The organism is Kitasatospora sp. NPDC059827, assembly GCF_042731675.1.
Lineage (GTDB): Bacteria > Actinomycetota > Actinomycetes > Streptomycetales > Streptomycetaceae > Kitasatospora.
In genome coordinates this window covers 1-56,988 of the sequence record NZ_JBHWIV010000042.1, presented here as the reverse complement: position 1 = coordinate 56,988, position 56,988 = coordinate 1, and the positions used below count along the sequence as shown (strand labels likewise).

Annotated in this window: 48 protein-coding genes (1 of these 48 only partly in view); 21 read left to right on the top strand and 27 right to left on the bottom strand. The window is 72.8% G+C overall.

Annotated features, from left to right (window positions below; translation table 11 throughout):
• The 4 genes from pulA to ACFV8H_RS24835 all read left to right on the top strand — a co-directional run.
• Nucleotides 1-5,302, top strand: partial view of a pullulanase-type alpha-1,6-glucosidase gene (gene pulA / locus ACFV8H_RS24850; protein WP_380403733.1) — the 3' portion only. It extends 254 nt beyond the left edge of the window; the window shows 5,302 of its 5,556 coding nt (coding positions 255-5,556); its start codon lies beyond the left edge, outside the window; it ends in the stop codon at nt 5,300-5,302.
• Between the two features lie 687 nt (nt 5,303-5,989).
• Nucleotides 5,990-8,320 (top strand): M4 family metallopeptidase, encoded by a 2,331-nt coding sequence (locus ACFV8H_RS24845; RefSeq protein ID WP_380403731.1) that lies wholly within the window; start codon nt 5,990-5,992, stop codon nt 8,318-8,320.
• Nucleotides 8,321-8,599: 279 nt separating this feature from the next.
• Nucleotides 8,600-10,351 (top strand): carbohydrate-binding module family 20 domain-containing protein, encoded by a 1,752-nt coding sequence (locus ACFV8H_RS24840; protein WP_380403728.1) that lies wholly within the window; start codon nt 8,600-8,602, stop codon nt 10,349-10,351.
• A gap of 114 nt (nt 10,352-10,465) precedes the next feature.
• Nucleotides 10,466-10,687, top strand: a complete 222-nt coding sequence (locus tag ACFV8H_RS24835; protein ID WP_375892623.1) for a hypothetical protein — start codon at nt 10,466-10,468, stop codon at nt 10,685-10,687.
• A gap of 81 nt (nt 10,688-10,768) precedes the next feature.
• Here ACFV8H_RS24835 and ACFV8H_RS24830 read toward each other — a convergent pair whose 3' ends face one another.
• Nucleotides 10,769-11,521, bottom strand: coding sequence for an SDR family oxidoreductase (locus ACFV8H_RS24830; RefSeq protein ID WP_380403726.1), 753 nt, complete (start codon nt 11,519-11,521; stop codon nt 10,769-10,771).
• Between the two features lie 445 nt (nt 11,522-11,966).
• Here ACFV8H_RS24830 and ACFV8H_RS24825 point away from each other — a divergent pair, with 445 nt between their 5' ends.
• From ACFV8H_RS24825 to ACFV8H_RS24815, 3 genes are all read left to right on the top strand, one after another.
• Nucleotides 11,967-13,028 (top strand): alpha/beta hydrolase, encoded by a 1,062-nt coding sequence (locus ACFV8H_RS24825; protein ID WP_375892620.1) that lies wholly within the window; start codon nt 11,967-11,969, stop codon nt 13,026-13,028.
• A gap of 169 nt (nt 13,029-13,197) precedes the next feature.
• Entirely contained in the window at nt 13,198-13,989 is a 792-nt protein-coding gene (locus tag ACFV8H_RS24820) for a hemerythrin domain-containing protein (protein ID WP_380403723.1), read from the top strand.
• 284 nt (nt 13,990-14,273) lie between these two features.
• Entirely contained in the window at nt 14,274-14,699 is a 426-nt protein-coding gene (locus ACFV8H_RS24815) for a hypothetical protein (RefSeq protein WP_380403720.1), read from the top strand.
• Between the two features lie 46 nt (nt 14,700-14,745).
• On the opposite strand, the gene ACFV8H_RS24810 is transcribed toward ACFV8H_RS24815, so the two are convergent.
• Nucleotides 14,746-15,387: a DUF6891 domain-containing protein gene (locus ACFV8H_RS24810; protein WP_380403718.1), complete on the bottom strand. Its 642-nt coding sequence runs from the start codon at nt 15,385-15,387 to the stop codon at nt 14,746-14,748.
• 69 nt (nt 15,388-15,456) lie between these two features.
• On the opposite strand from ACFV8H_RS24810, the gene ACFV8H_RS24805 reads away from it, so the two are divergent.
• Complete coding sequence (locus ACFV8H_RS24805) at nt 15,457-16,419, top strand: DUF1152 domain-containing protein (protein ID WP_380403715.1); 963 nt, start codon at nt 15,457-15,459, stop codon at nt 16,417-16,419.
• 87 nt (nt 16,420-16,506) lie between these two features.
• Here the strand turns inward: ACFV8H_RS24805 and ACFV8H_RS24800 are convergent, their stop codons facing one another.
• Together ACFV8H_RS24800 and ACFV8H_RS24795 are read right to left on the bottom strand one after the other, a co-directional pair.
• The gene (locus ACFV8H_RS24800) at nt 16,507-17,052 is read right to left on the bottom strand and encodes an FHA domain-containing protein (protein ID WP_380403712.1); all 546 of its coding nucleotides are present in this window, start codon (nt 17,050-17,052) and stop codon (nt 16,507-16,509) included.
• A gap of 158 nt (nt 17,053-17,210) precedes the next feature.
• A complete protein-coding gene (locus tag ACFV8H_RS24795) occupies nt 17,211-17,768 on the bottom strand; it encodes a DUF1697 domain-containing protein (protein ID WP_380403709.1) in 558 nt (185 codons plus the stop codon).
• A gap of 137 nt (nt 17,769-17,905) precedes the next feature.
• Here ACFV8H_RS24795 and ACFV8H_RS24790 point away from each other — a divergent pair, with 137 nt between their 5' ends.
• Nucleotides 17,906-18,376, top strand: a complete 471-nt coding sequence (locus tag ACFV8H_RS24790; RefSeq protein ID WP_375892610.1) for a pyridoxamine 5'-phosphate oxidase family protein — start codon at nt 17,906-17,908, stop codon at nt 18,374-18,376.
• A gap of 37 nt (nt 18,377-18,413) precedes the next feature.
• Here ACFV8H_RS24790 and ACFV8H_RS24785 read toward each other — a convergent pair whose 3' ends face one another.
• Complete coding sequence (locus ACFV8H_RS24785) at nt 18,414-18,770, bottom strand: arsenate reductase family protein (RefSeq protein WP_380403706.1); 357 nt, start codon at nt 18,768-18,770, stop codon at nt 18,414-18,416.
• Between the two features lie 191 nt (nt 18,771-18,961).
• Between ACFV8H_RS24785 and ACFV8H_RS24780 the strand changes: the two genes are divergently transcribed.
• The gene (locus ACFV8H_RS24780; RefSeq protein ID WP_380403703.1) at nt 18,962-20,179 is read left to right on the top strand and encodes a cytochrome P450; all 1,218 of its coding nucleotides are present in this window, start codon (nt 18,962-18,964) and stop codon (nt 20,177-20,179) included.
• A 181-nt stretch (nt 20,180-20,360) separates the two neighbouring features.
• Nucleotides 20,361-21,449 carry a PP2C family protein-serine/threonine phosphatase gene (locus ACFV8H_RS24775; protein WP_380403700.1) on the top strand — a complete coding sequence of 363 codons (1,089 nt, stop codon included), beginning with the start codon at nt 20,361-20,363 and terminating at the stop codon, nt 21,447-21,449.
• A gap of 102 nt (nt 21,450-21,551) precedes the next feature.
• On the opposite strand, the gene glnA is transcribed toward ACFV8H_RS24775, so the two are convergent.
• Nucleotides 21,552-22,964, bottom strand: a complete 1,413-nt coding sequence (gene glnA / locus ACFV8H_RS24770) for a type I glutamate--ammonia ligase (protein ID WP_375892603.1) — start codon at nt 22,962-22,964, stop codon at nt 21,552-21,554.
• A gap of 352 nt (nt 22,965-23,316) precedes the next feature.
• Between glnA and ACFV8H_RS24765 the strand changes: the two genes are divergently transcribed.
• Complete coding sequence (locus tag ACFV8H_RS24765; protein WP_375892601.1) at nt 23,317-23,784, top strand: RDD family protein; 468 nt, start codon at nt 23,317-23,319, stop codon at nt 23,782-23,784.
• Nucleotides 23,785-23,910: 126 nt separating this feature from the next.
• Here ACFV8H_RS24765 and ACFV8H_RS24760 read toward each other — a convergent pair whose 3' ends face one another.
• The 7 genes from ACFV8H_RS24760 to ACFV8H_RS24730 form a co-directional block, all read right to left on the bottom strand.
• Nucleotides 23,911-24,600: a DUF4191 domain-containing protein gene (locus ACFV8H_RS24760; RefSeq protein WP_380403697.1), complete on the bottom strand. Its 690-nt coding sequence runs from the start codon at nt 24,598-24,600 to the stop codon at nt 23,911-23,913.
• Nucleotides 24,601-24,708: 108 nt separating this feature from the next.
• A complete protein-coding gene (locus ACFV8H_RS24755) occupies nt 24,709-25,002 on the bottom strand; it encodes a hypothetical protein (RefSeq protein WP_380403695.1) in 294 nt (97 codons plus the stop codon).
• Nucleotides 25,003-25,192: 190 nt separating this feature from the next.
• Nucleotides 25,193-26,146 carry a lipoyl synthase gene (lipA, locus tag ACFV8H_RS24750; RefSeq protein WP_380403693.1) on the bottom strand — a complete coding sequence of 318 codons (954 nt, stop codon included), beginning with the start codon at nt 26,144-26,146 and terminating at the stop codon, nt 25,193-25,195.
• A gap of 154 nt (nt 26,147-26,300) precedes the next feature.
• Nucleotides 26,301-27,083 carry a lipoyl(octanoyl) transferase LipB gene (gene lipB, locus ACFV8H_RS24745; protein ID WP_380403755.1) on the bottom strand — a complete coding sequence of 261 codons (783 nt, stop codon included), beginning with the start codon at nt 27,081-27,083 and terminating at the stop codon, nt 26,301-26,303.
• A gap of 149 nt (nt 27,084-27,232) precedes the next feature.
• Nucleotides 27,233-29,164 (bottom strand): helix-turn-helix domain-containing protein, encoded by a 1,932-nt coding sequence (locus tag ACFV8H_RS24740; protein WP_380403690.1) that lies wholly within the window; start codon nt 29,162-29,164, stop codon nt 27,233-27,235.
• Nucleotides 29,165-29,397: 233 nt separating this feature from the next.
• Nucleotides 29,398-30,753, bottom strand: coding sequence for an MFS transporter (locus ACFV8H_RS24735; RefSeq protein WP_380403687.1), 1,356 nt, complete (start codon nt 30,751-30,753; stop codon nt 29,398-29,400).
• Between the two features lie 147 nt (nt 30,754-30,900).
• Entirely contained in the window at nt 30,901-31,662 is a 762-nt protein-coding gene (locus ACFV8H_RS24730; RefSeq protein ID WP_380403684.1) for a 3-hydroxybutyrate dehydrogenase, read from the bottom strand.
• A gap of 310 nt (nt 31,663-31,972) precedes the next feature.
• On the opposite strand from ACFV8H_RS24730, the gene ACFV8H_RS24725 reads away from it, so the two are divergent.
• Nucleotides 31,973-33,856, top strand: coding sequence for a regulator (locus tag ACFV8H_RS24725; RefSeq protein WP_380403681.1), 1,884 nt, complete (start codon nt 31,973-31,975; stop codon nt 33,854-33,856).
• Nucleotides 33,857-33,884: 28 nt separating this feature from the next.
• Here the strand turns inward: ACFV8H_RS24725 and ACFV8H_RS24720 are convergent, their stop codons facing one another.
• From ACFV8H_RS24720 to ACFV8H_RS24710, 3 genes are all read right to left on the bottom strand, one after another.
• Nucleotides 33,885-35,105: a cation:proton antiporter gene (locus ACFV8H_RS24720; RefSeq protein WP_380403679.1), complete on the bottom strand. Its 1,221-nt coding sequence runs from the start codon at nt 35,103-35,105 to the stop codon at nt 33,885-33,887.
• A 138-nt stretch (nt 35,106-35,243) separates the two neighbouring features.
• Nucleotides 35,244-36,575, bottom strand: coding sequence for an NAD(P)/FAD-dependent oxidoreductase (locus tag ACFV8H_RS24715; protein WP_380403676.1), 1,332 nt, complete (start codon nt 36,573-36,575; stop codon nt 35,244-35,246).
• Between the two features lie 345 nt (nt 36,576-36,920).
• Nucleotides 36,921-37,826: a TIGR01777 family oxidoreductase gene (locus tag ACFV8H_RS24710; RefSeq protein WP_380403673.1), complete on the bottom strand. Its 906-nt coding sequence runs from the start codon at nt 37,824-37,826 to the stop codon at nt 36,921-36,923.
• Between the two features lie 65 nt (nt 37,827-37,891).
• On the opposite strand from ACFV8H_RS24710, the gene ACFV8H_RS24705 reads away from it, so the two are divergent.
• The gene (locus ACFV8H_RS24705; protein ID WP_380403671.1) at nt 37,892-38,392 is read left to right on the top strand and encodes a GNAT family N-acetyltransferase; all 501 of its coding nucleotides are present in this window, start codon (nt 37,892-37,894) and stop codon (nt 38,390-38,392) included.
• A 108-nt stretch (nt 38,393-38,500) separates the two neighbouring features.
• On the top strand, nt 38,501-39,589 hold the full coding sequence (locus tag ACFV8H_RS24700) for a DUF2510 domain-containing protein (protein WP_380403668.1): 1,089 nt from the start codon (nt 38,501-38,503) through the stop codon (nt 39,587-39,589).
• A 37-nt stretch (nt 39,590-39,626) separates the two neighbouring features.
• Here ACFV8H_RS24700 and ACFV8H_RS24695 read toward each other — a convergent pair whose 3' ends face one another.
• From ACFV8H_RS24695 to cobU, 7 genes are all read right to left on the bottom strand, one after another.
• Nucleotides 39,627-40,142: a DUF4240 domain-containing protein gene (locus tag ACFV8H_RS24695; RefSeq protein ID WP_380403754.1), complete on the bottom strand. Its 516-nt coding sequence runs from the start codon at nt 40,140-40,142 to the stop codon at nt 39,627-39,629.
• Nucleotides 40,143-40,279: 137 nt separating this feature from the next.
• Nucleotides 40,280-42,073 (bottom strand): 2-oxoglutarate dehydrogenase, E2 component, dihydrolipoamide succinyltransferase, encoded by a 1,794-nt coding sequence (gene sucB / locus ACFV8H_RS24690; RefSeq protein ID WP_380403665.1) that lies wholly within the window; start codon nt 42,071-42,073, stop codon nt 40,280-40,282.
• A gap of 75 nt (nt 42,074-42,148) precedes the next feature.
• Entirely contained in the window at nt 42,149-43,537 is a 1,389-nt protein-coding gene (lpdA, locus tag ACFV8H_RS24685; RefSeq protein WP_363436169.1) for a dihydrolipoyl dehydrogenase, read from the bottom strand.
• A gap of 406 nt (nt 43,538-43,943) precedes the next feature.
• Nucleotides 43,944-45,449 (bottom strand): leucyl aminopeptidase, encoded by a 1,506-nt coding sequence (locus ACFV8H_RS24680; RefSeq protein ID WP_380403662.1) that lies wholly within the window; start codon nt 45,447-45,449, stop codon nt 43,944-43,946.
• Between the two features lie 257 nt (nt 45,450-45,706).
• Nucleotides 45,707-46,498: an adenosylcobinamide-GDP ribazoletransferase gene (locus tag ACFV8H_RS24675; protein WP_380403752.1), complete on the bottom strand. Its 792-nt coding sequence runs from the start codon at nt 46,496-46,498 to the stop codon at nt 45,707-45,709.
• 200 nt (nt 46,499-46,698) lie between these two features.
• On the bottom strand, nt 46,699-47,814 hold the full coding sequence (locus ACFV8H_RS24670; RefSeq protein ID WP_380403659.1) for a nicotinate-nucleotide--dimethylbenzimidazole phosphoribosyltransferase: 1,116 nt from the start codon (nt 47,812-47,814) through the stop codon (nt 46,699-46,701).
• 11 nt (nt 47,815-47,825) lie between these two features.
• A complete protein-coding gene (gene cobU / locus ACFV8H_RS24665) occupies nt 47,826-48,410 on the bottom strand; it encodes a bifunctional adenosylcobinamide kinase/adenosylcobinamide-phosphate guanylyltransferase (protein WP_380403656.1) in 585 nt (194 codons plus the stop codon).
• 93 nt (nt 48,411-48,503) lie between these two features.
• Here cobU and ACFV8H_RS24660 point away from each other — a divergent pair, with 93 nt between their 5' ends.
• On the top strand, nt 48,504-48,704 hold the full coding sequence (locus ACFV8H_RS24660; protein ID WP_360227960.1) for a hypothetical protein: 201 nt from the start codon (nt 48,504-48,506) through the stop codon (nt 48,702-48,704).
• Between the two features lie 10 nt (nt 48,705-48,714).
• Here the strand turns inward: ACFV8H_RS24660 and ACFV8H_RS24655 are convergent, their stop codons facing one another.
• On the bottom strand, nt 48,715-49,455 hold the full coding sequence (locus ACFV8H_RS24655) for a class I SAM-dependent methyltransferase (protein ID WP_375892686.1): 741 nt from the start codon (nt 49,453-49,455) through the stop codon (nt 48,715-48,717).
• 158 nt (nt 49,456-49,613) lie between these two features.
• The gene (locus ACFV8H_RS24650) at nt 49,614-50,207 is read right to left on the bottom strand and encodes a DUF3043 domain-containing protein (protein WP_380403653.1); all 594 of its coding nucleotides are present in this window, start codon (nt 50,205-50,207) and stop codon (nt 49,614-49,616) included.
• Between the two features lie 301 nt (nt 50,208-50,508).
• On the opposite strand from ACFV8H_RS24650, the gene ACFV8H_RS24645 reads away from it, so the two are divergent.
• Together ACFV8H_RS24645 and ACFV8H_RS24640 are read left to right on the top strand one after the other, a co-directional pair.
• The gene (locus ACFV8H_RS24645; RefSeq protein WP_375892566.1) at nt 50,509-51,324 is read left to right on the top strand and encodes a PspA/IM30 family protein; all 816 of its coding nucleotides are present in this window, start codon (nt 50,509-50,511) and stop codon (nt 51,322-51,324) included.
• Between the two features lie 34 nt (nt 51,325-51,358).
• Complete coding sequence (locus ACFV8H_RS24640) at nt 51,359-51,658, top strand: hypothetical protein (RefSeq protein ID WP_380403650.1); 300 nt, start codon at nt 51,359-51,361, stop codon at nt 51,656-51,658.
• Between the two features lie 79 nt (nt 51,659-51,737).
• On the opposite strand, the gene nadA is transcribed toward ACFV8H_RS24640, so the two are convergent.
• A complete protein-coding gene (nadA, locus tag ACFV8H_RS24635) occupies nt 51,738-52,922 on the bottom strand; it encodes a quinolinate synthase NadA (protein ID WP_380403647.1) in 1,185 nt (394 codons plus the stop codon).
• A gap of 441 nt (nt 52,923-53,363) precedes the next feature.
• Between nadA and ACFV8H_RS24630 the strand changes: the two genes are divergently transcribed.
• The gene (locus ACFV8H_RS24630; protein WP_270147404.1) at nt 53,364-53,828 is read left to right on the top strand and encodes an Lrp/AsnC family transcriptional regulator; all 465 of its coding nucleotides are present in this window, start codon (nt 53,364-53,366) and stop codon (nt 53,826-53,828) included.
• 194 nt (nt 53,829-54,022) lie between these two features.
• Nucleotides 54,023-55,390, top strand: a complete 1,368-nt coding sequence (locus ACFV8H_RS24625; RefSeq protein WP_380403644.1) for a pyridoxal phosphate-dependent decarboxylase family protein — start codon at nt 54,023-54,025, stop codon at nt 55,388-55,390.
• Between the two features lie 83 nt (nt 55,391-55,473).
• On the opposite strand, the gene ACFV8H_RS24620 is transcribed toward ACFV8H_RS24625, so the two are convergent.
• Nucleotides 55,474-56,337: a GNAT family N-acetyltransferase gene (locus ACFV8H_RS24620; RefSeq protein ID WP_380403641.1), complete on the bottom strand. Its 864-nt coding sequence runs from the start codon at nt 56,335-56,337 to the stop codon at nt 55,474-55,476.
• A 244-nt stretch (nt 56,338-56,581) separates the two neighbouring features.
• Between ACFV8H_RS24620 and ACFV8H_RS24615 the strand changes: the two genes are divergently transcribed.
• Entirely contained in the window at nt 56,582-56,935 is a 354-nt protein-coding gene (locus ACFV8H_RS24615) for an iron-sulfur cluster assembly accessory protein (RefSeq protein WP_375892557.1), read from the top strand.
• Nucleotides 56,936-56,988: the final 53 nt, after the last annotated feature.

The window sequence follows — 56,988 nt, the reverse complement described above, 5'->3', positions numbered from 1 at the left end:
CAACGACACCGGCGGCATCAGCGGCGGACGGCTGGACAACGGCCTCGACCCGACCGACAAGGGCTTCTACCACGGCGGCGACCTGGCCGGCCTGATCCAGAAGCTCGACTACGTCCAGAACCTCGGCACCACCGCGATCTGGCTGGCCCCGATCTTCAAGAACAAGCCGGTGCAGGGCAGCGGGGCCGACGCCTCGGCCGGCTACCACGGCTACTGGATCACCGACTTCACCCAGGTCGACCCGCACTTCGGCACCAACGACCAGCTCAAGGAGCTGATAGCCAAGGCGCACGCGCGCGGCATCAAGGTCTTCTTCGACGTCATCACCAACCACACCGCCGACGTCGTCGACGACGCGGAGCAGCAGCACTCCTACCGCTCCACCGGCGCCTACCCGACCCTCGACGCGGACGGCAACCCGGTCGACGAGACCGCGATCGCCGCCGCGGGCGCCCCCTGGCCGAAGATCACCAAGGACTCCTTCCCCTACACCCCGGTCTTCCGCAAGCCCGCGGACGCCACCGCCAAGACCCCGTCCTGGCTCAACGACCCGGCGCTCTACCACAACCGGGGCGACTCGACCTTCGTCGGGGAGTCCGCCACCGAGGGCGACTTCAACGGCCTGGACGACCTGGACACCCAGAACCCCCGGGTGGTCAAGGGCTTCGAGCAGGTCTACCAGCAGTGGGTCAAGGACGCCGGGGTGGACGGCTTCCGGATCGACACCGTCAAGCACGTCGACATGGCCTTCTGGCAGCAATGGGCGCCCGCGCTCAAGGACTTCGCCGCCAAGCAGGGCAACCGGAAGTTCTTCATGTTCGGCGAGGTCTACTCCGGCGACCCGGCCGTCACCTCGCCCTACGTCACCAAGGGCAAGCTCCAGGCCACCCTGGACTTCCCGTTCCAGGGCGCGGCCCGCTCGTACGTCTCCCAGGGCGGCTCGGCGCGCAACCTCGCCGACGTCTACGGCCAGGACTACCGCTACACCGGCGCCGACACCGACGCCTACGAGCTGCCGACCTTCCTCGGCAACCACGACATGGGCCGCTTCGGCTCCTTCCTGCTCGCCGACAACCCGGGCGCCGACGACGCCACCCTGCTCAAGAAGGACCGGCTCGGCAACGAGCTGCAGTTCCTCACCCGCGGTCAGCCCGTCGTCTACTACGGCGACGAGCAGGGCTTCACCGGCGCGGGCGGCGACAAGGACGCCCGGCAGGACATGTTCGCCTCGAAGACGCCCTCCTACAACGCCGACCGGGTGCTCGGCGGCCCCTCGGGGGCGGCCGACCGGTACGGGCAGGGCGGCGAGCTCTACCAGGGCATCGCCGGCCTGGCGAAGCTGCGCCGCGACAACCCGGCGCTCGCCGACGGGGCGCAGATCCAGCGCTACGCCGCCGACGGCCCGGGCGTGTACGCCTTCTCCCGGATCGACGCCGGGCAGCAGGTCGAGTACCTGGTGGCGGTCAACAACGCCACCGAGGCGAAGACCGCGACGCTGGACACCTTCTCCGCGGGGATGGGCTTCGACCCGGTCTACCCCGCGGCCGGACCGCGGATCACCAGCGGCGCCGACCGCAAGGTGACCGTCACCGTTCCGGCACTGTCCTCCGTCGTCCTCAAGGCCGGCGCCCGGCTCGCGCCGGTCGCCGCCGCGCCGCAGCTGTCGGTGCAACCGCCGGCGGACGGTTCGACCGGGCTCGTGACGATCGGGGCGAAGGCGGACGGCGGAGGCTTCAACCGCGTGACGTTCGCCGCGCAGACCGGCAACGGGCCGTGGCGGACGCTCGGCACCGCCGACACCGGGACGTCCGGCTCCGACGGCCAAAGACTCTTCGCGGTGACCCAGGACCTGAGCGCCGCCGCCCCCGGCACGGTGGTGCGCTACAAGGCCGTCCTCCAGGACTCCAGCGGCCACCTGCGCTCCACCACCGCGAGCTTCACCACCGGCACCCCCGCTCCCCAGCCGGTGCCCACCGCCGGCGCCCGCCCGTACGCCGTCGTCCACTACAACCGGCCGGACGGCGACTACGACGGCTGGAACCTGTACGCCTGGGGCGACCTCGCCGACGGCGAGGGCACCACCTGGCCGGCCGGGCACCCCTTCACCGGGCGGGACGCGTACGGTGCCTTCGCCTACGTGCGGCTCAAGCCCGGCGCCTCGGACCTCGGCTTCGTCGTGGAGAAGAACGGCGTCAAGGACGTCGACGCCGACCGCCACCTCGACCTGGGCAGCGGCGGCGAGGTGTGGTTGAAGCAGGGCGACCCGACCGTCCGCACCACGAACCCCGGCCCGGCGAACACCCAGCCCGCGAACACCGCCGTCATCCACTACAACCGGGCCGACGGCACCTACGACGGCTGGGGTCTGCACGACTGGACCGGCGCCGCCGCCCCCACCGACTGGGGCAAGCCGCTGCTGCCGGTGCGCCGCGACGCCTTTGGCGCCGTCTTCGAGGTGCCGCTCGCCCCCGGGGCGACCAGCCTCAGCTACATCCTGCACAACGGCAACGACAAGGACCTGCCCGCCGACCAGTCGCTGGACTTCGCCGTCAACGGCAAGGAGGTGTGGATCCTCGGCGGCCGCGAGGGCTACCTGCTGCCGCAGAACCCGGCCGCCGCCTCGCAGTTGGACCTCGGCAGCGCCAAGGCCCAGTGGATCGACGCGCGGACCGTCGTCGTCCCGGCGAACTACGGCGCCACCGACCAGGCCCTGGCCGGCGGCACCAGCGCCCAGCTGGTCTACGACCCCGAGGGCGGCATCCGCGCCGACAAGGGCGTGCTGACCAAGCCCGGGAAGTGGATCCGCCTCACCCCCGTCGCGGGCGGGCTGACCGACGCCCAGAAGGCCGCGTACCCGCACCTGGCGGGCTACCGGGCCTTCACCGTGGACGCCCGGGACACCGCCCGCGTCCCGGCGGCGCTGCGCAGCCAGCTGCTGTTCACCGAACACCTGCCCAGCGGCGCCGTGCCGGCCGGCACCGGGGTGCAGACCCCCGGCGTACTGGACGACCTGTACGCCCGCCGCACCGGCAAGGTGGACTTCGGCCCGGCCCACTACGACGGCAAGGTCGCCCTCTCGCTCTGGGCGCCGACCGCCCAGCAGGTGTCCGTCCAGGTCTTCGACAGCGCCACCGGGGGCACCCCGAGGACGCTGCCGATGAAGCTGGACGACGAGACCGGGGTGTGGGAAGTCGTCCGGGACCGCGAGGAGTTGGACGGCAAGTACTACCTGTACCAGGTGAAGGTCTGGGCGCCCTCGGTGCAGCAGGTGGTGGTCAACACCGTCACCGACCCGTACTCGGTGGCACTCTCCACCGACTCCCGGCGCAGCCTGGTCGCCGACCTGGACGCCAAGGAGCTCAAGCCGGCCGGCTGGGACGACCAGGCCCGCCCGAAGGCCGTCCCGCCCGCGCAGCAGCAGATCCAGGAACTCCACGTCCGGGACTTCTCGGTGGAGGACACCACCGTCCCGGCCGCCGAGCGCGGCACCTACCTGGCGTTCACCGAGTCGAACTCGGCCGGGATGCAGCACCTGCGGGACCTCGCCAAGGCCGGGGTGACCACGGTGCACCTGCTGCCGACCTTCGACATCGCCACCATCCGGGAGAACCGGGCGGACCAGAAGCTCCCCGCCTGCGACCTCAAGTCCCTCCCCCCGGACGGCCCGAAGCAGCAGGAGTGCGTGGCGGCCGTGGCCGCCGACGACGCCTACAACTGGGGCTACGACCCGCTGCACTACAACGTGCCGGAGGGGTCCTACGCGACGGACCCGAACGGGACGGCACGGACCGTGCAGTTCCGGCAGATGGTCCAGGCGCTGCACGCGGCCGGACTGCGGGTGGTGCTGGACGTGGTCTACAACCACACCGCCGCCGCCGGCCAGGCCGACCACTCGGTGCTCGACAAGGTGGTGCCCGGCTACTACCAGCGGCTGGACGCCGACGGCAAGGTGACGACGGACAGCTGCTGCGCCGACACCGCGCCCGAACACGCCATGATGAACCGGCTGGTGGTCGACTCGGTGACGCTGTGGGCCCGGGAGTACCAGGTCGACGGCTTCCGCTTCGACCTGATGGGCCTGGACCCGAAGTCCACCATGCTGGACGTCCAGGCGGCGCTGGGCAGGATGACGCCCGAGTCGGACGGCGTGGACGGCAGGAACGTCTTCCTCTACGGCGAGGGCTGGAACTTCGGCACCGTCGCGAACGACGCCCGGTTCCCGCAGGCCACCCAGGCCAACATGGCCGGCACCGGCATCGCCACCTTCGACGACCGGCTCCGCGATGCCGCCCGCGGCGGCAACTTCATGCTCGGCTCCGCGCCGCAGCAGGGCTTCGCCTCGGGCCTGTACACCGACCCCAACGGCTCGCCCGCGAACGGCAGCCCGCAGGAGCAGAAGGCCCGACTGCTGCACCAGATGGACCAGTTGAAGGTCGGCCTCACCGGCAACCTGGCCGGCTACTCCTTCACCGACAGCTCGGGGAAGACCGTCACCGGGGCCCAGGTCGACTACAACGGCGCCCCGACCGGGTACGCGGCGAAGCCGGGCGAGGCGGTGGAGTACGTGGACGCCCACGACAACACCGACCTGTTCGACGCGCTCGCGTACAAACTGCCGACCACCACCGCGCCCGCCGACCGGGCCCGGATGCAGGCGCTCGGACTGTCGCTGACCGCGCTCACCCAGGGCGCGGGCTTCGCCCAGGCGGGCAGCGACCTGCTGCGCTCCAAGTCGCTGGACTCCAACTCCTACGACTCCGGGGACTGGTTCAACGCGATCCACTGGCCCGATCCATTGACGGGGGCCTCGCAGGGCAACGGCTGGGGCCGCGGCCTGCCGCCGGCCAAGGACAACCAGGAGCTCTGGCCGACCGCGAAGTCCCTGCTGGCGAACCCGCGGCTGACCGTGGGGGCGGCCGACATCCGGGCGACCACCGCGCAGTTCCAGGAGTTCCTGCGGATCAAGCAGTCCTCGCCGCTGTTCTCGCTGCCGACCCTGGCCGACGTCCAGCAGCGGCTGTCGTACCCGCTCTCCGGCACGCCCGGTGAGACGCCTGGGGTGATCACCCTGCACCTGGACGGCACCGGGCTGGCGGGGGCGGCGAAGGGCATCACCGTCGTCATCAACGCCACGCCCGCCACGCAGGCGCAGACCGTGGCCGCCGCGAAGGGGACGAGCCAGGCGCTGCACCCCGTCCAGGCGGGCGGGGTGGACCGGGTGGTGCAGCAGTCCGGCTTCGACGCGGCCACCGGCACGTTCACCGTGCCGGGTCGCACCGTGGCGGTGTTCGTGCAGGGCTGATCCCGCCGGCCCCGGCTCCCGGGCCCCGCACCGCCGTCCGGGCGGAGCGGGGCCCGGTTCCGTTCCGGCCGGGTGGTGCGGGCCCCGGTTCCGTTCCGGCCGGGTGGTGCGGGCCCCGGTTCCGTTCCGGCCGGGGAATGGCCGGAAACCGGCGGTGGCACGGCCGGAAGTGTGACGTGCCGCCCCGGTGCGGCGCTGCCGGGCCCCGGCCGGGGCGGGCACCGGCCCTGACCGCTGGTCAGTCACCTCCGGTGGTGATCGAACTTTGCCAAGGGCATGAAAACCGTGTTCAAGACTTCGTCATGCCGTAACACAACTGACTAAGCGTCGTGCATACGGTTTCGGTAATTAATCGGCCAATCGGTGGCATGCATCTGTCATTAACGGCGCGTTTGCTGCCACGATTCCTCCGGCTGCAGACGAGGGGGCCCCACCCCCCGGTGCAGCTGTCCGAGTTCAGGTGCAGCGCCTCCCGACCTTGCAACGAACCTGCACGACTTGCGAGCACCGCACCGCACCGCACCGCACTGCAACGCCGACGCACACGCAACGCCATGCACAGCACGGCAACCGCACCCCCGTTGCACCCGGCGGGGGCCCCCACTGCGCCGCAACCGCGGCCCAGGTTCTCTCCACCGTGCACGCCGGGTTGATCCACCCGGTCCGCCGGTCGGAAAAGGAGTCCGCATGTCACGTCACGCCCACGTCCGGAAGGCAGCGGTTGTCATGGCCGCCACCACCGCACTGCTGGTCACCGGCATACCGGTGATCGCGCAGGCGGCCCCGGACGCGCCGACCGCCGTCGCCAACCAGCAGGCCAGCCGGGCCGCGCTGATCACCTCGGCGAACCAGCAGACCGCCTCCCTGGCCCAGGCGCTCGGCCTGGACGGCAAGGAGCAGCTGGTCACCAAGGACGTCGTCCAGGACGCCAACGGCGCTCGCCACCTGCGCTACGAGCGCACCTATGCCGGACTCCCCGTCCTCGGCGGCGACCTGATCGTCCACCAGGACGCCACCGGCGCCACCAAGAGCGTGACCAAGGCCAGCGAGGCCAACCTCGCCGGCGTCGGCACCACCCCCGCGCTGGCCGCGCCGAAGGCCCAGGAGGCCGCGCTCGCCGCCGAGCAGGGCACCGTCGAGGGCGCGCCCCGGCTGGTCGTCTGGGCCGCGGACGGTACCCCGAAGCTCGCCTACGAGACCGTGGTCAACGGCCGCGAGTCGGACGGCACCCCGAGCAAGCTGCACGTCGTCACCGACGCCAAGACCGGTGCCGTGCTCAGCAAGGCGGACGGCATCAAGCGCGGCTCCGGCACCGGCGTCTTCGTCGGCACCGTCCCGCTGACCACCACCCAGAGCGGCTCCACCTACTCGCTCAAGGACGCCACCCGCGGCGGCCAGTACACCACCGACATGAAGAACGGCACCTCCGGCAACGGCACGCTGTTCTCCAAGTCCTCCGACACCTGGGGCAACGGCCAGGCCAGCAACCGCGAGTCGGCGGCCGTCGACGCCCAGTACGGTGCCGCCGTCACCTGGGACTTCTACAAGAACAACTTCGGCCGCAACGGCATCAAGAACGACGGCGTCGGCGCGATGAGCCGGGTGCACTACGACACCGGCTACGTCAACGCGTTCTGGGACGACGGCTGCTTCTGCATGACCTACGGCGACGGCAGCGGCGACACCCACCCGCTCACCGAACTCGACGTCTCCGGCCACGAGATGAGCCACGGCGTCACCTCGGCCACCGCCAACCTGAACTACTCGGGCGAGTCCGGCGGCCTCAACGAGGCGACCTCCGACATCATGGGCACCGGCGTCGAGTTCTACGCCAACCTGCCCGCCAACCCGCCGAACTACCTGATCGGCGAGCTGATCGACATCAACGGCAACGGCACGCCGCTGCGCTACATGGACAAGCCCTCCAAGGACGGCACCTCGGCCGACTCCTGGTACTCGGGCGTCGGCAACCTGGACGTGCACTACTCGTCCGGCGTGGCCAACCACTTCTTCTACCTGCTGTCCGAGGGCAGCGGCGCGAAGACCATCAACGGCTTCAACTACAACAGCCCGACGGTCAACAACATCACCGTCTCCGGCATCGGCCGCGACAAGGCGCTGCAGGTCTGGTACAAGGCGCTGACCGCCTACATGACCTCCACCACCGACTACGCCGCCGCCCGCACCGCGACCCTGAACGCGGCCACCGACCTGTACGGCGCCAACAGCGCCGAGTACAACGCGGTCGCCACCGCCTGGGCCGCCGTCAACGTCGGCTCGCTGCCCAACCCGGGCGGCGTCACCGTCACCAGCCCGGGCAACCAGTCCACCGCGGTGGGCGGCTCGGTCAACCTGCAGATCAAGGCCTCGGGCGGGACGGCGCCGCTGTCCTACTCGGCCACCGGGCTGCCGGCCGGCCTGGCCATCAACGCCAACACCGGTGCGATCACCGGCTCCCCGACCGCCGCGGGCAGCTCCAACGTGACGGTCACGGTGAAGGACTCGGCCGGCAAGTCCGGTACGGCCAGCTTCACCTGGACGGTCACCGGTGGTGGCGGCGGCTCCTGCACCCCGGCGCAGCTGCTCGGCAACCCGGGCTTCGAGACCGGGACGGCGTCGCCGTGGACGGCTTCGAGCGGTGTGATCGACAACGGTTCGTCCGAGCCGTCGCACGGCGGTAGCTGGAAGGCGTACCTGGACGGCTACGGCAGCACCCACACCGACACGCTGTCCCAGACGGTGAGCATCCCGGCCGGCTGCAAGGCGACGCTGAGCTTCTGGCTGCACATCGACACCGCCGAGACCGGTAGCACCGCGTACGACAAGCTGGCCGTCTCGGTCAACGGCACCACGCTCAAGACCTACTCGAACGTGGACGCCGCGGCCGGCTACCAGCAGCGCACCTTCGACCTCTCGGCCTACGCGGGCCAGACGGTCACCGTGAAGTTCACCGGCACCGAGGACTCCTCGCTGCAGACCAGCTTCGTGATCGACGACACCTCCGTCCAGACCGGCTGAGGTCGCACCGGCTCCTGAGGGACCGGTGAACCAGGGCAGGTGAGGGGCCCGGCGGCTACGGCCGCCGGGCCCTTGTCGTGTTCCGGTGGTGCTCCGGTCGTGCTCCGGTCGTGCTCCGGTGGTGCTCCGCTCCGTGTCGATGCAGAAACGAATCTCCTGGGACCTTGACGGCCTGTTCCGGTCGCCCTAGGTTCAGCGCTGCAAGTTTCCGGCAAGTTACAGAAGCTTCTTGCAGACTTCACCCCGGCTGCCCCACCCCAGCCACCCCCAGGAGACAACGTGGTCACCACCCCCACCCGCAGGCCCGCCCGCACCCGCAGGCCCGCCCGCACGGCCGGTGCGCTCGCCGCCTCGGCGGCGCTCGCCCTCTCGCTCGGCACCGCCCTCGGCGCCCCCGCCGCGCAGGCCGCCCCGCCCGCGAACAACGGCAAGGACGTCACCGCCACCCTCTTCGAGTGGCGCTTCGACTCGGTCGCCCAGGCCTGCACCACCACCCTCGGCCCGAAGGGCTACGGCTTCGTCGAGGTGTCGCCGCCCCAGGAGCACATCCAGGGCCCGCAGTGGTGGACCTCGTACCAGCCGGTCAGCTACAAGATCGCCGGACGGCTCGGCGACCGCACGTCCTTCAAGAACATGGTGGACAGCTGCCACGCGGCCGGGGTGAAGGTGATCGCCGACGCCGTCGTCAACCACATGACGGCCGGCAGCGGCACCGGCACCGGCGGCACCGCGTACACCAAGTACAACTACCCCGGCACGTACCAGGACCAGGACTTCCACACCTGCCGCCAGCCGATCAGCAACTACCAGGACCGCGGCAACGTCCAGAACTGCGAGCTGGTCAACCTCGCCGACCTGGACACCGGCAGCGACTACGTCCGGAGCACCATCGCCCACTACCTGGACGACCTCGGCTCGCTCGGCGTCGACGGCTACCGGATCGACGCCGCCAAGCACATCGCCGCCACCGACCTCGCCGCGATCAAGGCCAAGATGGCCAACCCCAAGGCCTACTGGGTGCAGGAGGTCATCTACGGCGCCGGCGAGCCCGTCCAGCCCACCGAGTACACCGGCAACGGCGACGTCGACGAGTTCCGGGTCGGCACCGACCTCAAGCGCGTCTTCACCGCCGACAAGCTCGCAAGCCTCAGCACCTGGGGTGCCTCCTGGGGCTACCTGCCGAGCGACCAGGCGCGCAGCTTCGTCGACAACTGGGACACCGAGCGCAACGGCTCCACCCTCAACTACACCTACGGCAGCACCTACACCCTGGCCAACGTCTTCCTGCTGGCCTCGACCTACGGCTCGCCCAACGTCTACTCGGGCTACGGCTTCACCGGCAACGACGACGGCCCGCCCAACGGCGGCACCGTCAACGCCTGCTACCAGGACGGCTGGAACTGCACCCATGCCTGGCGGCAGATCGCCAACATGGTCGGCTTCCGCAACGCCGTCGCCGGCACCGGGGTGACCAGCTGGTGGTCCAACGGCAACAACGCGATCGCCTTCGGCCGCGGCAACCGGGGCTACGTCGCGATCAACCACGAGAGCGGCGCGATCACCCAGGCCTTCCAGACCGGGCTGCCGGCCGGGACGTACTGCGACGTCCAGCACGGCGACCCGCAGCCCGGCGGGGGCTGCACCGGCCCGACCTACCAGGTGGGCTCCAACGGGCAGTTCACCGCAACGGTCGGCGCGGGCGACGCGGTGGCGCTGTACGTCCAGCCCGGCACGGCGGTGTCCGGCGCCTCCTTCAACGTCAACGCGACCACCTCGTACGGGCAGAACCTGTACGTGGTCGGTGACGCCGCGGCGCTCGGCGGCTGGGACCCGGCCAAGGCGCTGCCGCTGTCCTCGGCCGGGTACCCGGTCTGGTCGCTGGCGCTCTCGCTGCCGGCCGGCACCTCCTTCCAGTACAAGTACCTGCGCAAGGACGCGAGCGGGGCGGTGACCTGGGAGTCCGGGGCCAACAGGGCGGCGACCGTGCCGGGTTCGGGGAACGTCACCCTGAACGACACCTGGCGGCCGTAGCACCCTGCCCGCACCTGGGACCCCCGTCAGCCCACGGCTGACGGGGGTCCCCCGTGTGAGTGGCCGCGCCGTCCCGAACCTCCCGGGCGGGGGCGGCGCTGGCACCATCACGGGATGAGAGCCACCCCCCTCGTCCTGGACCTCGAACTGTGCGGCGGCCGTTGGGACGGCCACCGCAAGCGGGTCCACGCCACCGCCCCGCCGCCCGCCCTGCGGATGGTGCTGCGCGCCGAACTGCCCGTCGTGGAGGACGGCGAGTACTGGCCGACCACCAGCGTCTACCGGCTGGAGCGGCGGGGCTGCGGGTTGCGGTACCGCCACTCGCACGACGAGTGAGTGCCCCGCCGCCGGGCACCCCGCCGCCGGGCGCTCCGGCGGGCGGGCGAGCTGGAGGACGGGCGCTCCGGCGGGCGGGCCTCAGCCCCGCCCGATGTACGGCATCGCCGTCGCCATCACGGTGGCGAACTGCACGTTGGCCTCCAGCGGCAGCGCCGCCATGTGCCGCACGGTGCGGGCCACGTCCGCCACGTCCATGGTCGGCTCGGGCGCGATCCGGCCGTCCGCCTGCCGCACCCCGGCGCTCATCGCGGCCGTCATGTCGGTCGCCGCGTTGCCGATGTCGATCTGGCCGCAGGCGATCCGGTACGGGCGGCCGTCCAGCGAGAGCGACTTGGTCAGGCCGGTGACCGCGTGCTTGGTCGCGGTGTAGGCGATCGACTGCGGGCGCGGGACGTGCGCGGAGATCGAGCCGTTGTTGATGATCCGGCCGCCCTGCGGGGACTGCGCCCGCATCTGCCGGAAGGCGGCCCGGGCGCAGAGGAAGGCGCCGGTCAGGTTGAGGTCGACCACCGCCCGCCAGTCCTCGACCGCCAGCTCGTCCACCGGGACGGCCGGGCCGAAGGTCCCCGCGTTGTTGAACAGCAGGTCCACCCGGCCGTGGTGTCCGACGGCCGTCGCGAACAGCGCGTCCACCGCGGCCGGGTCGGTGACGTCGGTCGGCACCACGTCGGCGGGCAGCACGCCCCGGGGGAAGGCCGCGGCCGTCGCGTGCAGCTGCTCGGCCCGGCGCCCGGCCAGCACCAGCCGCCAGCCGGCTGCGGCCAGCTCCACCGCCACGGCCCGGCCGACGCCGCTCCCGGCTCCGGTGACGACGGCGATCTGCTCCAGCATGGCGCTCTCCTCGGTGGCTCGACGGCTCGACGGCTCGACGGTTCGGTACCGGTACGGTCACACTCTTCCCGGATCCGGTCGAAGAGCGTGCCGGAGCGATCGTTCCGGATGCGTGGGCCACCGTCACTGGGCAAAGCATCCAAAACCCGGACGGCCGGCCGGGCCGGCGCCCGTGCTCCCCGCCGGGCGACCCCCGCCGTCCGGCGGGCACGGTGAAGACCTTTACCTGATCGCGAACAAACATTGGATTTCCGGTGGCCACCTCGCAACCGGCCCGCCCCGGGCCACGTCATAAGATCGCAGGGAGGTGCCCTTCCGCGACGGACGGCGCACCACCGCTCCGGGGACCGCACAGCGCCCGCGCCCCCGGGCCTGTCCGGCCCCACCGGGGGGCCGCCGCCCGGTCAGACGGACCGGGCGCGACATCGGTCGGAGAGTCCTCACCGTGCTTAGGCAGTCGTCCCGTTCCCGTGCCGTCCTGACCGGCGCCGCCGTGCTCACCCTGGCCGCCTCGCTCGCGGCCTGCGGAGGGTCCGACGGCGGGAAGGGGAACGGTTCCTCGGCCGACGGCACCCCGGCGGCGACCACCGGCACGGGCGGCGCGAGCGCCACGGGCAGCGCCGTCCCCGGGACGCCCACCGCCGACCAGCCCACCCCGGGCAACGGGAAGGTGCTGATGCCGACCGGCCCGGCCGCCAGCCTCAACAAGGTCCGGGACACCGGCGCCGGCCCGATCATGATGACCAAGGTGACCGGCGCGAAGTCCGGCGTCACCGGCCAGGTCTGGGTCTGGCTGCCGCCCGAGTACAACGACCCCAAGTTCGCCAAGACCGGCTTCCCGGTGCTGACCCTCTACGCGGGCGGCCAGAGCAACGGCTACAACACCTGGACCGACAACCAGCTGCCGATCCAGGAGGCGGACGAGCAGCTGGCCAAGCAGGGCAAGGCCCACCCGTTCATCATGATCATGCCGGTGCAGAACTTCAACAGCGACGAGAAGAACGCGCTGGACTGCTCCGACATCCCGGGCCAGCCGAAGATGGGCACCTGGATGGCCGAGGACATCCCGGCCTGGGTCCGCGCCAACTTCCGCACCTTGAAGGGCCGCGACAGCTGGGGCGTGATGGGCGCCTCCACCGGCGGCTTCTGCAGCGCCAAGATGGCCCTCCAGTACCCGGACGTCTACAAGGCCGCCGTGCCGATCGACGGCTACTTCGTCCCGGACTCCGGGCTGTGGAAGGGCCACGACGCCGAGAAGGCGGCCAACAACCCCAACCTGCTCATCACCCAGGGCAAGGCCGACGTGAAGATGTACGTCACCGCCGGCGGGGCCAACGGCTACGAGAAGGACCTGGTCAAGAGCTGGGTGGCCAAGGCCGTCGCCCCGGTGACCATCCAGTACTACGAGCAGCCCGGCGGCAAGCACCTGACCTCGGACTTCAAGAAGATGATCCCGGACACCCTGCAGTGGCTCAGCGCCAACCTGGAGGGCCCGGCCTCGGAGTGATCCGGGCCCCGGGAGGGGGCGGCCGCAGCAGCCGCCCCCGCCCCCGCGCAGGCCCGTGACCTGCGCGTCAATCGGACATTGATTCGCTTCTGATCGACTGCGGGCACCTTGGATGGGGCGGTCCTCACCGGCCGCCTCCTCCGCCCTCACCAGCCGTGAAGAGAGTGCCATGCCGATCCACCTGCTGCCCCCGCCCGCCGTCTCCGTCCCCGCCCAGGCGGAGCCCGGAGTCGACCCCCGGGACGCGTACGGGCCGGCCACGGACGAGGAGCCGGTCACCGTCCGGTTCGCCGGCCTGCGGCTGGTGCACGCGGCCCTGCGCCGCGACCTCGCGCGGCTGCCCAACGCGCTGCGGCTGCTCCAGCCCGAGGAGGAGGACAAGGGCGAGGCCGTGCTGCGGCACTGGACCTTCATGACCGCCATGCTGACCTGCCACCACGAGCAGCAGGACACCCGGATCTGGCCGATCGTGCGGCGCTTCGCGCCCGAGCTGCGCCTGCTGCTGAACTGGCTGGAGGCCGACCACCACAACCTGGACCACTCCTTCACCCGGGTCACCACGCTGGTCCGGATCGCCAGCCGGGACACCGGCAGCGCCTGGCCGGTCGCCTACGCGATGGAGGACCTGGCCGCCCGGCTGGAGACCCACCTGCGGATCGAGGAGCGGCAGCTGCTGCCCCGGATGGAGCGGGTGGTGGCCGACAGCTCCCGGCTCGGCGGCCTCGCCGAACTGCTCGACCTGCTGCGCGGGGCGGACGGCCCGGGCACGGCGGACGCGCTGGCCTGGCTGCTGGACGGGGTCGACCCGGTGCTGGTCGAGCGGCTGCTGGCCGAGTGCGACGACGACGTGGCCCGCAACTGGCCGCACTGGCAGGCGACCTACCAGCGCTGCACCGCGCCGCTGTGGGGGGCGGCGGGCGAGGGCGTGGCCGGCGGCGGCCTGGGGAGCCTGGTCGACTGAGCGCCGGTCCTTTCGCGGGCCGTTGATCTACGCGCGTGGCACGTGCCGGAGACATATGCCCGGCGTGCGGTCGACTCGCGTCGGAGCCGTTACCGAGCTGCTGCCGAGCCGTAGCCGAGCTGCCGCCCGATCCTCGGCTGACGTCCTCAACTCCCTTGTCCCCCTAGGGGATTCGACCCATCCGTCTCGGGGTCGAGGTGGTCCCCGCCCCGGGATTGCGACCGGGGGAGGCGTACCGCCGGCGGTCGATGGCGCCCGACCCGGCACCCCCTACCGTCGGAGCCATGACCTCAGCCCGCAGCACACCCACCGCACCCCGTACCCGCGGCCGTGTCCCTACCCGCACCCGTGGCCGCCTGCTGCCCGCCGTCCGCCGCCCGGCCCTGCTCGCCGCGGCCGCCGTCCTGACCCTGGGCGCCGGACTGACCGCCTGCGAGGGCGGCGTCGCCCTCTGCCTCGACGACAACAGCTGCACCCTCTCCGTCCGGACCGACGGCGCCGACGCCTCCAAGACCGTCAAGGTCTTCGGCGGCGACCACCCGTTGGACATGACCGTCGGCCGCATCACCGACAAGAACGCCGAAGTGACGATCGGCGGCGACAAGAAGACCGTCGACAAGGACAGCGAGTCGACCGTGGGCGGGGTCAAGGTGACCCTGCGCAAGGCGGACAAGGGCGACCACTACGCCGAACTCCACGTCAACCGCTGACCGTTCCGCCGCAGCGCTCCCCGGCGCGCGGCCGCTCCTCCTGCCTCTACTCCGGCAGGCGGTTGAGCCACTCCAGCGGAGCGACCCGGATCGCCGTGTGCGGCGAGCCGTCCCACTCCACCGGAAGGCCGACCGTCTCCACCGCGGCCACCACGGCCCGGCCGATCTCCACCGTCCGCTGCTCCGCCGCCCCGCCTGACTCCTCCCCGCCCGACTCCGCTCCGTCCGACTCCTCCCCGGTGCGGAAGCCGCCGTAGCGCAGCATCAGCCCGCGCCCGGCCGCGGCCGCCTCGGTGTCCTGCTGGTGGAAGAAGACGAAGCCCCGCGAGTCCTCGTCCGCCTCGCCGCCGATCTCCGCGTAGCCGCAGGCGGCGCAGCAGGTGAAGTCCATCGCCGCGACGATGCCCTGGTCCTCCAGGAGGTCGAAGGCCCGCTCCAGCCGGTCCACGTCCGTGAACTCCGGCCAGTGGGCCTGCTCGGCGAGCCGTTCCTCCCACAGCGGAGCGACGATCCGCTCCGCCTCCTCCTGCGTCAGCCCCTGGTCGTCGAGGACCTCGACCAGGGACTCGGCTATCTCGTCCGGCTCCTGGAAGCCGCACCGGATCAACTCGCCTGCCCGTTCCTGGGCTTCGAGCAGCACGTCGGAGGTGAGCGCGGTGTCCCGGGTCATGCCCGCATCCTGGGTCATGTCCGCATCCTGGCACCCGGCACTGACAATTCCGGGCCGAGGCCACCACCCGTGCGCTACCGTCCGGCGGTGACCTCTCTGCTGCAACCCCCGCTGATCACCCGGCTGCTGGCCGCCGAGCGCATTCTGATCGCCGGCGCCGGCGGCGGTTTCGACGTCTACGCCGGACTCCCGATCGCCCTGGCCCTGCGGGCGGCCGGCAAGGACGTGCACCTGGCCAACCTCTCCTTCACCCACCTCTACGGGCTGCCCGGCGAGGTCTGGCACCAGCCCGACGTGGCCAGGATCGGGCCCGACACCCCCGCCCCCGAGGGCTACTTCCCGGAACGCACGCTGGCCCGCTGGCTGCGGCTGCACGGGATGCCCGACACCGTGTGGGCCTTCCCGACCGTCGGCGTCAGCCTGCTCCGCGAGGCCTACCGCACACTGGTCGCCCACCTGGACGTGGACGCGATCCTGCTGGTGGACGGCGGCACCGACATCCTGATGCGCGGCGACGAGACGGGACTCGGCACGCCCGAGGAGGACATGGCGAGCCTGGCCGCGGTGGCGGGTCTGTCGGAGGTGCCGGAACGGCTGGTCGCCTGCCTGGGCTTCGGCATCGACGCCCACCACGGCGTCAACCACGCCCTGGTGCTGGAGAACCTCGCCGCGATCGACCGGGCCGGCGGCTACCTCGGCGCCTTCTCCATCCCGCGCGGCAGCCGGGAGGGCGCGCTCTACCTGGACGCCGTCGAGCACGCCCGGGTCGCCTTCCCGGAGCACCCCAGCATCGTCAACGGCTCGGTGGCGGCCGCGCTGCGCGGCGAGTTCGGCGACGTGCAGTTCACCGAGCGGACCAAGGGCGGGCAGCTCTTCGTCAATCCGCTGATGACGCTCTACTTCGGCGTCACGGTCGAGGCGCTGGCCGCCGAGAACCGCTACCTGGACCGGCTGGAGCACACCGTGGTGACCCGCCAGATCTCCACCCTCATCGAGGAGTTCCGGGACGAGCTGCCCAGCCAGCGGCCGCCCCGGCAGTTCCCGCACTGACCCCGGGGGTCGGGGAGCGGGTACCGGGCAACGGGTGTCGGGGCGTGGGTGTGGGGGAGCGGGTGTGGGGGAGCGGCCTCCGGCGGCTCAGTGCGGTGCGAGCCGGAACTCCAGGTTCCCGAACCGCACCTGGTCGCCCGGCCGTACCGGGATCCCGCCCGCTATCCGCCGCCCGTTCACATGGGTGCCGTTGGTCGACCCGAGGTCGTACAGCACCCAACCGCCGTTCTCGTGCCGCAACTCGGCGTGGTTCCGGGAGACCGAGGCGTCGTGCAGCCGCAGCCCCGAGCCGGGGATCCGGCCGATCGTCAGCAGTCCTGCCCCGGCCTGCGGCAGGCTCAGCCCGGGCAGCCGCTCGGTGCGCCAGGCCCGGTTCAGCCGGGTGCCGAAGGCGGAGGCCCGGCCGACCGTCCGCAGGACGAAGCGCTCGACCGGCCCGCCGGTGGGCAGCCCGGCCACCGCGGCGTCCAACTCGTCGCGGCTGGTGGCCTGGAGGACGATGTCCATCCGGCCGAGGAAGGTGTCGTGCGACAGCCGGCCGCTGCCCGCGCCGTCCCTGAGCAGCCCGAGCGCCTGGTCCCGTTCGGCGTCGGATGGCCGGACGGCGCCGGTGGGGAGCTCAGGCTGCGTCATGGCCCGATTGTCGGTTCGACCGGCTTCGACTGTCCAGATCGCGCGCGGTTCCGGCGCATGGTTCGTACCTCACTGAGCGACAGACGCCCGCTCCACCTGCACGGTTCCCGCGGAGCTCGGGTGCCTCCGGCCCGTCCGCCGCCCGTCCGGTCGGGCCGTCAGCCCTTCCGGGCAGCGGCCAGGATCTTCTCCGTGGTGTGCAGGAACCGGGAGGTCACCGCGCCTCGGTACGACTTACCGAACATCTCCTTGGTGACCCACTTGCCGTCCTGGAGGTGGACCACCACGTACGCCGCGCCCGGATCGGTGCCCAGCACCTCGAAGTCGCCCTTCGGCGAGCGGTGCGGCCCGGCGAGCTCGGCCGGCAGCGGCTCGGAGAGGAAGGCGATCACCAGCCGGACGTCCGGGGTGACCTCGACGCCCCGGAACGGCTCGGCGGCGAGCAGCGCGGCCACCTCGTCGACCGTCCGCAGCAGCACCGGCACCGGGTAGCCGAGCGCCTGCTCCAGGTGCGCCTCGATCCGCGCGGTCAGCGCGGCCCGGTCGGGTTCGTCGGTCTGGAAGAAGACGTTGCCGGTCTGGATGTACGAGCGGACGTCCGCCAGCCCCAGCTCGGTGAAGAGCGCCCGCAGCCGCTCCATCTTCACCGTGCGGCCGCCGACGTTGATGGCGCGCAGGAACGCGATGTACCGGGTGGAGGCGTTCGACGTGGTCACCCTGCCAGTCTGGCACCGCCCACCGACAACGCGTCCACCGACAACGCCCGCCCACCGACAACGCCCGCCCGCCGCACCCCCTCGCGCGGAACCGTTCGTACCCGGCGGTTGTCGGTGCCGGGTGCCAGACTGGCGCCATGGCTACCTGGCAGGATTTCGAGCACGAGGCACCCGAACTCGCGGCCCTGGTACGGGCCCGGTTCGACGCCAACAAGCACCACGTCCTGGCGACGCTGCGCAAGGACGGCTCACCCCGGGTGAGCGGGTCGGAGGTCGACTTCGTCGGGGCCGACGCCTGGCTCGGGTCGATGTACGGCGCGGTCAAGGCCCGCGACCTCCAGCGGGACGCGCGGTTCGCGCTGCACGCCCACCCGGGCGACGAGACCATGGCCGGCGGGGACTCCAAGCTCTCCGGCCGCGCGGTGGAGGTCACCGACGAGAACGAGCTCGCCGCCTTCGCGGCCGACCTGCCGGAGCCGCCGCCCACCCCGTTCCACCTCTTCCGGCTGGATCTCCAGCAGGTGGTGCACACCAGCCTGGACGGCGACGCCCTGTGGGTCCTCAACTGGCACCCGGGCCGGCCGGTGGAGCGGACCCAGCTCCACTGACCGATCGGCCCGGAACGCCTACGGCAGGTCGGAACGCCTACGGCAGAACGGACTTGAGCGCCTCGGGAGTCCGGGCCACGACGGCGTGCCCGTCGTCCGCGGTGATGATCGGGCGCTGGATCAGCACGGGGTGCTCGGCCATCGCCGCGATCCAGCGCGCCCGCTCGCCCGCCTCCCGGGGCCACCCCTTCATCCCCAGCTCCTTGGCGATCGGCTCGTCGGTGCGGGTGATGTCCCACGGCTCCAGGCCCAGGCGCTCCAGCACCTGCTCCAGCTCGGCCGCGGTCGGCGGGTCCTCCAGGTAGCGCCGCACGGTGTACTTCGCCCCGACGGCGTTCAGCTCGTTGAGCGCCGACCGGCACTTGCCACACCGCGGATTGATCCAGATCTCCATGCCGACCAGCCTATCCGCGCTGCCGCCCGGCCCCGGACCCGTCGCCGCCGGGTCCGGGGCCCGGTCCGTCTCCGGTCCGTCCCCGGGTCGTCTCCCGGTCCGTCGCCGCCGGGTTCGTCTGCGGTGGGAACTCCGCCGTGCCCGCCCGCTGTTCACGAACCAGGAACCAGCACGTCGGAGGGGAGCACCAGATGGACGGCGCCGCGATCATCGAGCAGCTGATGACCACGGAGGTCAGGACCGATCCGTACCCGCTCTACGCCAGGGCGCACGAGCTCGGCCCGGTGGCCTCGGCCGGGGACGGCATGTTCGTGGTGAGCGGCTACGCGGCGGTCAACAAGGTGCTCCGCACGCCCGCCTTCGGCGTCGCGACCGCCGACATGACGGCCGGCCTCGCCCCGGAGTTCGCCGAGCACTCCTCGCTCGCCCTGTTCGGCCGCTCGATCCTCCAGCGCAACGCCCCCGACCAGCCCCGGGTCCGCTCGCTGATCGCCTCGGTGTTCACCGCCCGCCGGGTCGCCGCCCTGCGTCCCGCGGTGGAGGCGGCGATCGGCCGGCTGCTGGACGGGATGGCCGAGCAGGGGGCGGACGGCTCCCCGGTGGACTTCATGGACGCCTTCGCCTTCCGGCTGCCGGTCGGGGTGATCTGCGAGCTGCTCGGCGTGCCCGAGCAGGACCGCTACCGCTTCCGCGACCTCGCCTCCGACCTGACCGTCGCCCTGGAGGTCACCCAGGACTTCGACGAGCTGGGCGCCGCCGACCGGGCCGCCGACGAGCTGTCCGACTACTTCACCGCGCTGATCGCCGAACGGCTGGCCCGCCCGCAGGACGACCTGGTCAGCGACCTGGCCCGGATCGCCGTCGAGGACGGCGGGCGGCTGTCCGGCACCGAACTGCTGGCCAACCTGGTGCTGCTGCTGGTGGCCGGCTTCGAGACCACCACCAACCTGCTCGGCAACGGCCTCGCCCTGCTGTTCCGCCATCCCGAGGTGGCCGCCGGACTGCGCAGCGGCGCGGTCACCCCGGCCGGGTTCACCGACGAGGTGCTGCGCTTCGACTCCCCGGTCCAGGCCACCGCACGGGTCGCCCTGGGGGAGGGCCTGTCGGTCGAGGGCCTGCCCGTCCCGGCCGGCAGCGGGCTGACCCTGCTGATCGGCGCGGCCAACCACGACCCGGCCCGGTACGAGCGGCCGGCGGTGTTCGACCCGTCGCGCACGGACAGCCAGCCGCTCAGCTTCGGCGGCGGCACCCACTTCTGCCTGGGCTCCCAGCTGGCCCGGCTGGAGGGCGAGCTCGCGGTGCCCGCCCTGCTGGACCGCTTCCCCGGGCTCGCCCAGGGCGGCGTCCCGACCCGGCGTGACCGCCTGGTGCTGCGCGGTTACGAGACGCTGCCGGTGACCCTCCGCTGACCGCGCCCCTACCCTCCACTCCCGGTCCTCTCCCGGTCCGGCCGGTCCACTCCCGGTCCGGCCGCCGGAACCAGGGACGTTCGGCCATTCGTGACGGGGGCGTCCGTGGGGGAGCATGGAGGGACCAATCCGGTCATTCCTGGCGAATCGCCCAGGTCCGGTCAGTCAGGAGGCCCCCGCCGTGTCCGCCCCCCGCCCGCCGCAGCTCGCGGTCGCGCAGTCCCGGGTGCCGCGCTGGGTGCCCTGGCTGCCGGTGGTCCTGCTGCTCCTGGACCTGGCCACCGAGGCCGTCGTCCCGGACGCGGTGGCGGCCGGCTTCCTGCTCACCGCCCTGCCCGTGGTGGCCGCGTTCAGCTACGGCCCGGTGCTGACCGCCACCACCACGGGCGGTGCGCTGGCCCTCCAGCTGCTGCTGGCCCTGCGCGCGGGCCACGTCAACGAGCAGCACCACGTCTGGGTGTACATCGCCACCGCGCTGTCCGGGGTGATGGGCACCGCCCTGTCCTGGCAGCGCACCCGGCAGAACCGCACCCTGCTGCAGGCCCGCACCGTCGCCGAGACGCTGCAGCGCACGGTGCTGCGGCCGGTGCCGGAGCGGGCCGGCGGCCTGCGGGTCGCCGGACTGTACCGCCCGGCGCAGGCCGAGGTGCTGGTCGGCGGGGACCTCTACGAGGTGTGCGACACCCGCTTCGGCGTCCGGGTGCTGCTCGGGGACGTCCGCGGCAAGGGCCTCGGCGCGGTCCGCACCGTCGCCGACGTGCTCGGCGCCTTCCGGGCGGCCGCCCACGACACCCCGGGCCTGGTCGAGCTCGCCGACCAGCTGGACCGCGCGGTGCTGCGCGACGCGGCCGACCGCGGCGACGACGAGCTGTTCGTCACCGCCGTCCTGCTCCAGTACCGCCCGGGCACCGACTGCGTGGACTTCGTCAACCGCGGCCACACCACCCCACTGCTGCTGGGCCGGGGCGCCATCACCCCGGTGGCCTGTACCGACGAACTCCCGCTCGGCCTGGGCCACCTCCGCCCCGAGGACGAACCCGCCAAGCCGACGACCGTCGCCCTCCCCCCGGGGCACACCGTCCTGCTCTACACCGACGGCGTCAGCGAGGCCCGCGACTCCACCGGCGCCTTCTACCCCCTCGCCCCGCGCCTGGCCACCCTGGGCAGCACGGCACCGGACCGGGTGGTCTCCTTCCTGGCCCAGGACGTCCACCAGTACGCCGGCCTCCTCGCCGACGACCTCGCCATCCTCGCCCTCACCCCCGACTAGCCCCGCACCACCCGGCGCGACGGTCCTGCCGCACGAAGCGAGTCCCTGTAGGTCAGCAATCAGCTGACCTACAGGGACTCGCTCACGCCGAGGCCGGGACCCTTACAGGTCGTAGTAGAGCTCGAACTCGTGCGGGTGGGGCCGGAGGGCGATCGGGGCGATCTCGTTGGTGCGCTTGAAGTCGATCCAGGTCTCGATCAGGTCCGGGGTGAAGACGTTGCCGGCCAGGAGGTACTCGTGGTCGGCCTCGAGGGCCTCCAGGACGGCGGGGAGGGAGGAGGGCACCTGGGGGACGTTGGCGTGCTCCTCGGGGGCGAGCTCGTAGAGGTCCTTGTCGACGGGCTCCAGCGGCTCGATCTTGTTGCGGATGCCGTCGAGGCCGGCCATCAGCATGGCGGAGAAGGCCAGGTACGGGTTGGAGGACGGGTCCGGGGCGCGGAACTCGATGCGCTTGGCCTTGGCGTTGGAGCCGGTGATCGGGATGCGGATCGCGGCCGAGCGGTTGCGCTGGGAGTAGACCAGGTTGACGGGCGCCTCGAAGCCGGGGACCAGGCGGTGGTAGGAGTTCACCGACGGGTTGGTGAAGGCCAGCAGCGAGGGGGCGTGCCGGAGCAGGCCGCCGATGTAGTAGCGGGCGGTGTCGGAAAGCCCGGCGTAGCCCTGCTCGTCGTAGAAGAGCGGGGAGCCCTCGGTCCACAGCGACTGGTGGACGTGCATGCCCGAGCCGTTGTCGCCGAAGATCGGCTTCGGCATGAAGGTGGCCGTCTTGCCGTTCCGCCAGGCGACGTTCTTGATGATGTACTTGAACAGCATCAGGTCGTCGGCCGCGTGCAGCAGGGTGTTGAACTTGTAGTTGATCTCCGCCTGGCCGGCGGTGCCGACCTCGTGGTGCTGGCGCTCGACCTCCAGGCCGGACTTGGCCAGCTCCAGGGACATCTCGGCGCGCAGGTCGGCGAAGTGGTCGACCGGCGGGGTGGGGAAGTAGCCGCCCTTGTACTTGACCTTGTAGCCGCGCACGTCGCCCTCGGCGGCGCCGCTGTTCCAGGCGCCGGCCTCCGAGTCGATGTGGTAGAAGGACGCGTTGGCGCTGGTGTCGAAGCGCACCGAGTCGAAGACGTAGAACTCGGCCTCGGGCCCGAAGAACGCGGTGTCGGCGATGCCGGAGGAGGCGAGGTAGGCCTCGGCCTTCTTGGCGACGTTGCGCGGGTCGCGGCTGTAGGCCTCGCCGGTGACCGGGTCCTGGATGAAGAAGTTGATGTTGAGGTGCTTCTCGACCCGGAAGGGGTCGAGGCGTGCGGTGGCGAGGTCCGGGACCAGGGCCATGTCGGACTCGTGGATGGCCTGGAAGCCGCGGATCGACGAACCGTCGAACATCAGGGTCTCGGACGGATCGAAGGTCGCCGCGGGTACGGAGAAGTGCTGCATGACGCCCGGCAGATCACAGAAGCGGACATCGACGAACTTCACGTCGTTGTCCTGGATGAACTGCTTCACTTCGGCGGCGTTGTTGAACATCCATCCTCCTCGGCTCGCGAATTGGGCTCACCCTAGGAATGGGTCGTTTCCAGTCGGTGACCCGCTCGTTTCCTAGATGTTAACCGCGACCGCCGAATGGGCGGCAAAGGCCTACGGGACGGGGCAAATCGCCCCGCCGACCTGGGGGTCCTCCGAGAAATGGTCTGGACCACAGGTAAGCCCGGTGAGCGGGATTCACCCGGTCGTGGAGCCACCCGGTTCCCGCCCGGTCCGAGGTCGGCCACGAGGTCGGTCCCAGGGCCGGTTCGGGGCCGGTTCGGGGCCGGGACCGCGCCCCGCCGGGAGGGGAGCCGGTGCCGGTCCGCGGCGTGAGCCCGGTTAGTGTGGATTCGTGGACACCAGAGAAGCGTTGGGATCGTGGATCGACGGCCCCAAGGCGGCCGCCGAGAAGATGGGCGCCGACTTCGGCTACCGCGGCGAGCGCCTCGGACTGCCCAAGGAGGGCCCCGGCTCGATCGCCGGCCCCGGCCGACGGATCGGCGCCGTGTTCGTGGACGGCTGGCTGGTCTCGCTGGTCTCCTTCGGCCTGCTCGCCAAGGGCGACACCGCCGAGGCCAACCTGTGGACCCTCCCGCTCTTCTTCCTGGTCGCGGTCCTGCTGCTCTCCACCACCGGCACCACCCTCGGCAAGCGGCTGTTCGGCCTCCGGGTGATCCGCCTGGACGGGCGCCGCGCCACCATCCCGCAGGTCCTGCTGCGCACCGTGCTGCTGTGCCTGGTGGTGCCGCCGCTGGTCTGGGACCGCGACACCCGGGGTCTGCACGACAAGGCCGTCGGCACCGTCGAGGTCCGGATCTAGCGGGGGTTCGGCGCCGGCGGAGCCCTGGAGCCCCGGAGCCCCAGGAAGAGAAGCCGGAAACGTCGAACGGCCCCGTCCCGGAGGTTCCGGGACGGGGCCGTTCCGCGTTGTCAGCGGAGGGGGAGGTCAGCGGGCCTGGCCGCCCTTGGGCATCCGGGCACCCTTGGGCATCGGGCCCTTGGGGATCGGCGCCTTGGAGAGCAGGTCGCCCAGCGCGCGCAGACGGTCGTTGGTCTCGGTGACCTGGGCGGCGGTGATCGCGCGGGGCAGTCGCATCAGGTGGATCTGCAGCTTCTTGAGCGGGATCTCGCCCTCGCCGGTGCCCACCACGATGTCGTGCACGGGGATGTCACCGACCACGCGGGCCATCTTCTTCTTCTCGGAGGCCAGCAGCTGGCGCACCCGGTTGGGGTTGCCCTCGCCGATCAGCGCGATGCCGGCCCGGCCGACGGCGCGGTAGACCGCGTCCTGGCTGCGGGTGACCGCGACCGGGGTGGAGTTGGAGCTCCAGCCGCGCCGGATGTTGTTCAGCACCGCAGCTACGGCGCCCGGCTGCCCCTCCATCTGCCCGAACGCGGCGCGTTCGGCCCGGCGCCCGAAGACGATCGCCATGGCCAGGACGGCCACGATGAAGCCCAGGATGCCCAGATAGATGGGGTGGTCGATCGCGAAGCCGATGGCGAGGAACACGCCGAAGGTCAGCAGGCCGACGCCGGCGATGATCAGGCCGATCTTGGTGTCGACCTTCTTGGTCATGGTGTACGCCAGACGGATCTGCTTCAGCCGTCCGGGGTTCTCGGATGTTTCCCTCGCCATAACGCTCATGGTACGTGGCACGGGTACGGGATATCCAAGCCCGGGTACCCGTTCGCCCGAACCGTGACCCGTCCGCCCATACGCCGTCGCGCACAGCGACGGCCGGACTCACCGTCCCGCGGAGCGCGCCCCCGTCGCGCCGGCCACACCAGCCGTCACTCCGGCCACCCCGCTCGTCGTGCCGCCCACCCCGCCCGCCGGGCCGTCGTGCCGTCGGTCCGCCGCGTGCCGACGGTCCTCGCACACCGCCGCCCAGGCGTTGCGCCGCGCGTGCCGCTGGCCGGGGGCCAGCAGGACGCTCTCGGCGAACCGCAGCGCCGCCCCCACCGACCGGATCCGCATCCGCATGCCGAACAGCTCCTCTCGTGGCTGAGAAGAATCGAACGCCCACCAGGCGTCCATCGTCCCCACCCCGTGTTACCAGCCCGTGACCAGGCAGTCAAAGCGCGGTGAAACCCGGAAGGGCGGAGCCGAGGCCCCGCCCTTCCGATGGCGCAAACAAATCAAACAGATCAAACAGATCAAACAGCTCGAGCAGCTCGAACGGCCCGGGGCCGACGGCGAGGTCAGACAGCGAGGTCGGACGGCGAGGTCAGACCGCGGCCTGCTCGCGCTTCTCCAGCGCCTGCCGGTACAGCCGCCCGGCCCGGTACGAGGAGCGCACCAGCGGGCCCGACATGACGCCGGCGAAGCCCAGCTCCTCGGCCTCCTCCTGGAGCTCGACGAACTCGTGGGGCTTGACCCAGCGCTCCACCGGGTGGTGCCGCAGCGAGGGCCGCAGGTACTGGGTGATGGTGATCAGCTCGCAGCCGGCCCCGACCAGGTCGGCCAGCGCCTGGCTGACCTCCTCGCGGGTCTCGCCCATGCCCAGGATCAGGTTGGACTTGGTGACCAGTCCGGCGGCGCGGGCCTGGGTGATGACGTCCAGGGAGCGCTCGTAGCGGAAGGCCGGGCGGATCCGCTTGAAGATGCGCGGCACGGTCTCGACGTTGTGGGCGAGTACCTCGGGGCGGGAGGAGAAGACCTCGGCCAGCTGCTCGGGCACCGCGTTGAAGTCGGGGATGAGCAGCTCGACGCCGGTGCGGCCGGTCGCGCGCTCGGCGGTCATCGCGTGCACCTGGCGGACGGTCTCGGCGTACAGCCAGGCGCCGCCGTCCTCCAGGTCGTCGCGGGCGACGCCGGTGATGGTGGCGTAGTTGAGGTCCATGGTGACGATGGACTCGGCGACCCGGCGCGGCTCGTCGCGGTCGAAGTCGGCGGGCTTGCCGGTGTCGATCTGGCAGAAGTCGCAGCGGCGGGTGCACTGGTCACCGCCGATGAGGAAGGTCGCCTCGCGGTCCTCCCAGCACTCGAAGATGTTGGGACAGCCGGCCTCCTGGCAGACCGTGTGCAGTCCCTCCTTCTTCACCAGCGACTGGAGGGCGTTGTACTCCGGCCCCATCTTCGCGCGGGTCTTGATCCACTCGGGCTTCCGCTCGATGGGGGTCTCGCTGTTGCGGACCTCCAGGCGGAGCAGCTTCCTGCCGTCGGGCGCGACAGCGGACACGTGCGACTCCTAGAACTAGACGGGGTACCCCCAGGGTACGCCTGTGGTTGTACGGCCTTCGCCGGGCCTGCCGCCCTGCAATCGCAGGGCAACACGGCTACCGGCCAGTAGATTCCCAGTGGCTGGGGGAAGCCCAGCGTGCTCCCGGAAGACTTCAGCTGCTGAGCGAGCGACTGAGCGCCGGCTCCGGCAGCTCGGCGAAGACGTCCTGGAGGTGCCGTTCGACCGACGGCAGCGCCTCGCTCACCGGGAATTCCCGGCCCAGCTCGCCGGCCAGCGAGGCGACGCCCGCGTCCCGGATGCCGCACGGCACGATCTTGTCGAAGTACGTCATCTCCGGATCGCAGTTGAGCGCGAAGCCGTGCATGGTCACCCCGCGGGCGACCCGCACGCCGATCGCGGCGAGCTTGCGGTCGCCGCCGCGCTGCCCGGCGTTGGACGGCGCGTACTCGGGCCCGGCCAGCCGCGGGTCGATGCCCAGCGGCAGGCCCATCCGCAGGGTCAGCTTGCCGATGTCGACCACCTCGGCCGGGTCCACCACGGCGTCCGGGATGTTCTCGCCGAGCACCCAGACCCCGCTGCGGCCCTCGACCCGGGTGGTCCCGATGCCGAAGTCGGCGGCGGCGCGGATCAGCGCCTCCTCCAGCCGGCGGACGTAGGCGATCACGTCGATCGGGTCGGGCAGCTTGACGATCGGGTAGCCGACCAGCTGGCCGGGGCCGTGCCAGGTGATCTCGCCGCCCCGGTTGACCTCGACCACCGGGGTGCCGTCCAGCGGCAGGTCGGCGGGGTTGGTGCGCTTGCCCATGGTGTAGACGGGCGGGTGCTCCAGCAGCAGCACGGTGTCGGGGATCTCGTCCGCGACCCGCAGCGCGTGCAGCCGCTGCTGTTCCTCCCACGCCTCCTCGTACGGGACGACGTGCTCGCCTATGCCCATTCGAACGAAACGTACGTTCTCGCTCACCGCTGCCGCTCCTTGCCAGGCGTTCGAGACCAACCTCGCCACTGTACGCCCACGCCCGCGTCACCCGTTCGGCCGCGCCCCCGCCCGCCCCCACCTGCCCCCACCTGCCCCGGCACCCCTCGTCAGCCGCCACCACCCCCGGCCAGCAGTTGCAGGCGCAGCGCCAGCTGCAGCTCCAGCGACCGCTCTGGCTGGTTCCAGCCCCCGCCGAGCAGTGCCTCGACCCGGTCCAGCCGCTGGACCACCGTGTTCACGTGGACGTGCAGCTCGTCCTTGGCCCTGGTCAGGCTGCCGCCGCAGTCGAAGTAGGCGCGCAGGGTGCGGACCAGCTCGGTGCCGCGCCTGGCGTCGTAGGCGAGCAGCGGGCCGAGTGCGCCGCCGACGAAGCCGTCCACGTCGTGGCCGTCGCCGAGCAGTACCCCGAGGAAGCCGAGCGCGCCGGCCGAGGCGCCCTCCCCGGCGCGGCCGAGCACCCGCAGGGCCCGTACGCAGCGCAGGCCCTCGTCGTACGAGGCGGCCAGGGCGGCCGGGCCGGCGGCGGGGCGGCCGGCGCCGACGGTGACGGCGAAGCCCGCCAGCCGGGCCAGCCGTTCGGCGGCCCGCCGGGCGGTCTGCTCCGGGTCCTCGGCGCAGCCCGGGGCGACGGGCACCAGCAGTGCGACCGCCTCGCCGTGCTCGGCGCTGACGCCGCGGGAGCCGAACAGGTACCGCCGGGCCGCGCCGGCCAGTCGCCCCCGGTCGTCGCCGTCGCGGTCGGCGGGTTCGGCGGCCAGCGCCAGGTGCGGCCGGGCGAGGTCGACCCCGAGCCGGCGGCCGCGGGCGGTGAGCCCGGCCGGGTCGCGGTCGGGGGCGGTGAGCAGGTCGGTGAGCAGTTCGCCGCGGACCCGGTTCTCGGTCTCCGCGACCGAGCGGCGCAGCAGCAGGACCAGCGCGGTCACCACGCCGGCCCGTTCGAACAGTCGCCGGTCGGGGTCGTCCAGGTCGGGCCGACCGCGCAGCACCAGGGTGCCGAGCAGGTCGTGCCCGGCCAGCACCGCGCACACCCAGAGCCCGTCGTGCCGTACGGACCGGCCCTCGGCCCGGGAGGCGGCCACCGCGGCGGCGAGTTCGGCCGCGGCGGCGGGCGGTCCGGCGGGCGGTCCGGCGAGCGGTTCGCCCTCGGCGTCCAGGACGGTCGTCTCCCCGTCCAGCAGGTGGGCGACGGCGGCGGCCACGTCCGACACCTCGGCGCCGCGCAGCACCAGGTCGGTCAGCCGGTCGTGGGCCTGCTCGGCGCGCTGGACGGCGGCGGAGTGGGCCCGGACCAGCTCGTTGGCGGTGTTGAGTTCGGCCAGCGCGGCCCGGGTGTCGGCCAGCGCCGCGGCGGTGTCCAGGGCGATCGCGGCGTGCGCGGCCAGGGTGCAGAGCAGCGCGACCTCGTCGGGGGAGAAGGCGCGCGGCGAGCGGTCGGCGGCGAACAGGACGCCGATGACGTCGCCGCCGAGCAGCAGCGGTACGCCGATGATGGCCACCAGGCCCTCGTCCAGCACGCCCGCGTCGATCGTGCCGGTGTGGTGGAAGCGCTCGTCGGCGCGGTAGTCGGGGGTGGCGTAGGGGCGGGCGGTCTGGGCGACCAGCCCGCCGAGGCCGTCGCCGAGGCTGAGTCGCAGGGTCTGGAACAGGACGGAGACCGAGCCGTCGGTGACCCGCATGTAGGTGTCGCCGGCGGCCTCGTCCGGCAGGGTCAGGTAGGCGGTGTCGGTGCCGAGCAGCATCCGGGCGCGGCGGACGATGGCCTGCAGCACGGTGTCCAGGTCCCGGGACGCGGCGAGGTCTCCGGCGGTGTCGAAGAGTGCCGTCAACTCGGCTTCCCGACGCCGGTGTTGACGCAGGGTGCGGTGCACCCGCAGGGCCTGCCAGGTGGCGTCGTCGATCTCGGCGAGGACGCCGGCCGGCGCCCCGCGGCGGCGGGCGTCGGCCAGCACCTCGGCGAAGTCCTCGGTGGCGGAGCCGGAGGCGAGCAGGTCGAGCAGCCGTCGCAGCGCGGGCGCGGCGCTCTCGTCGGGGCGGTTCATCCGGTCATCCGGGGTGGTTCATGGTGCGGGCCGCCAATCGGCGTCGGTTCCGTCGGTGCCGAGGAATCGCGATGCTATCGGCTCGCCGTCCAGGCCGGTCCGTCCCTGCCACCGGGTTCAGGCCACCGCGCCCGGGCCACCGGGTTCAGGCCACCGCGCCCGGGCGAGCATCGGCGCTCAGGCCGCCGCGCCCGGACCACCGCGCCCGGGCCACCGCGCCCGGGCCACCGCGTTCAGGCCACGGCGGGCTTCCCGACCGCCGCACCGTCCGGCGACGCCTCCTCCGCGACCTCCGCCAGGTCCTGCCCCCTGGTCTCCCGCCCGCACAGCACCGCCAGGACGGTGACCGCCGCCGCGATCGCCACGTACACCGAGACGGGGGTGGCGCTGCCGTAGTCCTTGAGCAGCGCGGTCGCGATCAGCGGCGCCGGTGCGCCGGCCGCCACCGAGGCGAACTGGGCGCCGATGGAGGCCCCCGAGTAGCGCAGCCGGGTCGCGAACAGCTCGGAGAAGAACGCCGCCTGCGGGGCGTACATGGCGCTGTGGAACACCAGGCCGACCGTCACCGCGAGGACCAGCTGCCCGAACGAGTGGGTGTCCACCAGCCCGAAGAACACGAACGCCCAGGCCCCGACGCCGACCGCGCCCACCAGGTACACCGGCTTGCGCCCGACCCGGTCGGACAGCGCCCCGAACAGCGGGATCAGCGCGAACTGGATCGCGGAGCCGATCAGTACGGCGTTCAGCGCGCTCTGCTTGTCGAAGTGGGCGTGGGTGACGGCGTACGTCAGCACAAAGGTGGTCATCACGTAGTACGAGATGTTCTCCGCCATCCGCGCGCCCATGGCCACCAGCACCTCCCGCCAGTGGTTGCGCAACACCCCTACCAGCGGCGCCTGTTCGGCCTCCGGGCGGTTCGCGACCGCCTCCCGGAACAGCGGCGACTCCTCCACCGCCAGCCGGATCCACAGCCCCACGCCGACCAGCACCGCCGACAGCAGGAACGGCACCCGCCACCCCCACGCCAGGAACGCGCTCTCCGGCTGCACCGCCGTCATCAGCGACAGCACGCCCGCCGCCAGCAGGTTCCCGGCGGGCGCCCCGCCCTGCGGCCACGACGCCCAGAACCCCCGCCGCCGCCGGTCCCCGTGCTCCGACACCAGCAGCACCGCCCCGCCCCACTCGCCGCCGAGCGCGAAGCCCTGCACCAGCCGCAGTGCGGTCAGCAGCACCGGCGCCGCCGCCCCGATCGAGTCGTAGGTCGGCAGCAGCCCGATCGCGGTGGTCGATCCGCCCATCAGCAGCAGGCTCACCACCAGCAGTCTCTTCCGGCCCACCCGGTCGCCGAAGTGACCGAACACCAGCGCTCCGACCGGCCGTGCCGCGAACCCGATCGCGTACGTCAGGAACGACAGCAGGGTCCCGGTCAGCGGGTCGGTGTTGGGGAAGAACAGCTTCCCGAACACCAGCGCCGCGGCCGTTCCGTACAAGAAGTAGTCGTACCACTCGATCGTCGTGCCGATCAGACTCGCGGCCACCACTCGCGGGAGTGAACTGGTAGCCGCCGTGCCACGTGCGGGGGCGTTCATGGTCACCACTTCCAGGTCCAGGGGGACGGGGACGATGTCGCCACAAGGTAGGGAGCCCGCGCCCGGCGGCCCATGTGGTCGACCCACACAGCCCGTCGGCCCGCTGTGGCCCTCCACCCCATGACCGTTGTCGGTACCGGCACCGGCTCAGTGCGCCGTCCAGCCGCCGTCGATCGGCAGGCTGGCGCCGGTGACGTAGGCGGCGGCGGGGAGGCAGAGCCAGAGGGCGAGTTGGGCGACCTCCTCGGGTTCGATGAGCCGCTTGACGGCGGTCCGGTCGAGCATGATCCGCTCGACCACCTCCTCCTCGGGGATGCCGTGGGCCAGTGCCTGGGCGGCGATCTGCTTCTCCACCAGGGGAGTTCGGACGTACCCGGGGTTGAGGCAGTTGCTGGTGACCCCGTACGGGGCGCCCTCCAGGGCGACGGTCTTGCTGAGGCCCTCCAGGCCGTGCTTGGCCGTGACGTACGCGGACTTGAAGGCGCTGGCGCGCAGGCCGTGGACGGAGGAGACGTTGACGATCCGGCCCCACCCCCGCTCGTACATGTGCGGGAGGGTGCGGCGCAGGATCCGGAACGGGGCCTCGACCATGACGCGTTGGATGAGGGTGAAGCGTTCGACCGGGAACTCGTGGACGGGTGCGACGTGTTGCAGGCCGGCGTTGTTGACCACGACGTCGGCATCGGCGGGCAGGGCGTCCACGGCCGCGGGATCGGCGAGGTCGGCGACGATCGCGCGCCCGCCGATCCGGTCCGCGAGCTCCCGGGCCGGGTCGGCCGCGAGGTCGACGACGTAGACCCGGGCGCCGGCCCCGGCGAGGGCTTCGGCGCAGGCCCGGCCGATGCCCGAGGCGGCTCCGGTGACCAGGGCCGTGCGGCCGTCGAGCGGGCGGGCAGTAGAGGTGTCCATGGCCGAGAACGGTAGGAATCCGGGGACGCCGCTCCCATGTGGCGGGCCGACACAGCACCGCGGCGTGTCATGGCGTCGACCACCACCGACGCCGGTTGACGGTTCGCCCCCGTACGGCCAAACCCACCCTGGCCCCGCTTCCCCACAATGGGCGCGCTTGCTTCACCCGTTCGGAGGATTGGGCGGTCAGATCCACCCATAGCGCCCGAATGCTCGCTACATTCACGCCGATTCCCGACAGGGGGCGCCGCCCCGGGCGAGCCGAACTGCTGGTGGAGCCCGGTGCGACGTCCGAGAGGTGTTGACTGACATGTCCCAACGGCCTGCAACCGACAGCCCGGCGTACGGACCGCTCGACCCGCTCGGCCAGCGCCGAGGCCCGGTCGGCCGGGCCCTTCCGGACGCGCCCGACGCCCTGACCGCCGACACGCTGACCGCTGAACCGCCGACCGCTGACCCGATGACCGCCGACGCCCCGACCGCCGAGGAACTGCGACTGCCCGTGCAGGCCACACCCGCCCGGCACGAAGCCACCGCCGCGCCCGCCCCCGCGACCACCAGCGGCCACGGCAGCCACACCGGCCACTCCGGCCCGACGCCGCAGAACGGCCAACTCGCCGCCCTGATCGAGGAGGCCGGCTTCTCGCACGCGGGCCTGGCCCGCCGGGTCGACCAGCTCGGCCTGGAGCACGGCCTCGACCTGCGCTACGACAAGACCTCGGTCACCCGCTGGCTGCGCGGCCAGCAACCCCGCGGCGCCACCCCGGCGCTGATCGCCGAGGTCTTCACCCGCCGCCTCGGCCGCCGCCTCACCGCCCAGGACCTTGGCCTGGACGCCTGCGCCCCGGTCTACGCGGGCCTGGAGTTCGCCGAGACCCCGCAGGAGGCGGTGGACATCGTGGCGAGCATGTGGCGCAAGGACAACGGCCCGCAGTCCGAACTGCGCCGGATCGCCTTCACCCCGGCCGGCCTGGTCGTCCCCAGCCGGGACTGGCTGATCGGCCGCACCGACGAGCGGGTCGCCCGGGACGGCTCCACGCTGACCCGCCCGGACACCGCCACCGGTCCGCCCGGCACCGCCCCCGGCGCACCGGCGTCGAACGTGCCCGGCGCACCCGCCGCGGGCCCGGCGCGCACCCAGCCCGCCGGCGCCCCGGGCGCCCGCAGCACCGCCGGAACCACCGGCACCGCCGCCACCATCGGCCGGGTGCCCACCCAGAGCCGCCGCCCGCCCGCCGCCGTCGAACCGCCGTACACCGACCCGACCCGGGAGGCCCGCCCCGCCCTGCGGGTCGGCCGCGGCGACATCGCCGCCATCCGCGCCGTCGGGGACCTCTTCCGCGCGCTCGACCACGCCTACGGCGGCGGCCACGCCCGCCAGGCGCTGGTCCGCTACCTGGAGAGCGAGGCCGAGCCGATGCTGCGCGGCCGCTACGGCGAGCAGATCGGCCGCGCCCTGTTCGGAGCCGTCGCCGACCTCACCAGGCTGGCCGGCTGGACGTCCTTCGACATCGCCGCGCACGGCCTCGCCCAGCGCTACTTCGTCCAGGCGCTGCGCCTCTCCCAGGCCGCCGGGGACCGCGCGCTCGGCGGCTACGTGCTGGTGACGATGAGCCAGCAGGCCGTCCACCTGGGCCACGGCCGGGAGGCCGTCCAGCTCGCCCGGGTCGCCCAGCAGGGCGTCGGCACCGCCGTCCCGCCGGTGGTCCAGTCGCTGATGCACGCCGCCGAGGCCCGGGGCCACGGCCTGCTGGGCGACGTCCGCTCCTGCACCACCGCGCTGGTCCGGGCCGAGCGGTCGCTCGCGGCCTCCCGCACCGGCGACGAACTGCCCTCCTGGGCACGGTACTTCGACGAGGCCCAGCTCTCCGACGAGTTCGCCCACTGCTACCGCGACCTCCAGCAGTGGCGCACCTGCGCGCAGCACGCCGAGAAGTCGCTGCGGCTGCGCTCGCCCGCCTACGCGCGCAGCCGGATCTTCTGCCGGCTGGTGCTCGCCACCGCCCGGCTCGGCATGGGGGACCTCGACGAGGCCTGCACCATGGCCACCGACGCGCTGCGGGCGGCGGGGGAGATGCGCTCGGCCCGCTCGCTGGAGTACGTCCGGGACTTCCACCGCCGCCTCACCCCGTACCGGGGCAGCCAGGTGGCCCGGGCCTTCGAGGAGACGGCCCGCCAGGCGGGCGTGATCTGACGGAACCGGCCGTGCGAGGGCCGGGGGCTCACCAGCTCTCGGCCCGGACCCTCGGCCGCTCGGGGTCGGCGGCCGCCCGCCGCCCGCCCCGCACCCGCTGGGCCACCAGCGGGAACACCAGGACCGACAGCATCCCGGCGCCGACCAGCGCCGCCGCCGTCGAGGAGGGCAGGTGTCCGGCCTCCACCTCGATCGTGGTGATCACCACGACCAGCGGCAGCGCCGTCGACGCGTATAGCCCGAGCGCGGCACGGTCGCGCCCGCCGAGCCCGGCCGGGGCGAGCAGCCCGGCCGGCAGGCCGCGTACGGCGAGGAACAGCAGCAGGAACACCGGGACGAGCAGCAGGGTGCCGGGGTCGTCCAGCAGCGCGTCCAGGTCGAAGTTCATCCCGCTGACCACGAAGAAGATCGGCACCAGGAAGCCGAAGCCGATGCTCTCCAGCTTGGCCTCGATCACCTCCTCCTCGGCCCGGCGGATGTCGGAGAGCAGCAGCCGGGAGACGATCCCGGCGGTGAAGGCGCCGAGCAGCATGTCCAGGTCGAGCCAGAGCGCGGCCGCGACCATGACGGCCAGCACCAGGATCACCGCCCGGATCGCGAACTGCCCGGAGGTGCGCAGGGTCCGCTCGATCAGCCGGGTGGCCCAGGCCGGGCGCGGCCGGCGGGCGCCGAGCACGGCGACGGCGGTGATCACCGCGAAGGCGCCGAGGATGACCGCGGTCCGGGTGGGCGAGTTGCCGCTGAGCAGCACGGCGATCGCGATGATCGGCCCGAACTCCCCGACCGCCCCGGTGGCCATCACCAACGAGCCGAAGGGGGTGGGCAGTTCGCCGGAGTCGCGGAGGATCGGCAGGATCGTGCCGAGCGCGGTGGTGGTCAGCACCAGCCCGGCGAAGGCGCCGTCCCAGGGGTCCCGGTTGACCAGGGCGCCGACGCCGAGGGCCAGGACGAGCGAGACCAGCCACGCGGTGCCCGCCCGTTTCAGCGGGCCACCGCGCAGCTTGGCGAAGTCGATCTCGTACCCGGCGAGGAACATCAGTATGGCCAGGCCGAACTGGGACAGCGCGTTCACCAGGTCGTCGACGTGCGCCCAGTCCAGGACGGACGGGCCGATCAGGACGCCGAGCACGATCTCGAACACCACGGTCGGCACGGCGATCCACCGCAGCAGCCGGTCGGCGAGCAGCGGCGCGGCGACGGCTGCGGCGGGGATCAGGATCAGCGCCACCGGCTGGGCGGAGGCGCTCACCGGGCGGCCGGCCGGGCGGCCGAAACCGTTGGAATCATCCGATGAGTGATCAGAACGGTCATGCGAGGCATCCTGGCACGCCGTCGGTCTGTCACCCCGGCAGACCGCTGGCGTGTCCGCGCCCCCGCGGTACCGGCCTCAGGCCGCCGCCTCGGCCTCCCGCGCCCCGGCCGGCAGCCCGAGGTCGCCGAGCACCGCCCGCGCCGCCCGTCGCCCGGAGACCAGCGCGCCCTGCACGGTGCTGGTGTCCCGGTGGTCCCCGGCGACGTACAGCCCGGCCAGCAGCCGCACCGGGCGGCGGGGGTTGTGCGGCGGCGGCATCGCGGGCAGCGCGTCCGGGACGTGCCGCACGCTGAGGAACTGCCAGTCCGCCGTCGAGGTGCCGTACAGCTCGGCGAGCCGGGCGCGGACGGCCGGTTCCAGCCCGGCCGGACCGCCCGCGTCGAAGGAGCGCCGGCCGAGCACGGTGGTGGCGACCAGCGCCTGCCCGGCCGGGGCGTAGGACGGGTGCAGCTCGCTGAGCACCAGCGAGTGCGAGACCAGCGGCGGGTGTCCGTTCGGCCGGTCGGCGTCCAGCAGCAGCACGGCCTCGGCGAGCGGGGCGCGGTCGGCCGCGTGGAAGAAGGTGGTGACGGGGTGGAAGTCGGGCAGCCGGAGCCCCGGCAGCAGCTCGGCCGCGGAGCGGGCGTCGGTGGCGACCACCACGGCCTGGGCGCCGATCCGCCCGTGCGCGAGGGTCTCCACGCCGTCGGCGCCGATCGAGGTGACCTGCACCCCGGTCCGCACGGTGCCGGCGGGCAGCGCGGCGGCCAGCTGGGCGGGCACGGCCGCGATCCCGTCGGCGGGCAGACAGAGCCGGCCGCGGGCGTACGAGCGCAGCACCAGGTCGGCGATCCGGCTGCTGGTGCCGAGGGCCGGGTCGCCGAGCAGGGCGCTGAGCAGCGGGCGCAGGAAGCCGTCGACGGTGCGCGGGGCGAGGCCGTGGCCGGCCAGGGCGCGGGCGGCGGTGGTCTCCGGGCGGGCCTGCAGCCGGGCGGCGGGGGTGGTGGCGATCCGGCCCAGCCAGCTGCCGAGGCGGGCCTTGTCCAGCGGGCTGCCGAGCGGGGCCCGGAGGGCGGCCTGCCGGGCGGCGGTGAGCTGGGGGTCCCCGGCGCGGTAGCGGCGGCCGGCGCTGTGCACGAGTACGCCGGGCGCGAGCGGGCGCAGGTCCAGGCGGTCGAGGTCGAGCGCCCGGCGCAGCTCCGGGTAGGCGGTGTTGAGCAGGTGGCTGCCGTCGTCGAGGCGGAAGCCGTCGAGCTCGCGGGTGGCCATTCGGCCGCCGATCCGGTCGGTGGTCTCCAGGACCTGGACGGTGAGGCCTTGGCCGGTGAGCGCGCGGGCGGCGGCCAGCCCCGCGAGTCCGGCGCCGACCACGACGACGTCCGGGTCGGACGGGCGGCGGGCGCGGCGGGTGAAGTCGTACGTGGGCACTGGAGTGCTCCCTCCCTGGTCCCGGGGCTCCGGCCGACGCAGGCAGCGGGGTGCCGGGACACGGTCCGTGGAAGGTGATGCCCAGTCAGTGTGAGCATCAGACCGGTGCGGTGGACCGGATGCGGGGGTCGGGAGGGGTCGTGCGGCGCCGGGCGGGGGCGCGGTCACGGACAGTGCGCCGTGGCGGCCGGGTTACCGGGTCGGCGGGCGCGCACGGTCACCGGGGGCGTGCAACGCGCCCGTCGTGTGCTCCCGTGCGCCCCCTCTCGGAGCCCCGTCCGACCCCGCCCGGCATATGCCCCTGGCCAGGGTGAATGCCGTAGCGGGCCTACGCAGAACGAGGGGTCACAGTGCCGCCCGCACCGCCGAGTCCGGATCCGGGTGCGCGAAGCGGAAGCCCGCGTCCAACAGCCGCCGCGGCACCACCCGGTGGCTGCCGACCACCTCGACCGCCAGCTCCCCGAGCACGGCCTTCAACACCGCCTCCGGCACCGGGAACGGCGTCGGCCGCCCGAGCGCCCGCCCGAGCGCCGCGGTCAGCTCGGCGTTGGTGGCCGGCTCCGGCGCGGTGAGGTTGAAGGCGCCGGAGAGGTCCTCCCGGTCGATCAGGAACCGCAGCGCGGCCACCTCGTCGGCCAGCGAGATGTAACTCCAGTACTGCCCGCCGCTGCCGAGCCGCCCGCCCAGGCCCAGCTTGAACAGCGGGAACAGCCGCCCGCCCGCGCCGCCCGCGGCGGACAGCACCATGCCGGTGCGCGGGTGGACGACCCGGATCCCGGCCCGCTCGGCGGGCCGTGCGGCCGCCTCCCACTCCACGCACACCTCGGCCAGGAAGTCGTCCCCGGCGGGGGAGTCCTCGTCGATCACCCGGTCGCCGGTCTGCCCGTACCAGCCGACCGCGGAGGCGCTGACCAGCACCCGCGGCGGCTGCGCCAGTTCCGCGAGCGCGACCGCCAGCGTCTCGGTGCCGTACACCCGGCTCTCCCGGATCTCCCGCTTGTAGGAGTCCGTCCAGCGGCGGTCGCCGACCCCGGCGCCGGCCAGGTGCACCGCGGCGTCGACCCCGGCGAGCCCGTCCCGGTCGACCTCGCCGAGCAGCGGGTTCCAGCCGATCGCGGTGCTCCCGTCGGGCTGCGGTCCCGTCCTGGAGCGGTGCCGGACCAGCCGGACCACCTCGTGGCCGTCCGCCAGCAGGGAGCGGACGAGGGCCGAGCCGATCAATCCCGTGGAGCCCGTGACAGCGATGCGCATGGACCCATCCTCGCAGGCCTTATCGCCTGTCACCCCTCGCACGCGCCCCAGTAGCATCACGCGGCATGACCCGCGAAGACGATCTGATCATCCGCCCGGCCCGCCCCGAGGACGAGCGCGGGCTCGCCGAGCTCGACCGTGCCGCCTGGTCCACCCTCTCCGACGTCGCCCCCGAGCCGCCCGTCGGGAAACGGGTCTTCGACGAGGGCCACACCCCCGACCAGTTCCTGCTCGCCATCCTGGACGGCCGGATCGTCGGCTACGTCCGCCAGGTCCCGGCGACCCCGCTGGCCGTCAACCGGCACGTCCGGCAGATCCAGGGCCTGGCCGTCGACGGCACGGTGCGCGGCCGGGGCATCGGCCGACGGCTGGTCGAGGCGGCCTGCGAGCACGCCCGGGCCCTCGGCGCCCGCAAGCTGACCCTCCGGGTGCTCGGCTGGAACGCCCCGGCCCGCCGGCTGTACGAGAGCTGCGGCTTCACGGTCGAGGGCACGCTGGCCGAGGAGTTCCTGATCGACGGGCAGTACGTGGACGACGTGTGGATGGCCCGCCGACTGGCCGGCTGAGCCGCCCGAACCGCCACCCGATCGTCTGACGACCCGTCAGAACAGTTGCGGCGCAGTCGTGACGTACCTGCCTGTCTGGAGCGGCGCCCCGCCGGGTACCGTACGCCCGTGAGCAACTCGACGCCTCCCGGGTGGTACCCGGTCCCGGGTGCGGACGGCACCCCCGGTCACGAGCGCTGGTGGGACGGCAACGCCTGGACCGCCGAGGTCCGGCCGCTCCGGGCCCCCGGCGGACAGCTCGCCGACGCCCCGACCCAGGGCTGGCAGCCGCCCACCCCGCAGCCGCCGCAGGCCGGCTACGGCTACCCCGCGCAGAGCGGCTCACCCGCCCCCGGCTACGGCTACCCGGCGCAGGACGCGGTCCAGTCGCCCGGCTACGGCTACCCCGGCCAGGGCCCGTACGCCGGCCCGCAGCAGTACCCGGGCCAGCCGGCCTACCCCGGCCAGGAGGCCTACCCGGGCGCCGGCTACGGCTACCCGCCGCCCGCCCCCGCGAAGAACCGCACCGGCGTGATCGTCGGCATCTCGGTCGCCGTGCTGGTCGTCGGCGGGATCATCGCCGGGCTCACGCTCAGCGGCGGCGGGGACACCAAGGCCGACCCGACCCCCAACCCCACGGTCACCGTCACCCAGAGCGACGGCCCCACGCCGAGCCCCACCCCGACCCGGAGCACGCCCGCCCCCAAGCCCGTCCCGTCGGTCAAGAGCACCGTCCCGGACCCGCAGCACGCGATCACCGTCCCGGTCCTCGACGGCTGGGACGCGGCGACCAACTCCACGCACTCCACCGTCTACCTCGGCAGCGGCCGCTACTCCTGCGCCGACGGCAACTCCTGCATCCGCGGCCAGTTCTCGATCGAGAAGGACACCGTCCAGGGCGACACCCCCAAGGGGGCCGCCGACGCGGCGATGCCGACCTACGCCGGGACGATCTTCTCCGGGATCACCTCGCACACCGACTCCGGTTCCGGCTACGTCTCCGTCGCCGGTGTGCTCGGCTACGCCACCCGCTGGCACGTCCGCACCTCGGACGGCACCCAGGGCTACGTCCTGCTGGCCGCCGTCCCGGCCAAGGGCGGCGGCTACGTGATCTTCGAGGGCGGCGTGGACGACGACCCGGCCGCGCCGGACCCCGCGGTGCTGGACCAGATCCTCAAGGGCATCAAGCAGGACGGCTCCGCCGGCAGCAGCACCTGATCCACGCGGCGCGGCCGTAGGAGGTGTCAGACACCCCCTAATCCCCGTACCGCTCCCAGAGCTTGGGGAAGCGCTTCGCCATCACGTCCGGGTCGTCGAAGTCCAGGAACGCCCCGGTCGGCCGCCCCGCCTGCCGCCCGCCCACCTCGGGCAGCGGCAGGCCGGTCAGCTGCTCGTACGCCTCGTCGGCGGCGAAGCCGAGGTCCTCGGCCTCGCCGTCCTCCTCCTCGTCGAACTCGGGCAGCAGGTCCGCCAGGTCGTCCGGTTCGGCCAGCCCGCCCTCGAAGACCTCCCGGCCCTGGCCGATCAGCCAGCAGCGGAAGTAGTCGAAGGTGTCCTCCGAGGCGCCGTCCAGCAGCAGGTGGGCCGCCCCCCACAGGTCGTAGCGGTAGGCGCGCTGGAACCGGGCCTCGAACAGCCGACCGAAGTCGATCACGTCGTCGGGGGTCAGCTGGGCGAGGCGCTCCACCAGCCGGTCGGCCTGTTCGTCGGGATCGCCGTCGGCGGCCTCCCAGGTGTCGTCGATGATCTGCCAGAAGTCCGTCTCGTCCATCACCGCTCAAGCATCCCTTTTCCGTCGTCTCCACGCATGCCATGACCCGGCGGGAACCGCATCCCGGGAGCGGCGGAGCCCCGCGCCGTCCGGGGACGACACGGGGCTCCGTACGACCGTGCTGCGGTCGCGCTGCCTTACAGGCCGAGCTCGACCTCGAACTCGCCGGCCTCCAGGATCTCCTTGACCGCGACCAGGTAGCGGGCGGCGTCGGCGCCGTCCACCAGGCGGTGGTCGTAGGAGAGCGACAGGTAGGTCATGTCACGGATGCCGATGGCGGTGCCGCCGTCGGCCTCGATGACCACCGGGCGCTTGACGGTGGCACCGATGCCCAGGATGGCGGCCTGGTTCGGCGGCACGATCACGGTGTCGAACAGGGCACCGCGCGAACCGGTGTTGCTGATCGTGAAGGTGGCGCCGGACAGCTCGTCCGGGGTGATCTTGCTGTCGCGGACCTTGGTGGCCAGCTCGGCGGTCTTCTTCGAGATGCCGGCGATGTTGAGGTCGCCCGCACCCTTGATGACCGGGGTCATCAGACCCTTCTCGGAGTCCACCGCGATGCCGATGTTCTCGGTGTCGAAGTAGGTGATGGTGCCCTCGGCGTCGTTGATCCGCGCGTTGACGACCGCGTGGACCTTGAGCGCCTGGGCGGCGGCCTTCACGAAGAACGGCATCGGGGAGAGCTTGACGCCCTCGCGGGCCAGGAAGCCCTCCTTGGCCTTGGCGCGCAGCGACATGATCTTGGTGACGTCCACCTCGACCACGCTGGTCAGCTGGGCCTGCTCGTGCAGGGCCTTCATCATGTTGTCGCCGATGACCTTGCGCATGCGGGTCATCTTGACCGTCTGGCCGCGCAGGGCGGACGGAGCGGAGACGGCCTTCGGCGCGGCGGCGGCCGGAGCGGCGGCGGCGACCGGGGCCGGGGCGGCCTTGGCGGCCTCCGCGGCGGCGATGACGTCCTGCTTGCGGATGCGGCCGCCGACGCCGGTGCCGGCGACGGAGGACAGCGCGACGCCGTGCTCGGCGGCGAGCTTGCGCACCAGCGGGGTGACGTAGGCGTCACCGGCGTCGGCCACCGGGGCGGCCGGAGCGGCGACGGGGGCCGGGGCGGCGACCGGAGCCGGAGCGGCAACGGGAGCCGGAGCGGCGACCGGGGCGACCGGGGCCGGGGCAGCGACCGGGGCAACGGGAGCCGGAGCGGCAACCGGAGCCGGGGCAGCAACCGGAGCCGGGGCAGCGACCGGGGCGACCGGAGCCGGAGCGGCCACCGGGGCCGGGGCAGCGACCGGAGCCGGAGCGGCAGCGGCGGCACCCGGGGCACCGATCAGCGCGAGCTGGGCGCCGACCTCGGCGGTCTCGTCCTCGGCGACCAGGATCTTGACGACGACGCCGGCGACCGGCGACGGGATCTCGGTGTCGACCTTGTCGGTGGAGACCTCGAGCAGCGGCTCGTCGACCTCGACCGTCTCACCCTCGGCCTTGAGCCAGCGGGTGACGGTGCCCTCGGTGACCGACTCGCCCAGAGCGGGCAGCAGCACCGGGGTGGCGTCGCCGGCCGGAGCAGCAGCGGCGGCCGGAGCGGCAGCCGGAGCAGCCGGGGCCTCGGCGACCGGAGCCGGCGCGGCAACGGGAGCCGGGGCGGCGACCGGCGCGGCCTCGACCACGGGGGCCGGGGCGGCGGCCGGGGCACCGGTGCCGTCGTCGATGATCGCCAGCTCGGCGCCGACCTCGACGGTCTCGTCCTCGCCGACCTTGATCGAGGAGAGGATGCCGGAAGCCGGGGCCGGGATCTCGGTGTCGACCTTGTCGGTCGAGACCTCGAGCAGCGGCTCGTCGACCTCGACACGCTCACCCTCGGCCTTGAGCCAGCGGGTGACAGTGCCCTCGGAAACGCTCTCGCCCAGCGCGGGCAGTGTTACTGAGACCGCCATGGTTTCAGCGACTCCTATCAAGTCTTGCGTACGGGAAGTACGGGAAGTACCGGAAAAGGGGGGTGGTGGGCGCGATCAGTCGTGCGCGTGCAGCGGCTTGCCGGCCAGCGCCAGGTGCGCCTCGCCCAGGGCCTCGGACTGGGTCGGGTGCGCGTGGATCAGCTGCGCGACCTCGGCCGGCAGGGCCTCCCAGTTGTAGATCAGCTGGGCTTCGCCGACCTGCTCGCCCATGCGGGCGCCGACCATGTGGACGCCGACCACGGCGCCGTCCTTGACCTGGACGAGCTTGATCTCGCCGGCGGTCTTCAGGATCTTGCTCTTGCCGTTGCCGGCCAGGTTGTACTTGAGGGTGACGACCTTCTCCTTGCCGTACAGCTCGACGGCCTTGGCCTCGGAGATGCCGACGGAGGCGACCTCCGGGTTGGAGTAGGTCACGCGCGGGACGCCGTCGTAGTCGATCGGCACCGGCTTGAGGCCGGCCAGGCGCTCGGCGACCAGGATGCCCTCGGCGAAGCCGACGTGGGCCAGCTGCAGGGTCGGGGCGAGGTCGCCGACGGCGGAGATGGTGGGCACGTTGGTGCGCATGTACTCGTCGACCAGGACGTAGCCGCGGTCCATCGCGACGCCGTTCTCCTCGTAGCCGAGGCCGGCCGAGACCGGGCCGCGGCCGATGGCGACGAGCAGCAGGTCGGCGTCGATCTGCTTGCCGTTCTCGGTGGAGACGCGGACACCGGACTCGGTGTACTCGACGCCCGAGAAGCGGGCCTTGAGCTCGAACTTGATGCCGCGCTTGCGGAAGGCGCGCTCCAGCAGCTTGGAGGAGTTCTCGTCCTCCAGCGGGACGAGGTGCGGCAGCGCCTCGACGATGGTGACCTCGACGCCGAAGGACTTCCAGACCGAGGCGAACTCGACGCCGATGACGCCGCCGCCGAGGATGACGACCGACTTCGGGATCCGGTCGAGCTTGAGGGCGTGGTCCGAGGAGATCACGCGGTTGCCGTCGATCTCCAGGCCCGGGATCGAGCGCGGCACCGAACCGGTGGCGAGGACGATGTGGCGGCCCTCGATGCGCTGGCCGTTCACGTCGACCGAGGTCTGCGAGGAGAGCTTGCCCGCGCCCTGGATGAAGGTGACCTTGCGCGAGGCCACCAGGCCCTGGAGGCCCTTGTACAGGCCGGCGATGACGTCGTCCTTGTACTTGTGGACGCCGTTGATGTCGATGCCCTGGAAGGTGGCCAGCACGCCGAACTCGGCGGCCTCCTTCGTCTCGTCCGCGATCTCGGCCGCGTGCAGCAGGGCCTTGGTCGGGATGCAGCCGCGGTGCAGGCAGGTGCCGCCCAGCTCGCCCTTCTCGACCAGGGCGACGCTCAGACCCAGCTGAGCGGCGCGGAGCGCCGCGGCGTAACCGCCGCTTCCGCCTCCGAGAATGACTACGTCGAAAACGGTGCTGGCGTCGTTCGCCACGTCACGTCCTCCATGCAATGGGGTGGGTCGCCGGGCCGGTCGCGGTCCGGTGGGTCGGAAGCCTTTGTGAGGCGCCCAGTCGTGCCGGAAATACATCTTCGCACTTGTTCGCGGTGGCTGATGTCCGGGTCCACCCCAGGGGTGTCCCACGGAGTGGTCACCGGGGCGGGAACACCCCCGACGGAAGGGCATCATCGCAGCTCAAGGCCTTGTTGACAGCCGCCGGACGGGCGTCTTCCGCCCGCTTCGGTGCCACCTCTTCCGCAGTGCGGAACAAAGTTTCGCCCGTGGCGAACAGAGGTGCGGTGGGGTGTCCGCGCCTACTCGCAGGTAACCCGTGCGGGAACGCCGACGGGGGCCCGGCGCACGCGCGCCGGGCCCCCGTCGGGGTCGGGATCCGCTCGGATCAGGCCTTGCCGTTGGCCGCGGTCTGCTCCGCGAACCGGACCAGGGTGCGCACCGCGCTCGCGGTGCCGCCCTTCGGGGTGTAGCCGAACGGGGCGCTCTCGTGGAACGCCGGGCCGGCGATGTCCAGGTGCGCCCAGTCGATGCCCTCGGCCACGAACTCCTGGAGGAACAGGCCGGCCACCAGGCCGCCGCCCATCCGCTCGCCCATGTTGGCCAGGTCGGCGATGGTCGAGTCGGTCATGCCCTTCTTGAGCTCGGCCGGCAGCGGCATCGGCCAGGACTGCTCGCCCACCTCGCCCGCGAGGGCGTGCAGGTTGTCGCGCAGCTCGTCGTTGTTGGCCATCACACCGAAGGTGCGGGTGCCCAGGGCCAGCACCATGGCGCCGGTCAGGGTCGCCACGTCGACGATGACGTCCGGGTTCTCCTCGCCGGCCTTGACGATCGCGTCGGCCAGCACCAGGCGGCCCTCGGCGTCCGTGTTCAGCACCTCGACGGTCTTGCCGCCGTACATGCGCAGCACGTCACCCGGGCGGGTGGCGGAGCCGGACGGCATGTTCTCGGCCAGCGCGAGCCAGGCGGTGACGTTGACGGTCAGGCCCAGGCGCTTGGCGGCCACCACGGCGGCGAACACGGCGGCGGCGCCGGCCATGTCGCACTTCATGGTCTCGTTGTGGCCGGCCGGCTTGAGCGAGATGCCGCCCGAGTCGTAGGTGATGCCCTTGCCGATGAAGGCCAGGGTCGCCTTCGCCTTCGGGTGGGTGTAGGCCACCTTCACCAGCCGCGGCGGGTTGGTCGAGCCGTTGCCGACGCCCAGCAGGCCGCCGAAGCCGCCCTTGGTCAGCGCCTTCTCGTCCAGGACCTCGACCTTGAGGCCGTGCTCCTTGCCGGCCGCCTGGGCGATCGCGGCGAAGCTCTTCGGGTTCAGGTCGTTCGGCGCGGTGTTGACCAGGTCGCGGGCGCGGTTCATCTCCTCGCCGATCGCGGTGGCCCGCTCCACGGCGGCCTTGGCGTCCTTGCTGCCCTTGCGGACGGTCAGCAGGACCAGCTCGCCGACCGGCTCCTTGCCGTTGCCGTTGCCCTTGTAGGTGCCGAAGGCGTACGAGCCGAGCAGGCTGCCGAGCGCGACCGCCTCGACCTCCTCCGCGGACTCGGCCGGCAGGGCCAGCGCGGCCTTCTTGACGCCGGCCAGGGCGCGGGCGGCGACACCGGCGGCGCGGCGCAGCGCCTCCAGGCCGTAGCCGTCCTCGGCCGCCTCGCCGAGGCCGACCGCGAGCACGAGCGCGGCCTTGAGACCGGCGGGGGAGGCGACCTTGACGGTCTCGCCCTCGGCACCGGTCGCGCCCAGGGTGCCGAGGATCTCGGCCAGCTTGCCCTCGAACGCCTCGTTCACGGCCTCGGCACCGGGGGCCAGCACGATCCCCTTGGGGCCCTTCGCGACACCGACCACCAGGGCGTCCGCGCGCAGCGAGGCGGCGGAGGAGGTGCTCACAGACAATGCAGTCACGTAATGCGTCCTGTTCTTTCGCGGTCCACGGCCGGTCGCGGCGTGACTGCCGCACCGGCGCAGCCCGCCGTCGCAGGCCGTCCGCCGGCGGGCCCTGCGGGTCCGGGCCCCCTGGCGCGCGCGCCCGCCGGAGCGGCCGCGCACACCAGAGGCCCCGGCTCCTCGGTGCGCGCCGGGCGGGCAGGACCTGCCACGGTGCAGGGCTGCGGTGCTCCACGCATGGTAGTCCGCATGGTGGGATCACGCGCCGCCCGGTGTCAGCCGAGCAACGCCAGGGCGAACAGCGTCCCGGTGGCGGCGGTCTCGGCCGTCGCGCCGAGCACGTCCCCGGTGATTCCGCCGAACCGGCGCACGCACCGCGTGAGCAGCAGCCGGGCGCAGCCGACGCCGAGCACAACGGCCAGCGGGAGGCGCAGGGCTGACCATCCGTCGAACAGTCCGGGCGCGGCCACGACGAGCGCGGCGGCCAGCGTCCCGATGGCGGCCGCCGCGGGCGCGACGGTGCTCGCCACCATCGCCCCCAGCCCGCCCGGGCGCGCGGCCGGCACCGACCGCAGGCAGCCCCAGGCCAGCGCGCAGCGCGCGGCCACCGCCGAGGCGAGCACCGCGAGGGCGCCGCGCGGCGTCGACTGCCCGAACTGCCCGGCCAGGGCGGCGACCTGGGCGAGCAGCACCAGCAGCAGGGTCAGCACGCCGAACGGGCCGATGTCGGACTGCTTCATGATCCGCAGCGCGTCCTCGGCCGGTTTGCCGCTGCCCAGGCCGTCGGCGACGTCCGCCAGGCCGTCCAGGTGCAGCCCCCTGGTCAGCGCGGCGAGCACCCCCACCGCCGTCACCGCGGCGAGCAGCCCGCCCGCCCGCCAGGCCACCAGGGCGCCGGCCCCGGCCGCGATCGCGCCCAGGACCAGGCCGACCACCGGGGCCGCCGTCATCGCCCGGGCCGCCGCGGCCCGGTCCCACCGCTCGACCCGCACTCGCAGCACCGACAGCGTCCCGAACGCGAACCGCAGCCCTTCGCCCCACGTCGCCCGCTCGTCGCCGTCGGCCATCGCTCCCACCCACTCCTCCACCGCACCGGAACGCACCGGAACCGGACCCGAACCGCACCCGAACCGGACCCGCGTCCGGGCCCCGCCGCCGACACAGCAGAATCCCCGCGCCCCGAGGAAGGGGCGCGGGGAGTCGCGCGAAGCGGGGGGCCAGGGGTCGGGAGCCGGTCTCCGACGACACCCCGCCGCCGCGACAGCCGCTACAGCCGCCTGAGCAGGTCGGCGGCCGACGGCAGCTTCGGCTGCTCCTTCGGCGCCGAGGGGACGAACGGCCGGGGCGCCTCCTCCGCGAGCGCGTCGCCCGCGGCCTGGAGCAGCGGCAGCGCGAGCACCGCGCCGACGCCCTCGCCCAGGGTGATCCCCTGGTCCTGCAACGGCGTCAGGGTGAGCCGGTCGTACGCCTTCGCCTGGGCGGGCTCGCCGCTGGACTGCCCGGCCCGCCACCACTCCGGCGACCGGAAGGCGATCCGCTGCGCGACCAGCGCGCAGGCCGAGGAGACCACGCCGTCCAGCACCACCGGCAGCCGGCGGACGGCGGCCTGGAGCAGGAAGCCGGTGATCGCGGCGAAGTCCGCCCCGCCGGTGGCGCCGAGCAGCGCGAGCTGATCGCCGAGCACCGGGCGGGCCCGTCGCAGCGCGTCCCGGATGGTGGCGCACTTGACCATCCACACCCGGTCGTCGATGCCCGAGCCGCGTCCGCACACCGCGGCCGCGTCCGTCCCGCACAGCGCGCCGACCAGGACGGCGGCCACCGTGGTGGAGCCGACCCCGAGGTCGCCGAGCAGCACCAGGTCGGTGCCGGTGTCGGCCTCCTCGTCGGCCACCGCCATGCCGGCCCGGAAGGCCCGGACGGTCTCCTCCGGGGTGAGCGCGTCCTCGACGTCGATCCGGCCGGAGCCGCGCCGGATCCGGTGGGCGACCACCTCGTCCGGGAAGTCCGCCGGGTCGGTGTCCACCGCGAGGTCGACGACCCGCACGTCGGCGCCGTAGCGCGCGGCCAGCCGGGCCACCGGGGCGCTGCCGTCGAGCACCGCCCGTACCCGGGCCGCGGTGCCGCCGTCGGCGGGCAGCCGGGAGACGCCGAGCGCGGCCACGCCGTGGTCGGCGGCGAACAGCAGCACCTTGGGCGCCGAGACCGGCCGCACCGGGGAGCGCCCCTGTACGGACGACAGCCAGCTGCCCAGCTCCTCCAACTTGCCCAGGCCGCCGCGCGGTCGGCCGGCTTCCTGCCAGCGTTCCTCGGCGGCCCGTCGGGCGCTGTCGTCGGGGCGCTCGACGAGCGAGGAGAACGTATCGAGATCCACGGTCGTGTCCATCGGTCGGAAGGCTACACGGCGGAGGTGTGCGGGCTCGGCTTGACCGTCAGAACCTGTCCGGCGACCACCAGCAGGACCCGCTCGGAGGCGTCCGCCACGGCCATGTTGAGCCGTCCGAGAGTGTCCCGGAACCGGCGGCCGGCGGCGGTCGCCGGGACGACGCCCATGCCGACCTCGTTGCTCACCGCGACGGCCGTCCGCCGGGTTGCGGCCCAGGCCGCGGCCAGTGCCTCGCAGCGGCGCTGCACCGCGGCCTCGCCGCCGGCCGCCCAGGCCTCGTCGTCCCAGGCGTCGCACGCGTCCATCACGGCGGTCAGCCACAGCGCCAGGCAGTCGACCAGCACCGGCGCCGGGTCGTCGGCGTCGGCGAGCACGGCCTCCAGGTCGCAGGTCTCGGCGGTGCGCCAGCTCGCCGGCCGGCGGTCCCGGTGCAGGGCGACCCGCTGGGCCCACTCGGCGTCGCCGTCCCGGGTGCCGCCGGTGGCCACGTACAGGACGTCCGGGTGCTCGGCGAGCAGCTGCTCGGCGCGGGTGGACTTGCCGGAGCGCGCGCCGCCGAGCAGCAGCGTGCGGGGGAGCGGGAGGTGGGTCGCCATGCCGCCCATCCTGCCCGACAGGCATACGGAAGATCGGGCCGGGCAGGCTAACCTGCGCAGCACACAAGGCAGCGTCAGTGGGAGGAGCCGGGCATGGTCTGGACGTGGCGGTACGAGAAGGCGGACGGCAGCGCGGTGGCGTCGACCCTCGGGCAGGAGGAGTTCGCCGGCCAGGGCGACGCCGAGACCTGGATCGGGGAGAGCTGGAAGCAGCTGGCCGAGGAGGGCGTGGACAACGCCGTCCTGCTGGACGACGACCGGGTGATCTACTCGATGAGCCTGCACGAGGGCTGAGCCCGGGGGCTCACTTCGCGCCGATCACGTGCAGCAGCGCCGCGACCTGCCGGTACGGGTCGGTGCGGCCGGCCCGGTCCTCGGCCTCCAGCAGCTGGGCCAGCTGCCGCCCGTCCACCGGTGGGGCGGCGTCGTCGGGCGCGTTGTCGGTGAAGACCCGGACGCCGTACCAGTGCCGGACCGGCACCGAGACCTCGGAGAGGGTGACGGTCAGGTCGGCGAGCCGGTCGGCCCGGGCGGCCAGTCCGAGCCGGTTGTAGTACCGGTCGCTCTCGAAGGCGTGCAGGGCGGCCCGCCAGTCCCCGGCGGCGGCGGGCCGCAGCGCGAGCGCGTCGCCGTTGCGCACCAGCAGCGAGAGCAGCCCGCCCGGCGCCAGCAGCCGGGCCAGCGAGGCGATCATCGGGTCCGGGTCCGGCAGGTACATCAGGACGCCGTGGCAGAGCACCACGTCGAAGCTGCGCGGGCCGAACCAGCGCCCGCACTGGTGGCCGTCGCCGCTGAGCAGCTGCAGCCGGCCGCGCACCTCGGGCGGCTCCTCGGCGAGCGCCCCCTGGGCGACGCCGAGCGCGACCGGGTCGGAGTCGATCCCGGTGACGTAGTGGCCGGCCCGGGCCAGCCGCAGCGCCTGGGTGCCCTGTCCGCAGCCGATGTCCAGGACCCGCTGGGCGGTGCGGCCGGTGAGCTGCTCGGCGAGCTGCCGGGAGACGAGCTCCTGCCGGACGAAGTTGCGCAGTCCGCCGAGCCGGTCCAGCCAGGCGGCGGTGCCGCCGGCGAAGGAGCCGCTGCGGGAGGGCAGCCGACGCTCCTGACCGAGCCGGTCGTGGCCGCCGTCCCCCTGCCCGGGCAGTGCGTAGAGGCCGGGCCCCTCCCAGGAAGGCGGGGCCCAGCCGGAGTCCACCGGTTCGGCGGTCAGGGCTTCTCCCCGCGCCGCACCTGCGGCTTGGGCAGGCGCAGCCGGCGCATCTGCAGGGTGCGCATGATGCCGTAGGCGACCACGCCGCGGGTGTTCTGCCCGGCGAAGCGCTCGCCCAGCTGCTTGCGCAGGCCGAGGCCCAGGCGGACGAAGTCCAGAATCACCAGGACGAAGAACAGCAGGAACAGCAGCGTGGACAGCAGCTGCAGCGCGGGCACCTTGACGATGCTCAGCACCAGGATGACCACGGCGGCCGGCAGGAAGAACTCGGCGAGCGACCAGCGGGAGTCCACGTAGTCGCGGGCGAACTTGCGCACCGGCCCCTTGTCGCGGGCCGGCAGGTGGCGCTCGTCGCCGTCGATCAGCGCCTGGCGCTGCTTCTCGCGCTCGCCGCGCATCCGCTCGCGCGCCTGGCGGGAGGCCTCCTTGCGGTCCTTGGGCACCACGACCCGGGTGCGCCGGTTGGCCTCGGCCTCGCTGCGCTTCGGGGTGGGGCGGCCCTTCTTGGCCTGCGGGTGGCGGGCCTGGGGCGTCTCGTCCTCCAGCACGGTGGCGGAGGCGGCGGCATCATCTGAACGGCGTCGGAACACACCCCCAGCGTACGGGGTGCGACGCCGCGACCACGGGTCCCCTCGGACCCAAACGCGTATCGATCCGTTCGGCCGCGTTCGGACCGGGGTTCCCCTCGCTCTTCCCGTAGGGGATCAATCGGATGGAGTATGGGGAGGATGAGAGGCGGATCCACCCGGGGGATGAGGATCTGCCCCTGGTCGCTGTAGCAGTCTTGTTGCAGGCAGGTGCACTGCGGCGAAGGGCTCGCTGCACATACACTCGTCGTGTCTGGTAACGAGATTTAAGACCGCAGGCCGGAGAAGGGGGCACCCGAGGCCCATGAGCGACGGAATCATGAAGCGTATGGGGCTGATCTTCCGCTCCAAGGCGAACAAAGCCTTGGACCGGGCGGAGGATCCCCGTGAGACGCTCGACTACTCCTACCAGAAGCAGCTCGAACTGCTGCAGAAGGTACGGCGTGGCGTCGCGGACGTCGCGACCTCGCGCAAGCGCCTGGAACTCCAGCTGACCCAGCTCCAGCAGCAGTCGGCGAAGTACGAGGACCAGGGCCGCAAGGCGCTCTCCCTCGGCCGCGAGGACCTCGCTCGCGAGGCGCTGACCCGCAAGGCCAACATGCAGTCCCAGATCACCGATCTGGAGACGCAGTACCAGGCCCTGCAGGCCGAGGAGGAGAAGCTCACGCTCGCCTCCCAGCGGCTCCAGGCCAAGGTGGACGCCTTCCGCACCAAGAAGGAGACCATCAAGGCCACCTACACCGCGGCGCAGGCGCAGACCCGCATCGCCGAGTCCTTCTCCGGGATCTCGGAGGAGATGGGCGACGTCGGCCTGGCCATCCAGCGTGCCGAGGACAAGACGGCGCAGATGCAGGCCCGGGCCGGTGCGATCGACGAGCTGCTGGCCTCCGGCGCGCTCGACGACGCCAGCGGTCTCGGCCGCAAGGACGACATCGAGGCCGAGCTGGAGCGGGTGGCCGGCGGTTCCGACGTCGAGTTGGAGCTCGCCCGGATGAAGGCCGAGCTGTCCGGCGGTCCCGCCGCCGGTCCGGCCGCGATCGAGCAGGGCAAGCCGGCCCAGCAGCCGCAGCCGCAGGACGCGCACCCGCAGGACACCCCGCGGATCAACTACAACAAGTGAGCTGGAACCACCCACGAACCAGGAGAAGCGCAGCATGATCATGAGGGTCATGGGTGAGGGGCAGTTCGAGGTGGGCGAGGACCACCTGAACCTGCTCAACCAGCTCGACGACGAGCTGCTCACCGCGGTGGAGTCCGGCGACGAGAACACCTTTCGCCAGGCCTACGGCAAGCTGCTGGACGCCGTGAAGCAGTACGGCACCCGGCTTCCGGACGACTCGCTGGAGCCGTCCGAGCTGATCCTGCCGAGTGCCGAGGCGACCCTCGACGAGGTCCGGTCCCTCCTGCTCTCCGAGGGCGAGGGCGTCATCCCGGGCTTCCCCGAGTACGAGTAGCCGCGCGGCCGCTGCCAGACGAAAGGGCGGGTCCCCTCCAGGTGGAGGGGACCCGCCCTTCGCTGTCACTCGGTTCCGGTTACGGCAGGGCCAGCATCCGGTCCAGCGCGGCCTTGGCGTACTTCTCGGTCTCCGGGTCCACCGTGATCACGTTCGGCACCCGGCCCTCGACCAGCGACTCCAGCGCCCAGACCAGGTGCGGCAGGTCGATCCGGTTCATGGTCGAGCAGAAGCAGACCGTGCGGTCCAGGAAGACGATCTCCTTGTCCGGGTGCGCCTTGGCCAGGCGGCGGACCAGGTTCAGCTCGGTGCCGATGGCCCACTTGGAGCCGGGCTCGGCCGCGTCCAGGGCCTTGATGATGTACTCGGTCGAGCCCACCATGTCGGCGGCGTCGACCACCTCGTGCTTGCACTCGGGGTGCACCAGGACGGTCACGCCGGGGATCCGCTCGCGGACGTCGTTCACCGAGTCCAGGCTGAACCGGCCGTGCACCGAGCAGTGCCCGCGCCAGAGGATCATCTTGGCGTTGCGCAGCTGCTCGGCGGTCAGGCCGCCGTTGGGCTTGTGCGGGTTGTACAGGACGCAGTCGTCCAGCGACATGCCCAGGTCCCGCACCGCGGTGTTGCGGCCGAGGTGCTGGTCGGGCAGGAAGAGCACCTTCTGGCCCTGTTCGAAGGCCCACTCCAGCGCCCGCTGGGCGTTGGAGGAGGTGCAGATGGTGCCGCCGTGCTTGCCGGTGAAGGCCTTGATGTCGGCGGAGGAGTTCATGTACGAGACCGGGACGGTCACGTCGGCTATGCCGGCGTCGGTCAGGACGTCCCAGCACTCGGCGACCTGCTCGGCGGTGGCCATGTCGGCCATCGAGCAGCCGGCCGCGAGGTCCGGCAGCACGACCTGCTGGCGGTCGCCGGTGAGGATGTCGGCGGACTCGGCCATGAAGTGCACGCCGCAGAAGACGATGTACTCGGCCTCCGGGCGGGCCGCGGCGTCGCGGGCGAGCTTGAAGGAGTCGCCGGTGACGTCGGCGAACTCGATCACCTCGTCGCGCTGGTAGTGGTGGCCGAGGATGAAGACGCGGTCTCCCAGTGCGGCCTTGGCCGCCCGGGCGCGCTCGACGAGGTTCGGGTCCGAGGCCGGCGGGAGGTCGCCGGGGCACTCGACGCCGCGCTCGCTGTTCGGGTCGGCCTCTCGGCCGAGCAGCAGCAGAGCGAGCGGCGTCGGAGTGGGGTCGACGCCGTGGGTCTCGGTGATGGTGGTGGTCACGGGCGGGTGCCCTTCTGTGCGGCCGAACGAGCGGTGGGGCCTTTTCGTCTATCTGACACTATCTATTCTAACCGGTTAGCGTCAGAGTGACGATGGCCATCCTGTCGATGTGACGAGAACCGCTCGCCGGATCGGATGCTTCCTGCCGTGGCCGAATCGATATTTCGAAGCCCCGGACACGGCTGGACCATGAACACGAAGACGTCCCGCGGGCGGCCCGCGTTGGAGGGCCTCCGGTCGACGGCGGGCACGGCGATCGACGCCCGCCGGGTGGACCGATGGCCTTCTCCCGGTCATCCGCGCGCGATGAACTCGTTCAGGTCATCCGCCAGAATGGGTGGCGAACCGTTTCGGCAGTGGCGCCGGCGGGTGCGACAGCACCGCCTGCCGCCCGGGACGCTCCCCCCACCCCCATCGCACGACCCGTGGAGCCCCGCACCGATGACCAGCAGCCGAGCGCACGAGGTGATCGGGGCGGACCTGGACGAGACCGACCGGCAGCTCCTCGCCCGCCTGGGCAGCGACGGCCGCGCCTCCTACGCCGAGATCGGCCTCCAGGTGAACCTCTCCGCCACCGCCGTGCGCCGCCGGATCGACCGGCTCCGGGCGCGCGGCGTGGTGCGGGGCTTCACCGTGGTGCTCGACCCGGCCGTGCTCGGCTGGCAGACCGAGGCCTTCGTCGAGGTCTACTGCCGCGAGCGGACCGCCCCCGAGGAGATCCTCGCCAGCCTGCGCCAGTTCCCCGAGGTGGTCGCCGCCTGGACGGTCACCGGCGACCCGGACGCCCTGGTGCACCTGCGGGCCGCCGACATGCGCCATCTGGAGGCCGTCATCGAGCGCATCCGGCGCGAGCCCGGCGTGCAGCGCAGCCGCTCCTCGGTGGTCCTCTCCCAGCTGATCGGCTGATCTCCCGACCCGATGCCCGGGGCACGCAGGAAATCTGCGCGGACCTGCTCGAAGACGCCCGAAAGCTGCCTGACCAGCCGCGTTCCGACGCGCGGGGAAGCGCTCCCGCTGCCTACGCTGATCACGTCCGGTCAGCGCGGTGAGGCGTCCCGCCGACCGGATCCCCCCGACACCCACAGCCGAGAGGGACAGCCGTGTCCGCAGCACCCGACCGCATGCACCGGCCCGACAACGAACTGGTCGACCTGGTTTTCGACTACATGCGGGAGCGGCTGCAGTACGACCCCGTCCCGCTCGACCACCCCGGTGACGGCGAGCACCTGCGCACCCAGTTGGCCGGCCTGCTCAACCAGGACGGCAACAACCCTGCCGACGTGCTCAAGCTGTACGACCACGAGCTGTCCCGCGCGGTCATCTCCGCCGACAGCCCCCGCTACCTGTCCTTCATCCCGTGCGCCCCGACCAAGGCCGCGCTGCTGTTCGACATGGTCGTCTCCTGCGCCTCGCTGCAGGGCATCTCCTGGCTGGAGGCGGCGGGCGCCATCGCCGCCGAGAACCAGGTGCTGCGCCTGATCGCCGACCGGGCCGGGATGCCCGCCTCGGCCGGCGGCTGCTTCGTCTCCGGCGGCTCCGCGGGCAACCTGTCCGCCCTGGTGGTCGCCCGTGACACCGCCCGCCGCAAACTGGGCGTCGGTCCGGAGGCCCGGCTGCGGATAGCCGTGGCCGACCAGGTGCACTCCTCGGTCAAGAACACCTTCAACATCATCGGTGTCGAGGCCTTCAAGGTCCCGACCGTGAACCGGCGCTTCACCGGCGAGGCGCTGCGCGCCGCCCTGGCCGCCGACCCGAATCCGGAGACGGTGATCGCCGTCGTCGGCACCGCCGGCACCACCAACGAGGGCATCGTCGACGATCTGGCCGGCCTGGCCGAGGTCGCCCGCGAGCGCGACCTGTGGTTCCACGTGGACGGCGCCTACGGCGGCGCGGGCCTGTTCGCCCCGTCGGTGCGCGAGCGCTACAACGGCATCGAGCACGCCGACTCCTTCGTGATCGACCCGCACAAGTGGCTGTTCGCCCCCTTCGACTGCGCCGCGCTGATCTACCGCAACCCGCAGCTCGCCCGCGCCGTGCACACCCAGGACGCCTCCTACCTGGACGTCCTGCACACCGACGGCGACGAGTGGAACCCCACCGACTACGCCTACCACCTGACCCGGCGCGCCCGCGGCCTGCCGCTCTGGTTCTCGCTGGCCGTCCACGGCGTCCAGGCGTACACCGACGCCATCGAGACCGGCCTCCAGCTGGCGCGGGACACCGCTCAGCTGATCCGCGACACCGAGCACCTGGAGCTGCTGTTCGACCCGCAGCTCTCCGCGGTCTGCTTCAAGCGCAAGGGCTGGACCAACGACGACTACTACCGCTGGTCGCAGCAGCTGCTGGCGGACCAGATCGGCTTCGTCACCCCGACCGGCTGGGACGGCGAGACGGTCGCCCGCTTCGCCTTCCTGCACCCGGGCACCACCATGGAGATGGTCCGGGAGATCCTGGACACCATGGCCTGATCCGGGCCCCGTCCTCCCGTTCGTCCGTTCGTCCGTTCGGCCCCACCGGCCCGCCCGGTGGGGCCGTACGCGTCCCCGCCGGGCTACAGGAAGGCCCCGCTGGGCAGGTACGGCGTCGGCGGCCGCATCCCGCGCACCCCGACGAAGCCGCCGGTCTCCGGCGTCAGCCCGACCTCCAGCCCGACGTCCAGCGCCCACTCCTGCTCGGCGGTCAGGTACTCCACCCGCGCCTCGGTCCCGTCCGGCACCCGGGCCAGCGCCTCGCGCAGCAGCCGGGCCGCGATCCGCTTGCTGGTGGCCGCCAGCAGCCGCACCGTGCCGCCGTCCCGGTAGCAGTAGCCGCTGCCGGCCAGTGCGTCGGCGACCAGCAGCTCCTCGAAGTGGCCGAGCATCAGCTCGTGGTCCGGGCCGTGCGCGGACCCGCGCAGCCGCCGGTCCACCGAGTCCAGCAGGTGCAGGTGGGTGGTGTTGCCGCGGTGCACCGGGATGTCGCCGGGGTCGACCAGCCCGTTCCGGTCCACCCGCCCGGTCAGCCGCATCGCCGGGTGCAGGGTGAAGCCGGCCAGCCGGTAGCGGCGGGCCGCCGCGGGGGAGTCGGAGGCGCAGACCATCCCGCGCAGGCAGCCCCGGGCGTGCGCCAGGGCCCGCTCGAACAGCAGCCGCCCGACCCCCTGGTCCCGGGCGGACGGCCGGACGGCGAACAGCGAGGGCATCCACAGGCCCTCGCGGCGCATCGACAGCACCACCCCGACCGCCTGCCCGCCGCTCTCGGCCAGCCAGCAGCCGCCGGGGTCGGTGCGCGCCAGGTGTCTGGTCCGGGCGAGCTGCAGCGGCGTCGGTCGCGGCGGCCGGGCGGGGTCGTCGGACGGTCCGGCGAACGCGGCGAGGGACACCTCCTGGACGACCTCCGCGTCCGCTGCGGTGTCCCTGACCTGGCGAAGGATCATGCCGCCATCCTGGCGTCCGGCGGGCGGCCGTGGGGCCCGTTCGCCCGGATCCGTGACGCGGGCGGTGCCCGCTCCGCCCCGGTTGTGCGAGCATGGGGAGCGTAGAGGCCCGGGTGACGCGCCCGGCCCACGGAGAACCAGCCGTCGAACAGGCCGTAGAAATCCCCCTCCGTCCGGGAAATGAATCCGGGCGGTCGGTGGTTGGCACTGGCGGCAGACCGTCGTCAAGACCGGGAGAAAGCAGATGACCGTCCAGGACGAGACCACCGTCGAGAGTGGCATCCTCCTCACCGATGCCGCCGCGGCCAAGGTCAAGGCCCTGCTGGAGCAGGAAGGCCGCGAGGACCTCGCGCTGCGCGTCGCCGTCCAGCCCGGCGGCTGCTCCGGCCTGCGTTACCAGCTGTTCTTCGACGAGCGCTCGCTCGACGGCGACGTGCTCAAGGACTTCGGTGGCGTCAAGGTCGTCACCGACCGCATGAGCGCCCCGTACCTGGGTGGCGCCACCGTCGACTTCGTCGACACCATCGAGAAGCAGGGCTTCACGATCGACAACCCGAACGCCACCGGCTCCTGCGCCTGCGGCGACTCGTTCAGCTAAGGCTGACGGCGGGTCTCGAACGCGGAAGGCGGCCCCGGGGATTTCCCCGGGGC

Bases quoted from the DNA above. Each gene is read 5' to 3' on its own strand.
- ACFV8H_RS24810 (WP_380403718.1), bottom strand. From the start codon at position 15,387: ATGACCCAGGATGCGGGCATGACCCGGGACACCGCGCTCACCTCCGAC.
- ACFV8H_RS24620 (WP_380403641.1), bottom strand. From the start codon at position 56,337: ATGATCCTTCGCCAGGTCAGGGACACCGCAGCGGACGCGGAGGTCGTC.
- ACFV8H_RS24735 (WP_380403687.1), bottom strand. From the start codon at position 30,753: ATGAACGCCCCCGCACGTGGCACGGCGGCTACCAGTTCACTCCCGCGA.
- ACFV8H_RS24670 (WP_380403659.1), bottom strand. From the start codon at position 47,814: ATGGACACGACCGTGGATCTCGATACGTTCTCCTCGCTCGTCGAGCGC.
- ACFV8H_RS24835 (WP_375892623.1), top strand. From the start codon at position 10,466: ATGAGAGCCACCCCCCTCGTCCTGGACCTCGAACTGTGCGGCGGCCGT.
- ACFV8H_RS24710 (WP_380403673.1), bottom strand. From the start codon at position 37,826: ATGCGCATCGCTGTCACGGGCTCCACGGGATTGATCGGCTCGGCCCTC.
- ACFV8H_RS24845 (WP_380403731.1), top strand. From the start codon at position 5,990: ATGTCACGTCACGCCCACGTCCGGAAGGCAGCGGTTGTCATGGCCGCC.
- lipB (WP_380403755.1), bottom strand. From the start codon at position 27,083: ATGGGCATAGGCGAGCACGTCGTCCCGTACGAGGAGGCGTGGGAGGAA.
- ACFV8H_RS24820 (WP_380403723.1), top strand. From the start codon at position 13,198: ATGCCGATCCACCTGCTGCCCCCGCCCGCCGTCTCCGTCCCCGCCCAG.
- ACFV8H_RS24660 (WP_360227960.1), top strand. From the start codon at position 48,504: ATGGTCTGGACGTGGCGGTACGAGAAGGCGGACGGCAGCGCGGTGGCG.
- ACFV8H_RS24815 (WP_380403720.1), top strand. From the start codon at position 14,274: ATGACCTCAGCCCGCAGCACACCCACCGCACCCCGTACCCGCGGCCGT.
- ACFV8H_RS24730 (WP_380403684.1), bottom strand. From the start codon at position 31,662: ATGGACACCTCTACTGCCCGCCCGCTCGACGGCCGCACGGCCCTGGTC.
- cobU (WP_380403656.1), bottom strand. From the start codon at position 48,410: ATGGCGACCCACCTCCCGCTCCCCCGCACGCTGCTGCTCGGCGGCGCG.
- ACFV8H_RS24780 (WP_380403703.1), top strand. From the start codon at position 18,962: ATGGACGGCGCCGCGATCATCGAGCAGCTGATGACCACGGAGGTCAGG.
- ACFV8H_RS24800 (WP_380403712.1), bottom strand. From the start codon at position 17,052: ATGACGCAGCCTGAGCTCCCCACCGGCGCCGTCCGGCCATCCGACGCC.
- ACFV8H_RS24705 (WP_380403671.1), top strand. From the start codon at position 37,892: ATGACCCGCGAAGACGATCTGATCATCCGCCCGGCCCGCCCCGAGGAC.
- sucB (WP_380403665.1), bottom strand. From the start codon at position 42,073: ATGGCGGTCTCAGTAACACTGCCCGCGCTGGGCGAGAGCGTTTCCGAG.
- ACFV8H_RS24675 (WP_380403752.1), bottom strand. From the start codon at position 46,498: ATGGCCGACGGCGACGAGCGGGCGACGTGGGGCGAAGGGCTGCGGTTC.
- ACFV8H_RS24725 (WP_380403681.1), top strand. From the start codon at position 31,973: ATGTCCCAACGGCCTGCAACCGACAGCCCGGCGTACGGACCGCTCGAC.
- ACFV8H_RS24630 (WP_270147404.1), top strand. From the start codon at position 53,364: ATGACCAGCAGCCGAGCGCACGAGGTGATCGGGGCGGACCTGGACGAG.
- ACFV8H_RS24645 (WP_375892566.1), top strand. From the start codon at position 50,509: ATGAGCGACGGAATCATGAAGCGTATGGGGCTGATCTTCCGCTCCAAG.
- ACFV8H_RS24760 (WP_380403697.1), bottom strand. From the start codon at position 24,600: ATGGCGAGGGAAACATCCGAGAACCCCGGACGGCTGAAGCAGATCCGT.
- ACFV8H_RS24740 (WP_380403690.1), bottom strand. From the start codon at position 29,164: ATGAACCGCCCCGACGAGAGCGCCGCGCCCGCGCTGCGACGGCTGCTC.
- ACFV8H_RS24830 (WP_380403726.1), bottom strand. From the start codon at position 11,521: ATGCTGGAGCAGATCGCCGTCGTCACCGGAGCCGGGAGCGGCGTCGGC.
- ACFV8H_RS24695 (WP_380403754.1), bottom strand. From the start codon at position 40,142: ATGGACGAGACGGACTTCTGGCAGATCATCGACGACACCTGGGAGGCC.
- ACFV8H_RS24615 (WP_375892557.1), top strand. From the start codon at position 56,582: ATGACCGTCCAGGACGAGACCACCGTCGAGAGTGGCATCCTCCTCACC.
- ACFV8H_RS24640 (WP_380403650.1), top strand. From the start codon at position 51,359: ATGATCATGAGGGTCATGGGTGAGGGGCAGTTCGAGGTGGGCGAGGAC.
- ACFV8H_RS24790 (WP_375892610.1), top strand. From the start codon at position 17,906: ATGGCTACCTGGCAGGATTTCGAGCACGAGGCACCCGAACTCGCGGCC.
- ACFV8H_RS24785 (WP_380403706.1), bottom strand. From the start codon at position 18,770: ATGGAGATCTGGATCAATCCGCGGTGTGGCAAGTGCCGGTCGGCGCTC.
- glnA (WP_375892603.1), bottom strand. From the start codon at position 22,964: ATGTTCAACAACGCCGCCGAAGTGAAGCAGTTCATCCAGGACAACGAC.
- ACFV8H_RS24755 (WP_380403695.1), bottom strand. From the start codon at position 25,002: ATGGACGCCTGGTGGGCGTTCGATTCTTCTCAGCCACGAGAGGAGCTG.